The sequence below is a fragment of the Vibrio sp. S/42/10 genome, from assembly GCF_029890535.1.
GTDB classification, from domain to species: domain Bacteria; phylum Pseudomonadota; class Gammaproteobacteria; order Enterobacterales; family Vibrionaceae; genus Vibrio; species Vibrio cyclitrophicus.
Map to the genome: position 1 here is coordinate 288,358 of NZ_JAKMZC010000004.1, position 57,671 is coordinate 346,028.

A 57,671-nucleotide genomic window follows, 5' to 3' on the forward strand; every position below is an offset into this window, starting at 1 on the left:
GCTCCTCCAGGTTATGTAGGATACGACCAAGGTGGTTTACTCACTGATGCAGTAATTAAGAATCCACACTCTGTTGTGTTACTGGATGAGATCGAAAAAGCTCACCCAGATATCTTTAACTTGTTATTGCAAGTGATGGATAACGGTACGTTAACCGACAACAACGGTCGTAAGGCCGATTTCCGTAACGTGATCTTAGTGATGACGACCAACGCTGGTGTTGCTGAAACTGAGAAGAAATCGATAGGCCTGATCCAACAAGATCACGCACCTGATGCGATGGGCGAAATTAAGAAGGTGTTTACACCTGAGTTCCGTAACCGTCTTGATAATATTATTTGGTTCAACAGTCTAGATCCAAGTGTGATTAGCCAAGTTGTCGATAAGTTCATTGTTGAGCTTCAGGTTCAACTAGACGCTCGTGGCGTATCGTTAGAGGTTTCTGAGGACGCTCGCCATTGGTTAGCTGACAAAGGCTATGACAAGACCATGGGTGCTCGTCCCATGGGGCGCGTTATTCAAGACAAACTTAAGAAGCCACTAGCAAACGAATTATTGTTTGGTAGTTTAGTTGATGGCGGTACTGTGAAGGTATCTTTGAAGAAAGACGACCTAGACTTTGTTTATGTGGGTGCGAAAGAAGAGGTTATGCACTAACGAAGTGACGGATAACTCAAGGACTTAAATATATAGCGCATGACTTCGGTTGTGCGTTTTTTTATGCTTGCGAGATGCGAGATGCGAGATGCGAGATTGACGTTGCTGAATAATAAGAATGTCTAGGCGATAAAAAACGGAGCATTAAGCTCCGCTTCTTATCGTATTCGATAATTAAAAATTAACGAGCACGGAAGACGATGCGGCCTTTAGAAAGGTCGTATGGAGTCATCTCAACAGTTACTTTATCACCAGTAAGAATACGGATGTAGTTTTTACGCATTTTACCAGAGATGTGTGCTGTCACTACGTGACCGTTTTCAAGCTCAACACGGAACATTGTGTTTGGTAGAGTATCAAGGACAGTGCCTTGCATCTCGATTACGTCTTCTTTAGCCATCTAATCCTCTTTCGAAATTTGGCGGTTTTCAACGGCTTGATTGTGCCGTTAAAATCAAAATATGTAAAGTTGTCGCGTATTCTACCCTTGCCATCGCTGATTTACTAGCCTTTGATGACGTTGAAATCGTACTTTATAGTTCATCGCAGGGCATTCATCGATCTGATAACCCAAATATAACCACTGTTTTTGTTCTTTCTGGGCATGCTGAATCTGAAACAGAACACCAAGTGTTCCCATAGAGATGTCGATATCAGGATCGAAGAAGGTATAAAATGCGCTGGTGCAGTTTGACATAACATCAGTGACGGCGATGCCGACCAATTGGCTGTCATCATAGATGTGCATGAACTTTGTAGCAAGCCATTCATTTTTTGAGAATTGTAGGAATTCATCTTTTTTGGGTGGGTACATGGTTCCCGAACGATGACGAGCAGTGATGTAACGGCTATATAAATCAAACCAGTTGTCGTCCATCGCATCTTTTAATTCCCAGCGAAAGGTTTTAGCCTTGTTGATGATTCGACGCTGGCTTTTGGAAAACTTAACCTCGGGGATCGAAAGGCGAATCGCTTGGCACGCAGAGCAACTGTCGCAATGCGGCTTATAAATGGTAGCTCCACTGCGACGAAACCCGTTTGCTAACAGAACTTCATAATTGTCGGAAGTATGCATGTGTTCGTCAAGAGTGACGGCCACTCTTTCTTCAAGGTGTGGTAAATAGCTGCAAGCGTGATTATCTGTTAATCCAATTCTGATTTGTTGTAAATCTGGATTCATTAAGGCGTTTCCTCTAGCCATTGTGTTTTAAAGCAAGCATCGTCAACCTGGTTTGTTTTTAACGATTGTAGAGAACTCAGAAAAGCCTCTCTGTCGACTTCAATAGCGCCCAGAGATTTCAGGTGAGGGTTCATGACTTGGCAATCGATAAGCTTACCTCCGAATCGGGTAAAGTGTTCGCAGAAGTACCACAGGGCGATTTTAGAGGCGTTGGTTTTTAAGCTAAACATGGATTCACCACAAAAGACTTGGCCTCTTTGTAGGCCGTAAAGCCCGCCAATCAATTCATCATTTTGCCAAACCTCTACTGAGTGGCAGAAACCTAGCGAAGCGAGTTCACAGTATGCTGACCGCATGTCGCTGTTTAGCCAAGTTTCTTCTTCGGGCCTCAACGATGAGCAGTATCCAATCACTTTGTTGGTTGCTTTGTTGATACTGATGCGATAGTTGTGTTTTCTTTGAAATTTTTTAAGACTTTTTGATGGTTCGAATGTCTTAGGATTAAATACCGCTCTCGGTGCCGGGCTCCACCAAAGTATAGGTTCACCTGGGCCATACCATGGAAATATACCTTGGCTGTAAGCGTTTAAAATTCGCATTGGTTGCAAATCACCACCAAAGGCGAGTAGGCCGTTTGGCTCATCAAGCGCGTCGAAGGGCGAAGGAAACTCTATACTAGTAGTATCAAGTTCGGTTAGGTATATAGTCATAAGTACCGCGTTACAGATTAATCACTGACCAAGAGGTCTTTAGGAGTTTTACCATGAAGAAGTTGCTTTGGATTTTACTTGTTTTGCCTATGTTGGCAAATGCCGCTTACAACCGCAACCAAGCACGACCTGTTAATGAGGTCGTTTATGGTGAGATTGATACGGTTAGATACATAACGCAACAAGAAATTGTGGAGTCAAAAGCGAATGGTTGGGAAACTTTATTAGGTGCGGCAATCGGTGGTTTAATTGGTAATCAATTTGGCGGAGGGACCGGTAAAGAAGTGGCTACCGCTGTTGGAGCCGTAGCGGGTGCTGGAATCGCACGTAATCGAGGAAATACGCAGTATCGAGTGGAATATAAGTTAGTTGAACTGCTAGTCAAAACGAAAGACAACAAGTTAGTGAACATCATCCAAGACGTAGACAACTCCATGTTGTTTAACCGAGGTGATGATGTACGAATTCTGTATTTTTCTGATGGTGTTCGAGTTGATCTCGCGTACTAGTATATAAATACACTTACTTGGCTAATTAATCACCTTTTTCATGGGTATTAGCTCTGGAGTTCGTTGGAAAAGTTCGTTAGTCTGCAAGTACGAAGAATTATTCATCACCCGAAAATAAATACGCTCCAGTGACTTCGGGTGGTACAAGGACTATAAGATTTAATGGAAAGCCTTACGTTACAACCAATTCAAAAAGTGAGTGGGGAAGTTAACTTACCTGGCTCAAAAAGTGTTTCTAACCGTGCCCTTCTTTTGGCAGCACTTTCAACTGGAACCACTCGTTTAACAAATTTACTCGACAGTGACGACATTCGTCATATGCTGAACGCACTGACTCAGTTAGGCGTTAATTATCAGTTGTCCGCAGATAAGACAGTTTGTGAAGTAACTGGTGTTGGTGGTGCGTTTTCAAGCGATAAAGCCCTAGAACTTTTCTTAGGTAACGCCGGTACGGCTATGCGTCCGCTTGCTGCTGCACTTTGTTTAGGCCGCGGTGAGTATGTATTGACTGGCGAACCCCGCATGAAGGAGCGCCCAATTGGGCACTTGGTGACAGCGTTGCGAGAAGCTGGCGCAGACGTTGAATACTTAGAAAACGAAAACTATCCACCGTTGAAGATCACAGGGACTGGCCTTAAGAGTGGTACAGTTTCAATCGATGGTTCTATTTCTAGTCAATTTTTGACGGCATTTTTGATGGCTGCACCTTTGGCTGAAGGCGAAGTGACAATTAAAATTGATGGCGATTTAGTATCTAAACCTTACATCGACATTACGCTACACATTATGAAACAATTTGGTGTGGATGTGATTAATAACGATTACCAAGAGTTCGTGATTCCTACAGGGCAATCGTACTCAGCGCCAGGTGACTTTTTGGTCGAGGGCGACGCATCATCTGCATCTTACTTCCTTGCTGCTGCTGCAATTAGAGGCGGCGAGATTAAAGTGACGGGTATTGGTAAAAACAGTATCCAAGGTGATATCCAATTCGCTGATGCGCTTGAAAAAATGGGTGCCGAGATCGAATGGGGTGATGACTATGTTATCTCGCGCTGTGGTGAACTTAAAGGCATTGATATGGATTACAATCATATCCCTGACGCAGCAATGACTATCGCGACAACCGCGTTGTTTGCTAAAGGAACAACCGCTATCCGTAATGTCTACAACTGGCGTGTAAAAGAGACTGATCGCCTTGCTGCTATGGCAACAGAACTGCGCAAAGTTGGCGCTGAGGTTGAAGAGGGTGAAGACTATATCATTGTTAACCCTGTTGCTGAACTAACACACGCGGCGATTGATACTTATGATGACCATCGCATGGCGATGTGCTTCTCGCTGGTTGCTTTGAGTGATACCCCGGTAACTATCAATGACCCAGGTTGTACATCAAAGACTTTCCCTGATTACTTTGACAAGCTGAAAATGCTGAGTCAATAGAGTTCAGAAAGTAAAAAGCTTGCCTAAATGGCAAGCTTTTTCGTTATAGCTCAAGCGTAAATTCTTTTGAAAGATGGTGCGCTAAGTATTTAAACATGTTAAATACAGCGGTTGTGTTCTCTGTTGGTAATCCATTGCTGTCTAAGAAGTATTCACCTTTGAAGACGAGTACATCATCTTTTTCTACTACGCTGTTTGCGCGCATGCCTTCAATGTAGTCATCATGTGATTGGATAATTTGGTTTGCGATAAGCAGTAAATCAAATTCTGCTATTACTTTCTTTGTCATGAGTCGATCTCTGATAACTGAATATAACGTTGAGTTTATGGTGTCACACTAGAAATTCAATGATTTCACAACCGATTAAGAGTGTCTTTTCGAATATCTACCGTTTATTTTGTGATTTATGACAAAAATAATTGAATGGGGCTCGCGTTAGATTCGTGGACAAGCTTAGTATGACCGCGTTTATACGTAATGCCTGATGAATAGGCTCTTGCAAGTATTTTTAATGAGTACTTTATAGCTTCTTTATATTGTGACCCTTTTCTCTTCTGAGCCGCTGAATTGTCGAGCAATCAGATCCAATTTTGAAAAAAGCGGTTGATCTTCTAGTAATCTCGCACAATAGTAAAAAAAGAAGCAATGAATTTAGAATATCATGCGTAAAAGCCCACAAGCTAAATTGTTGGTGCTGAAGCATCGTGATTAAGGACGTTAGAGTCAATATGGGTAAATCGCTCGTTATAGTGGAGTCGCCAGCCAAGGCTAAAACTATCAATAAATATCTTGGCAAAGACTTTGTCGTTAAGTCGAGTGTAGGTCACGTACGTGATTTACCAACGGCGGGTCAAAGTACTGGTCAAAAGGCTGCTGCAGTTTCAACCAAGGGTATGAGCCCAGAAGATAAAGCTCGTATCAAGAAAGAAAAAGATCGCAAAGCTCTTATCAAAAAGATGGGTATCAACCCATATAAAGAGTGGGAAGCGAATTATCAAATTCTACCGGGTAAAGAAAAAGTTGTTGCTGAATTGCAAAAACTGGCTGAAAACGCAGACCATGTTTATCTCGCAACCGATTTGGACCGCGAAGGAGAAGCTATCGCATGGCACCTTCGTGAGATCATCGGCGGCGATGAAACGCGATACAAGCGAGTGGTTTTTAACGAAATCACTAAGAATGCTATTCAACAAGCCTTCGAAACTCCGGGTGAGCTAAACATTGACGGCGTAAACGCACAACAAGCACGACGTTTTATGGACCGTGTTGTTGGCTTTATGGTGTCACCTTTGCTTTGGAAAAAAGTAGCACGAGGCCTATCCGCTGGCCGTGTTCAATCAGTCGCTGTAAAACTACTGGTTGAGCGCGAGCGCGAGATCAACGCTTTTATCCCTGAAGAGTTTTGGGATGTGCATGCTGATACCAAAACAGCAGAGAAAACAGATTTCAGACTGCAAGTCGCTCAGAAAGACGGCGTTGCGTTTAAACCTGATAATGAAGCGCAAACACAAGCTGCAGTTAGCGTTTTAGAAAAAGCGCAATACGAAGTCTGTAAACGTGAAGACCGCCCAACTAAGAGTAAGCCGTCTGCACCTTACATCACGTCTACGCTGCAACAAGCGGCGAGCACGCGTCTTGGTTATGGCGTGAAGAAAACCATGATGCTGGCTCAACGCCTGTATGAAGCGGGTTACATCACTTATATGCGTACTGACTCAACGAACTTGAGTTCAGAAGCTGTAGAAGCCGCTCGTGAATACATTGGTTCTGAGTACGGCGCGCAATATCTTCCGCCTAAAGCACTGGTATACGGTAGCAAAGAGGGCGCTCAAGAGGCCCACGAAGCGATTCGTCCTTCAAGTGTAGATGTTAAGTCGGAAGACCTAAACGGCGTAGATGCAGACGCACACAAGCTGTATTCATTGATTTGGAATCAATTCGTTGCGTGTCAAATGACACCCGCTCAATACGATTCAACGACGGTAAGTGTTAAAGCTGACGAGTACACGTTAAAAGCGAAAGGTCGTATTCTTAAATTTGATGGTTGGACTCGTGTTCAGCGTCCAATGGGTAAGAACGAAGATACAATTCTTCCTGCAGTTCAGATTGGCGATAAGCTTGATCTCATTGCGTTAGACCCGAAACAGCACTTCACTAAGCCACCAGCTCGTTTCACTGAAGCGGCACTAGTTAAAGAGCTTGAGAAGCGTGGTATTGGTCGTCCTTCAACATACGCATCAATCATCTCGACGATTCAAGACCGTGGTTATGTAAAAGTTGAACAGCGTCGTTTCTACGCTGAGAAGATGGGCGAAATTGTTACTGACCGACTAGATGGCAGCTTCAATGACCTAATGAACTATGACTTCACTGCTCGTATGGAGCAGAAGTTGGATCAAATCGCTGAAGGTGAAGCAAGCTGGAAAGGCGTGTTAGATAACTTCTTTGAAGACTTTACTGGCGATTTGGAAAAAGCAGATTTAGACGAAGACGCGGGTGGCATGAAGCCAAACCATATCGTGGAAACCGATATTGAGTGTCCGACTTGTGGCCGTAAAATGGGTATTCGAACTGCCTCGACAGGCGTATTCCTAGGTTGTTCTGGTTACGCACTCCCACCAAAAGAGCGTTGTAAGACAACAATCAACCTTGGTGATGAAGAAGGCATTATCAACGTGCTTGAAGAAGACGTTGAAACCGCAGCTCTTCGAGCTAAAAAGCGCTGTCCTATTTGTGAAACTGCAATGGATGCTTATCTAATCGATGATAAGCGTAAGATGCACGTATGTGGTAATAACCCGAACTGTGAAGGTTATGTGGTTGAGCACGGCGAATTTAAAGTGAAAGGCTACGATGGTCCACTTGTTGAGTGTGACAAATGTGGTTCTGACATGGTTCTAAAGAACGGTCGTTTTGGTAAATACATGGACTGTACGAGTGAAGACTGTAAGAACACTCGTAAGATCCTGAAAAATGGCGAAGTAGCGCCACCGAAAGAAGACCCTGTACATTTCCCTGAACTTCCGTGTGAAAATTCAGACGCGTACTTTGTTCTTCGTGATGGTGCCTCTGGCCTATTTATGGCTGCGAGCAACTTCCCTAAATCACGTGAAACGCGTGCACCATTGGTGGAAGAGTTGGTTCGTTTTAAAGATCGTATCTCACCTAAGTTCCAGTACCTAACGTCAGCGCCGGTTGCTGACCCTGATGGTAAGCCGACAGTGATTCGTTTTAGTCGTAAGACAAAAGAGAACTACGTTCGTACCGAAGTAGACGGAAAACCTTCTGGTTGGACTGCTTTGTATATCGACGGAAAGTGGGAAGTTACAGATAAGCGTAAAAAGCCGAAAGAGAAGTAACAGAAAACATTGATTGAGAAGCAGCCATTGGGCTGCTTTTTTTTGTCCAAAACATGACTAAGTATGCAACTAATTGATTTTCTATTTCAATTGAAATAATTTATTAAATTCACGATGGAAAATAAATGAGAGCAATTAATTACATCTTATTATGGAAGCTTAACGAGACTGTAACTTAACTAAAATATTGTAACTGAAAGAACAGTGTTTAGTTGTATACCTGATGTGTGACGGGTGTTAATGTAATGTTTCGTTCGGATGGTGTTATGTGAGCTGCTTTAAGTCTTAAGAAAGCAATCGGTTGCCATGACGCAGAATGGCGTATTAAAAATTGAAATCGGCACAAAAGTCGATAACGTATATCAAACCAAGTGCAAAGAATAGTGCACATATAACAACGTTTGGCTTAGAATACTGTCACTGTATGTGAATGGATATTCGTTAAGTTCCGAAATGAATGTTAGTGCTCATCCCCCTGAGGAAGATACCTCTACGAGCACTGACATCGACAAGCTATAAATATATGGAGAATAAAATGGCTGGTGTATTGGGAATGATTCTTGCTGGTGGTGAAGGTTCTCGCTTGAGACCTTTAACTGAGTCTCGCAGCAAACCCTCGGTTCCTTTCGGTGGTAGCTACCGCTTAATTGATTTCGCTTTGAACAACTTTGTTAATGCTGATCTGATGAAGATCTATGTTTTAACACAATTTAAGTCACAATCACTGTTCCATCATATGAAAAAAGGTTGGAATATCAGTGGTATAACAGACCGATTTATTGACCCTATTCCGGCACAAATGCGCAAAGGAAAGCGTTGGTATGAAGGCACAGCAGATGCAATCTACCAAAACATGGGTTTTATGGAATTGGAAGAACCTGATCAAGTCTGTATTTTCGGTTCTGATCATATCTACAAAATGGATATCAAACAGATGCTTGATTTCCACAAAGAAAAGAACGCGGCTTTAACGGTTTCAGCGTTACGTATGCCACTTTCCGAAGCTTCTGAGTTTGGTGTTATTGAAGTTGATGCTGAAGGTCGTATGATTGGTTTTGAAGAGAAACCTGCAAATCCCAAGTCGATCCCGGGAGATCCTGAATCAGCGCTTGTTTCAATGGGCAACTACGTGTTCGAAGCGAAAGAGCTTTTTGCTGAACTAACGGAAGATGCTGATAGAGAAGGGTCGACACACGACTTCGGCAAAGACATTATTCCCAACATGTTCCCACGTGGTGACGTGTTTGTTTATGATTTCAGCACCAACCGTATTACCGGTGAGAAAGAAGAAGTTTACTGGCGCGATGTAGGTACGATTGACGCGTACTGGCAAGCGCACATGGATCTTCTTAAGAAAGATGCGCCATTCTCGCTATACAACCGCAAATGGCCTTTACACACTTATTACCCGCCACTACCACCAGCTACGTTTACTGATTCGGCAAATGGTCGAATTCAGATCATTGATAGCCTTGTGTGTAGCGGTAGTTATGTACGTGGTTCGCGTATTGAAAAGAGTGTATTGGGCTTCCGCAGCAATATCGCATCAGCATGTGATATTAGCGAGAGTATCTTACTCGGTGATGTAAAAGTGGGTGAGGGTTGTATCCTGCGTCGCGTTATCATCGATAAAGATGCAGACATCGCACCGGGTACACAGATTGGTGTAAACTTGAAAGAAGATAAAAAGCATTACCACGTCTCTGACGATGGTGTAGTAGTGATTTCTAAAGGAGCACGAGTTGGTTACTAAGACTCTCTCGGTACTTTTTGTAGCGTCTGAAGTTGAAGGCTTGATTAAAAGTGGTGGCTTGGCTGATGTAGCCAAGGCACTGCCTAAAGCGTTACAAACACTCGAACAGGATGTTCGAGTGACCATCCCCGCTTATCGAAATATACCTAATATTGACTCCGCAGAAGTTATTTTAGCCACTGAACTCGATCATTGGCCTCATACCGCTTATCAGGTTAAGAAGTTGAGCGTTGAAGGCGTTCAAGTGTTTGGTATTGAATGTGCTAAATATTTCGACCGCCCTGAAATGTATGCCGAGAACAATCAAGCTTATGCTGATAATGGAGAACGTTTCTCCTTCTTTAGTGCCGCTTGTTTAGATATGTTACCAAAGCTTGGTTTCCAGCCTGATATCGTTCATGCGAATGATTGGCATACTGGTTTTGTTCCTTTCTTGCTCAAGTCTCGTTACCAACAACACGATTTCTTTGAAAATACACGCAGTGTCATTTCAATTCACAATGCGGTTTTCAAAGGGGTGTTCTCATATGATGAGCTGCAGTGTCTACCTGAAATGCATAGCTACAATGTACCAGAAGCAGCGGTGAGTGATACTCACGTTACTATGCTAAAAGCAGGCGTGTTGTGTGCAGATAAAGTCAACGCGGTAAGCCCAACTTATGCAGAAGAGCTGAAAACGGAATTAGGAAGCCACGGTATGTCGGCTGAGTTTCAACATCGTTCGGCAGACTTGTTTGGTATTCTTAACGGCTGTGATTACGGTGCTTGGAATCCGGAAACAGATGTGTTCCTGCCTCGTAAGTATAAAGCGACGAAACACAGCATGGTTCGTGGCAAATCAGCTTGTAAGCAAAAACTGCAACAAGATGTTGGCCTGCCCCTGAATGATTGCGCTGTTTATGGCATGGTTTGCCGTTTGACGAATCAAAAAGGTGTCCATTACTTACTGCCGATCATCGAACAGTTCTTGAAAAACGACCTTCAGATTGTGATTGTCGGTACTGGTGATCCGGTTTTGGCGAGTCAACTTAAAGAGTTATCAGCACTTCATTCAGACAAGTTCTCTTTTGTCGAAGCGTACAATAACGAATTGGCACACTTGGTTGAAGCGGGTTCTGATTTCTTTTTGATGCCTTCGGAATTTGAACCGTGTGGTTTAAACCAAATCTACAGCATGGCTTACGGTACTTTGCCGATTGTTCGTTCTGTGGGAGGTTTAAAAGACAGCGTGAATGATTACGATGAGGATTCTGAGGTCGCGACTGGGTTTGCTTTTGAAGAGCCAACCCCACAAGCACTATTGGCAGTGTTACATCGATCGTTGTTACTTTATGCGCAAACGCCGTCTGAAATTAAACGGGTTCAGCTTTATGCTATGCAGCAAGATTTTAGTTGGGAAGACGCTGCTAAAGAGTATCTAGCAATGTACCATACTGCATTTTAACGTTAATTTAATCTCTTGATGTAGCTGATGTACACCATTAGCACTAAACAACGGAAGGCGCTCTTTTCACAGAGTGCCTTTTTATTTGTTGGTCTGTCTACATCACGTTTGAGAAGACAGAGCTTGCAAACTCATGTCAGTCAGGTAGAAAAGAGGGAGTAGGTATTCACATGACTAATGGTAGGTTTGACACTATTATCACTTAAAGTTCTTAATTGCGTGATATCCTTAGTCATCGCCTTGTGATGAGGCACAGCTCCATTTTAATAATTAAAGCGATAGGTATGTCTGAGAGTTTATTATTCCATAAAACATTTACTCACCCTACGAGCGACGAGTGGGTTGTGTTTGTGCATGGCGCAGGAGGAAGTTCCTCTATCTGGTTCAAACAGATCAAAGCGTATAAACAGCATTTCAACTTACTTCTCATCGATCTGAGAGGGCACGGTAAATCAGACAATATACTTAAAGGGCTGATTTCGAATCGTTACACCTTCAAATCGGTAACGCTCGATATTCTCAAAGTTTTAGATCACCTAAAAATTCGTTCTGCCCATTTTGTTGGCATGTCTTTAGGTACTATCATAGTACGTAACGTCGCTGAGTTAGCAGCAGGGCGTGTGCGTTCAATGGTATTAGGCGGCGCTGTTACTAAGCTAAACACTCGCTCTCAAGTTTTAATAAAATTAGGTAACTTAAGTAAACACATCATTCCTTACATGTGGTTATACAGTCTTTTTGCGTATGTAGTAATGCCGCAGAAAAGCCAAAAAGAGTCTCGTCACCTTTTTATCCGTGAAGCTAAAAAACTGTGCCAAAAAGAGTTTAAGCGCTGGTTTATCTTAACGGCAGATGTAAACCCTTTGATGAAGTATTTTAAAGATAGGGAATTACCAATACCGACTCTTTATTTGATGGGCGAACGTGATTACATGTTTATTAAGCCTGTAAAAGAAATGGTGGAAGCACATGAGTCGAGCGAGCTAGTAGAAATTCCGAATTGTGGACACGTATGTAATGTGGAAAATCCTGAAGAGTTTAATCAGCGTTCGATTGCGTTTATTCAAAAGCAAATTCAGTGATTATCACGATTCTTTATCAGAACAGACGCTCGAATAGAATTGAAACAAAAACGGGAAGCTAATTTTAGCTTCCCGTTTTTGTTTGGAGGAGGTATCTGACCGAGTTGTTATATAAGGCCGTTGGAGCCACTTTACCTTTCAAAACCTGCTATTCAGGAGAAGCAGCACCGCACTGCCAACAAGAGCCAAATTGGGCTTCATTGACTTCATGACACTGTCTGCAACGCCACTCTTCATAGATTATAGAATCTTGCTGTTTTTGGTATTCATTGACAATAACACGTGCCTTATTGGCTTGTTCTGGTTCATACAGCCAAACATACGGGTCAGTATCTTCTGTAAAAGGGATTTCTCCTTTCAAACCAAACAAACCCTCACCACGGACCTCACACGCAATATTCTCACTTTCTAGCAATCCACATATGATGTGAGCTTCAGTAGGGTTCGATGCGCTAAAGATTTTCATTGAAATAGAACCTTATTTGGCTATGTGTGTTATCTAATCTATATCCATTATTCAGCTACAGGTGTTGAGCGAAACTTACCCATCAACCATTTAGCAATAATTGGGAATATACCTAGTAATGCAAATGACAACAGCACTGAAGGAGACACGATACCCGAAAGTGAATCTATTTCTGCGAGTTGAGTACCAGCATTTAAGAAAACAGCTGTACCTGGCAACATCCCAATTTGACTCGTAATGTAGTAACGACTTACCGACATCGGCGTTAGACCCATCAACAGGTTGATAAGGAAAAATGGGAATACAGGGATCAGGCGTAGAGAAAATAAGTAAAATGCCCCGTCTTTTTCGACACCTTTATTCATGGTCGCCAATTTGTCGCCGAATTTGGTTTGAATCCAGTCACGTAACAAATAGCGGCTACTCAAAAAGGCGATAGTTGCACCGATTGCACTGGCGAATGACACCAATAACAAACTATTCCAAAAACCAAAGAGCGCAGCACCCAATAGGGTCACAACAGCAGCTCCTGGAATCGAGAAAGCGGTAATCATGACGTAAGCTGCGAAATAAATAGCAGCCGCGGCGATAAAATTACTGTCAATGTATTCATTCAAAACGGCTTGCTGAGCCTTGGCATTCTCAAGTGTGAGGTATTGGCCAAAGTTGACGCCTAGTAAGACAATCGTTATTACCAACACAATACCCAATATCATTTTCTTACTCATTGATACTTCCTCTAAATTTTCAATGCATACCGATAGTATAGATAGACAGGTAAAGCTTAGATTAACTTTCAACAGATATAAAAAAAAGCCGCATAAATGCGGCTTAGTTATGTGTAGTTTTAACTGATAATGTTAATTTACGCGACTGATAAGCTCTTCGCGACGCTGCTGCGGTATAACAGACCAATGTGTACCATTAATAGCACCTTCTAGCGCCCAAAGTAACTCGATACTGACAGAGGACGCGTGAGATTCCTTGATGGCGTTAAACGCGTTTACAGAGCCAGATTCATATAAACGTTCTACGGAATCTATCCCAGCCTTTTTCAACATGCGCTCGGTAGCAAGTCGAAGGTTAGGAAGGTCTTTTAATCGAGTTGGTTTAGCAGAAGACTGTTCAGCTTTTTCATCTTTAGCAAAACCCAAAGACGTAGTCGCAAGCTGCAAGATTTTTTCTTGATCCTGCCACAGGCCTTCAGGCAAAGCGAAATATTTAGTAACAACAGGGAAGCCACGTTTTTTGTAAACGTAAGGTTGAAACCCTTGTTGTTCAAATTGTTTTGTTGTGCATTTGTCCGCTCGTATATGCAACTGGTCATTTACAACCAGAGCAAACATCGTGTCATCGGCAAAAAGACCGAAGCCACCAAACATTGAACGTGATTTTATTTTTCCTAGGGACTCAAATAACTTCATTGAGTCCTTTAGTATCGGTTTATCCATGTTATTTATCTCGGTGTATTTGAACTACGCCACCAAATAAGCAGGTCCGAGAGATTAGCAAAATGTTGCAACTAAATTGTCAATAAGCCGTAAATTACTAAATTATTAGTAACCACTGCATTTTGCCATCGGTAACCCCGCTACCATACCAACGAGTGGTTTAGGCCGGAAGCTTTGCGTCTCACTCTTTCGAGTGGTTTGCCCTGTGCGTGACTGATTAAATAGAATAAAGTTTTTGTTGAATGAAGCTCACACTTGTTATTTCAAAATGTGATATTGCTTCAATTAATGATCTTGCTGTTATGATACCAGGTTCATTAATGTTGTTGATAAAAAAAGCGCACCTAAAGGTGCGCTTGATTAGAATAAACTGAATTTATCAATTAATTTAACGTTTTAACTGTACTTCGTTCAACAATTTCAGGGTGCATTTCGAAAACGCGTTTTTCATGATCTTTATCTTTGATGCGTTCTAACAAAATTTCGAATGCATTTTTACCAACACGACGCTTCGGTTGGTGAACCGTGGTCAATGGTGGGGAGAAATATTCAGCGAGTTCGATGTTATCGTAACCAATAACTGATATATCTTCAGGAATGCGAATTCCTTTTTCTTGTAATCGACTCATCAAACCTAGTGCCATGGTGTCGTTGAAACAGAACACTGCCGTTGGGCGATCTTTCATCTCAACAATCTTATCTGCTGCTATAACAGCAGTATCACATTCAAAGTTACCTTCAATGATCAAGCGTTCGTCAGTGGCAATATTAGCTTCGTCAAATGCACGTTTGTATCCTGCGATACGTTCAACACAGGCTGCTTTATCTAAGTGGCCACTTAAACAAGCAATCTTAGAGTGACCGCGTTCAATAAGGTACTTGGTCGCTAGGTAGCCACCTTCTTCAGAGTTATCAATGATCTTGTCGGCTTGAGAGCTCTCAGGACCCCAGTCCATCACTACTTTAGGAATGTCAGCGTGACGGTCTAACATTTCTCTTAGTTCTTCAGTTAGGTCTGAACACATAACCAAGATGCCATCTACACGCTTCTCTGCAAGCATTCGAATGTAATCACGTTGCTTCTCATAAATACCGCCTGTGTTACACAAAATCAAAGTGTAGCCTTGACGGTAGCAGTAGCTCTCTACGCCATCGATAACCTCAGAGAAGAATAGGTTGGTTGACTGAGTTACTAGCATGCCGATAGTGCGTGTTGTATTACATTTCAAACTACGAGCAACAGCACTCGGTGCATAGTTTAGTTCGTCTACGGCTTTGTTTACTTTTTCTTGAGTCGCTTCTGCGACAAAACGTGTTTTGTTGATTACGTGAGAAACGGTTGTTGTTGATACGCCTGCTAAGCGAGCGACATCTTTTATAGTGGCCATGGTTTTATCCTATTAGAAGCTACTTTCCCAAAGTACGGAATAAAGTAGCCGTTAAGCTACTTAACTAAGAGCTTAAATTTGTAGGGCTCTTTGGGTACTAAAGTGCTAAAAAACAAAAAACCGCTATTGAGCGGCTTGTCTTAACACCGAAATGCTTTGAACTTAAATAAGCTTAGCATTTCGTGAATGTTTCATATTTTATCGTTTGCGGTCACAATTTTAGACTGACTAGAAATTACTCGCAATATAATTCACCCAGAAATCCGGGTGAATTGTCACATTCTACTGAATTTATTTACCTAGTCGTTGGGCGAACTTATTCACCAGCTAAATATTGAGTGTCTAAATTGCAAAATGCGAGTAGCAAAGACGAGACCGAAGCGTAGAAACCAAACTGGTCAACGTCATGACATTTCACATTAAACTTTGGCAACCAAGTAAGTAGTTGCTGATCGATAAACTGCTGTTGAATGACGAACGATTTCTCTAATTCTTCTTCAAGCTCAGTTTCATTTGAACGGATGATTAGATTGCCAAGGAAGTCGAGTTCGATAGCAATGTGATCTGCAGGTTCTTTTAAGTCTTGGTTCACGATTAAGTTGTGCTTAGCCATGATGTCTTCCATGTCTCTAGCTGGCTTATCGTTTAATAGACCTGTTTCGCCGATGTACATTGAAGCGTAAGGTAAAGCACCATGTTTGTCTGTCTTCAAGAAAAGGTCGCAGAAGTCAGCAGACAGTTCCAGTTGGGCATCTTCACGTGTTTGTAGACGGTTCAATGCGTCTACAAGCTTATCAATCGAAGGCTTTAGAGCTTCATTCGAACCTAAACCAGAAAGGAAAGAACGAATTTCAACAGAGTGGTAGTGATCGAGTTCTTCTTGAGTGAGCTCTTTGGCGAATAAGCTTGATAACCACCAGTAAATTTCTGCTCTTTGCTCGTTGAATGCTTTCGTATCTTTCATTTCATAGATCCTGATTTAGTCTTGTGATGTTTATATACCCAGCGCCGTTAAGTCATTTGGGTACAAGCACACCAAGGCTGAATAACAAGGTTATTTGCTAAGCGCAAAGTGACTCGTTCGTAGTAATGCCTATATTGAATTGCGATGGACGATAAATAGCAAGGTTTAAGATTGTCTTGTATCAAAAAAAATCCATGTTTCTGGCTTTTATCTTCAGTACCACTAGAATTGTTACTAGTTATGAATAGAATAGTCATTGAAACTATTAAATAAGAAAAGTGGTGTAGATGAGCTATCACGTATTGGTCGTAGAAGATGATGTGGTAACCCGCAGTAAACTGGTTGGATATTTCCAGAACGAAGGTTACACAGTGAGTGAAGCTGAGAGCGGCGCTCAGATGAGAAACGTGTTGGAAGAAAACAACGTTGATCTCATTATGCTGGACATCAACTTACCAGGCGAAGATGGATTGATGCTAACTCGCGAATTACGCAGTCAATCAGACATTGGAATTATTTTAGTTACTGGACGCACGGATAGCATCGACAAAATCGTAGGCCTTGAAATGGGCGCAGACGATTATGTTACTAAACCCTTCGAACTTCGCGAATTATTGGTTCGAGTTAAAAACTTACTTTGGCGTATTGCTGCTGCTCGTAGAACAGCGACGGGAGTGGTGGAACAAGCAGAAGATGAGTCTGTTGTTCGTTTTGGTGAGTGGACGTTTGATATTCCTCGCCGAGCGCTAAGCAAAAATGGTGAGCCGGTTAAACTGACTAAGGCTGAGTATGAGTTGCTAGTCGCACTCTCTTCTTACCCTAACCAAGTATTAAGTCGCGAACGTATTTTGAACATGATTAGCCACCGAGTGGATGCGCCTAATGATCGCACTATCGATGTGTTAATTCGTCGTATGCGCGCAAAAATGGAGTTTGATCCCAAGAACCCACAGATTTTTGTGACGGTTCACGGTGAAGGTTACATGTTCGCTGGTGACTAAACCCTTCGGGCGTTTTAATCAGTAAAAAAAGACAACTAGCGTAAAAAAGCCGAGACATCATTGATGGTTCGGCTTTTTATTTCTTGCCATACTATTGGTTATTGCTAACCATCCGAAAATTAATAGATATCGATTTGAGACTAGGCCGCAGAAACGACGCCATTATCTTCTTCTAAAATAGAAGGCTCAGGGACAACGATAGGCTCTTCAACATTATCATTACTCGTGTCTAGCCAATCGCGCAGGCTTTGCCAAACTAACCCCATGGTTTCGTGCCAATAACGTTCGGTCTGCTCAAGGTATAGCGCTTTAGGCATGTACTTATCCCAAGGCTCTACAATGCCTTCTTGTGCAAGGTAGTTGGTTGGTGCCGCTAATGGTTTCATACCCGCAGCATGGAATTCATTCAAGGCGCGAGTCATATGGCTAGCCGATGTAACTAATACCATCTTTTTATTTTTAACAAACGCGGCGGCTTGGCGGGCTTCTTCCCACGTGTCTTTTGCTGTTTCAAGCAAAATGATGTCAGGTTTTGAAACCCCAAGCGCTAAAGCCACTTTAGCCATCATTCTTGCATTACTCACTTCAGTCCCCGCACCATAGCCAGACAAAATGAGTTTGGCACCAGGATAAAGGCGTAAAATACGAATGCCTTCACTTAAACGCATCAATCCTGTGCGACTAAGCTCAGATGTAGGTGGGATTTGGTCGTCTACGACGTGACCACTGCCGAGAACCATAACGTAATCGATGGTGTCATCGACGGGTAAAAAAGCGGTGTGTTGCCTTTCCATTGGCATTAAAAGTTGACTAGAAACTGGCTGGAAAGCGATGAGGAAAATACCACAGAGGGCTGAAAGGGTAATTAGGCAACCAGTCTTCCTTTTGGTAGTAAACATCACTAGGGCTAAACCCAGAAAAGCGAGAATTAACATTGCTGGCAGTGGCATCAATAATGAAGACACTACTTTTTTCAGCTCAAACATATCCGAATAGTCCGAAAAAACATCACTTGGTAGTAAAAAGAGACATCGCCTCTTTATTCCTGAAATTCCTGTGACAGAATAGCAGGCACGATAGGACATAATAACTCAAGTAGCCGTGACTGAAGACCGTAATTTCGACGATATTGCCCACAAATTTGCAAAAAATATTTACGGCTCTGACAAAGGAGAGATCCGTCAGATCATCGTATGGGAAGATTTAGAACAAGCTTTGAGCAAATTTGATGGTTCCATATCTCCGTTGCATATACTCGATGCTGGCGGTGGGCTTGCACAAATGTCGCAAAAAATTGCGTCGCTTGGGCATAATGTTTCTCTGTGTGACCTCTCTTCTGAAATGCTGAAACTAGCAGAAGAAAGTATCAGCGAAGCAGGTTTGCTAGAGCGGTATCGTTTTATCCACTCTCCCATTCAGAATGTGGCAGAACATCTCGATGGGAAAGTCGATGTTGTGATGTTTCATGCTGTGATGGAGTGGTTAGCGAATCCGAGAGAGGCGCTTGATTTATTACTTGAACAAGTAAAGCCGGGTGGTGTTGCTTCGATAATGTTTTACAACCACCACGGATTAGTCCTGAAAAATGTGATTTGTGGCAACATTCCTCATGTATTGAATGGGATGCCACATCGAAAACGGTTTAAGCTGCAACCACAGAAAGGCTTAAAGCCTGAAGAGGTTTATCAATGGATAGAAGACGCTGGTCTAGACATCTGTGGTAAATCAGGCATTCGTTCTTTCAGTGACTACATAGGTAATATGGAATACATGGGCGATTACCAATTTGAAGATGTATTGGAACTAGAAAAACAGCTATGTCGCCAAGAGCCATATCTGTCGCTAGGCCGTTATATTCACGTTTGGGCTCAAAAACCTGCGCAATAACAGCGGTGAATGTGGTAAAAGAAGCCACAACATGCGCTATGCAATCGTAACAAGCCCGCGTCATAAAGAAATAGGCGTCATATCTAACACGTTCGATATGACGAAGAACAGTAACAGGAACCACAATGAGTGAAATGACTCAAACTGCCGAAGAGCAGCCAATTGATGAGTTGGTGGGCTGGGTCAAGCAGCATGATTTTTCATTAAACTTGCCACCAGAGCGCTTAGCATTTTTGATTGCTATCGCAGTACTAAGCAATGAAAGGTTCGATGAAGAGTTGGGCGAGGGTGAATTGCACGATGCATTTACTATCGTCACTCGACTGTTTGAAGATACTGGCGAAGCGTCTGCGTTTCGTGCCAACAACGCCATCAATGAGTTGGTTAAACAGAAGTTGATTAGCCGGTTTACTAGTGAGATCACGGATGGTGCAAGCATTTATCGCTTATCTCCATTGGCGATTGGTATCTCAGATTATTACTTACGTCACCGCCAGTTTTCCAAATTGAAACTGTCTATTCAGCTTTCTATGGTTGCAGATGAGATGGCAAAAGCCATTGAAGCCGCTCAGAAAGGTGGAACTCCGGGACATTGGAGAAGGAATGTTTACGGCGTGCTCAAATATTCTGTTGGCGAAATTTTTGATCAGATCGATCTTAACCAACGTGTTATGGATGAGCAGCAACAAACCGTCAAACAGCAAATTGCGGATCTTTTAAACAAAGATTGGCGAGAGGCGATTAACAACTGTGAAACCTTGCTATCAGAAACCTCGTCCACGCTAAAAGAATTGCAAGACACCTTGCAAGCGGCGGGTGATGAACTGCAAACACAGATCCTCGATATTCAAGAAATTGTTTACGGTGATGATGAACTCGAGTTCGTTGGCGAAACTCTGTTTGGCTTGCAGATGAAGCTCGACCGAATCACAAGTTGGGGCCAACAAGCGATCGACTTATGGATCGGCTACGACCGCCACGTTCACAAGTTTATCCGTACCGCGATTGATATGGATAAAAACCGTGCCTTTAGCCAACGCTTGCGCCAGTCGGTTACCGACTACTTTGATGCGCCATGGTTATTGACCTACGCCGATGCTGATAAACTGACTGATCTTCGTGATGAAGCGCTTGTGCTTCGTGATGACGAAGTGATGGGACAAGCGCCGATCGACGTAGAGTACGAAGAATTTGAGCAAGTGAATGATCTGCTTTCAGAACGAATTGCAGAGATGTTAAAAGCTCACAAACAGCAAGGCGCGCCAATTGACCTTGGCCTTGTGTTACGCGATTACCTCGCAGCACACCCTCGCACACACCATTTTGATTTAGCCAGAATTGTTGTCGACCAAGCCGTGCGCTTAGGTTACTCAGAGTCTGACTATCAGGCTATTCAGCCAGATTGGCAGGCAATCAACGATTTCGGTGCAAAGGTACAAGCAAATGTCATTAACAAGTACTGATGATTACATGCCAGAGAAACTGGTAAAAGCGATAGCGAACCCACTGTTCCCTGCGCTAGACAGCATGCTGCGTTCAGGCAAGCATGTTTCAACCGAAGACCTAGATAACCACGCGTTGCTGTCTGATTTTGAAGTTGAGCTTCAGCATTTCTACCAACGCTACAATACGGAATTGGTGAAAGCGCCAGAAGGTTTCTTCTACCTGCGTCCGCGCTCTACGTCTCTGATTGGTCGTAGTGTATTGTCTGAACTAGACATGTTGGTTGGTAAAGTGTTGTGTTTCTTATACCTAAGCCCTGAACGTCTTGCTCATGAAGGTATCTTCACCAATCAAGAACTGTTTGATGAATTGATGTCGTTAGCAGATGAGAAAAAACTCATGAAGCTCGCAACAAACCGCGCGTCTGGTTCTGACCTAGACAAAGAAAAGCTGTTTGAAAAAGTGCGCACTTCTTTACGTCGTTTACGCCGTATCGGGATGCTGATTGCGATAGGCGAGACGGGCAAGTTTCGTATTAGCGAAGCGGTGTTCCGCTTTGGTGCTGATGTTCGTGTTGGCGACGACATGAAAGAAGCGCAATTACGTCTTATCCGTGATGGTGAAGCTGTAGTTCATACCCAAGAGCCAAACCAAGGCAGCTTGCTAAATGAAGAACAAGCGGAAACTGTATCAGAAGTAGATTCAGACGTAGACGAAAACGGTCAACAAGACATTTTTAACGATCAAGCCGGCTTTGACCTTGAGTCAAATGATGGCGAACAAACAAAAGTAGAAGGTGAAGCATGATTGAAAGAGGTAAGTATCAATCATTAACCATGGTCAACTGGAACGGTTTCTTCGCACGTACTTTTGATATTGATGGATTGGTTACAACGCTTTCTGGCGGTAACGGTGCAGGTAAGTCGACCACAATGGCGGCATTCATCACAGCACTGATCCCAGACCAAAGCCTTCTGCATTTCCGTAATACAACGGAAGCGGGCAGTTCGCAGTCATCTCGTGATAAAGGCCTTTACGGTAAGCTTCAACCTGGCGCATGTTATGCGGCGCTAGATGTTGTGAACTCTCGTAATCAACGCCTGTTGTTTGCAGTAAAACTGCAGCAAGTTGCGGGTCGTGACAAGAAAGTAGACATCAAGCCGTTCGTTATCCAAGGCCTTCCTAGCCATGTGAAACCAACGGATGTACTGATTCAGAACGTTTCAGACAGCCACGCTCGTGTATGTCAATTGAACGATGTGAAAGCAGCAGTTGCACAATACGAAGGCGCTCACTTTAAAGCATTCTCTTCTATTGTTGATTATCACTCACAGATGTTTGAGTACGGTGTAGTACCGAAGAAACTGCGTAACAGCAGCGACCGTTCTAAGTTCTACCGTCTAATTGAAGCATCACTTTACGGTGGTATCTCAAGTGCGATTACACGTTCTCTGCGTGATTACCTTCTACCGCAAAATGGTGGTGTGAAGAAAGCATTCCAAGATATGGAATCGGCGCTGCGCGAGAACCGCATGACGCTAGAAGCGATCAAGACAACTCAGTCGGATCGTGACTTGTTCAAGCACTTGATCACGGAATCGACCAATTACGTGGCAGCAGATTACATGCGCCATGCCAACGATCGTCGCAACAAGCTTGATCAAACCATGAAGTTCCGTGGTGAACTGTTTGGTTCTCGTGAAACCTTGCTTGATCAAAACAACTTGTTGAACCGCGTTCAAGAAGAACTAGAGTTACTTGTCGACCAAGAATCGGCACTAGAGCAAGATTACCAAGCGGCTTCGGATCATCTTCAGTTGGTTCAAACTGCACTTCGCCAGCAAGAGAAAATTGCTCGTTATAGCGAAGATCTAGAAGAGCTTAATGAGCGTCTAGAAGAGCAGATGATGGTGGTTGAAGAAGCTCAAGAGCGAGTACTTCTTGCTGAAGAGCAGGCAACCATTACTGAAGAAGAAGTGGATAGCCTGAAAACTCAGCTTGCTGATTACCAACAAGCGTTGGATGTTCAGCAGACTCGTGCACTTCAATACCAGCAAGCGGTTCAAGCATTAGAGAAAACTAAGCAGCTGCTTGGTGATGAATCTATCACTGCAGAAAGCGCATCAACCTTGGTTTCAGAGCTAAAAGCACAGGAAGAATCAAGTACTCAAACTCTACTGGCGACGAAACATAAGCTCGACATGTCTTCTGCTGCCTCTGCACAGTTCGACAAAGCGCTGTCTCTTGTTAAGAGCATTGTTGGTGATGTTGAGCGTAAAGATGCGTCTCACAGTGCTAAACAAGCCCTAGAAAAAGGCCGCAATGCCAAACACGTTGTTGAAAATGAACAACAGTGGCGTGCTCAGCACCGCGATATAGCTCGTGATGTAGCACAGCAGCGTCAAGCAAAAGAGCTTGCGATCGAATATCAAAAACAACATAACGTTTCGCTGACTGACGAAGCGGTTTTCGATGAAGAACGCGAACGTCATACCATGCAGATCGAGTCTCTAGAGTACGCTCAAGAAGAACTGCGTGAAGCGAAGAGTGAGCAACGTCGTGTACAACTAAACTACGACCAAGAGATTCAGAAGCTTGAATCAATTGCTCCGGCGTGGATTACAGCTAACGATGCACTTGAAGCGCTAAGAGACCAAACAGAAGCTGAGCTAGAAGACAGCCAAGCAGTGATGACTCAAATGCAGCAAGTGCTTGAAGACGAAAAGTCTCAAGCAGTAGCAAAAGATCAGCTAGCCACTCGCCGCGCTGAACTTGAGCAAGAAATTGAGCGTTTAGCATCTCCAGGTGGTTCAAACGATCCTCGCTTGAAGGGCCTAGCAGATACCCTTGGTGGTGTGCTGCTTTCTGAGATCTACGATGATATCACCATTGGCGATGCACCCTACTTCAGTGCGATGTACGGTCCAGCTCGTCATGCGATTGTGGTCTCTGATTTGGATGGCATTAAAGAGAAACTGGTCGATCTTGATGACTGTCCAGAAGACCTTTATATCCTAGAAGGCGATGTAGACGCGTTTGATGATAGTTCATTCAATGCCGATGAGCTTGAAGGTGCGGTGTGTGTTCAACTGAACGATCGCCAAATGCGTTACTCTCGCTTCCCTGAGATCCCGCTATTTGGCCGTGCGGCTCGTGAACAACGCCTAGAAAAATTGCGTGAAGAGCGTAATGTGGTCGTTGAAAACCACGCCAAAGCCGCGTTTGACTCTCAAAAATTGAATCGACTATACCAAGCATTTAATAGCTTTGTTGCGAAGCATCTGCACGTTGCGTTTAACGCAGACCCAGAACAAGCACTAGCTGCGATTCGTGATAAGCGTAATCAAATTGTTCGTTCTCTGGCTGAGCTTAACTCTAAAGAGCAGCAGCAACGCAGTCAGCTTCTACAAAGCAAGCAGGCACTTGGTGCATTAGATAAATTAGCGCCAATGGTTCGTATTTTAGAAGACGAAACATTGGCTGATCGCTTAGCTGAATTGGAAGCGCAACTAGAGCGTTTAAGTGAAGCCAAGTCTTACTTGAATACTCACGGTAAAGCGCTTACTTCTCTAGAGCAAATCGTATCTGCACTAGACGTTGACCCGGAGCAGTTCGAAGCTTTGGAAGCCGAATATCGTCAAGCAGACAACGCGCTACAAACGCTAAAAGGTAAAGTGTTCGCGCTGTCTGATTTGATTGAGCGTCGTCACTACTTTGCTTACGCGGACTCTGTTGATTTGCTTAATAAAAGCAGTGAACTGAGCGAGCAATTAAAAGCGAAATTGGTTCAAGCTGAACAAGCAAGAACTAAAGGCCGCGATGGCTTGAAGCAAGCTCGCGAACAGATGAACCAATACAACCAAGTATTGGCGGCACTGAAGAGCTCACATCAAGCGAAACAAGAAACGGTTCAAGAGTTCAAACAAGAGCTACAAGAGTTTGGCGTAAACGCTGATGAAGGCGCTGAAGAGCGTGCTGTACGTCGTCGTGACGAGCTTCAAGAACGTTTGCACACGTCTCGCAGCCGTAAGAGCGAATACGAGCGTACGATTACGTCAACAGAGCTTGAGATGAAAGCACTGGCTAAGCGTCTTAAGAAAGTACAGAAAGAGTACACAGAGCTTCGTGCCTTTGTAGTTGCAGCCAAAGCTGGCTGGTGTTCAGTACTTCGCTTAGCTCGTGAAAATGATGTTGAACGTCGCCTACACAAGCGTGAACTGGCATACCTAACGGCGGGCGAGCTTCGCTCTATGTCGGATAAATCACTGGGTGCGCTACGTCTGGCTGTCGCTGACAATGACGATTTACGTGATTCACTGCGTTTATCTGAAGACAACGCACATCCAGAGCGTAAGGTTCTGTTCTACATTGCGGTTTACCAGCACCTCCGTGAGCGTATTCGCCAAGACATCATTCATACGGATGATCCGGTCGAAGCAATCGAAGAGATGGAAGTAGAGCTAGCTCGACTAACAGAAGAACTGACGCAGCGTGAAAACCGCCTGGCGATTAGCTCTGAGTCAGTAGCTAGTATCATCAAGAAAACGATTCAGCGCGAGCAGAACCGTATTCGAATGCTGAACCAAGGTCTGTCTAACATTTACTTTGGTCAGGTTAAGGGCGTACGTCTGAACGTTAAGATCCGTGAAAGCCACGAGATCTTGCTATCAGGGTTAGCGACTCAACAAGAACAACATAAAGACTTGTTCGAATCAACGCGCTTTACTTTCTCAGAAGCGATGGCGAAGTTGTTCCAACGTGTGAACCCACATATCGACACGGGTCAACGTTCTCCGCAAGTTCTGGGTGAAGAGTTACTCGATTACCGTAACTACCTAGAGCTGAGTGTTGAAGTTAACCGTGGTTCAGATGGTTGGTTACAAGCAGAATCTGGTGCATTGTCTACAGGTGAAGCGATCGGCACTGGTCAATCAATCCTATTGATGGTTATTCAGAGCTGGGAAGAAGAGTCTCGTCGACTTCGTAGTAAAGACATCGTTCCATGTCGTTTGTTGTTCCTTGATGAAGCCGCACGTCTGGATTCTAAGTCGATCTCTACGCTGTTTGAACTGTGTGACCGTTTAGGTATGCAACTTCTGATTGCTGCGCCAGAGAACATTAGCCCAGAGAAAGGCACAACCTACAAACTGGTTCGGAAGGTCTTCAAAGACCACGAACATGTACACGTTGTTGGACTAAGAGGCTTTGCCCAAAATAAACCGGCATCTCCGGTGCAAGAGCTTCTCGAAGAAGCTGAGCAATAATCTTGATAGCCGAGTTATGACCTTGATAGCTAAGCTATAAGCTCGATAGCGCCTCGATGATATTTATTCAAAGCCCCTAATCAATAGGGGCTTTTTTGTACCTCAAATCTTACTCCTTACAAGTTATCCAGCCCTCTATCATTCATACGTTTTCCTATATTCATGCAACTGTTGTTTCAGTCTTTCTCATGCACGGATAAGACCACTTATAATTGTGGGTATTATCAATGGAACTTGTTTGAGGTCACACGCACAAAACCACAAATAATGTATGGTAATGACATAGATTTAATAATATTAATAATATTGTATTACTTATTTTTCAATTATTGATAACTCGCAAATTTGCGAAAGGTAAAGGCAGGGCATAGTTATGATTCAAATCGTCATTGATGGGAAATTTCGAATCGTCGAACAAGGACAAACCGTTCTTGAAGCGGCAAAAACATGTGGTTTGGAGATTCCATCTTTATGTGGTTTGAACAAAACAGCGGATAAAGTACCGTGTGATTTGTGTGTTGTTGAGGTAGATGGCGTTGGTGTGACTCGCTCTTGTGAGCTTGAAGTGTCTAATGGGTTGGAGATTACGACTCAGTCAAAGCAACTGACTGTTCATCGACAAGAAGCACTAAATCGTATAATGACAGATCATTACGCTGACTGTGAGGCGCCATGCCAAACGGCTTGTCCTGCTGGGGTCGATATCCAATCTTACCTGCACCATATTGCTCAAAATGATCACATTAAAGCGATTGAAGTGATTAAAAAGACATTACCAATGCCACTTTCAATTGGTCGTGTGTGTCCTGCTTTTTGTGAAACTGAATGTCGTCGTAATTTGGTCGATGAATCGATCGCGATTCGCCAACTCAAGCGACACGCTGCCGATGCTGACTTAGCGGCTCAAGAGAGCTATATGCCAGCTAAGAAACCAAATAAGGGTAAGAGCATCGCAATTGTCGGCAGTGGCCCTGGCGGTCTTACTGCAGGTTATTATCTATCTAACGAAGGCTATGACGTCAGTGTCTATGAATCGATGCCCAAAGCAGGTGGTTGGCTGCGTTATGGTATCCCTGAATATCGTTTACCTAAGTCGATTTTAGATAAAGAAATCGAACTCATGTGTCGTAATGGAATGGTGGTTGAGTGTGACAAAAAACTGGGCGTCGATTTTACACTGTCTGATTTAAGCAACGGTTTCGATGCCGTTTGTTTAGCGGTTGGTGCATCGCAAGCGGTTGAAATGAACTATCTGGGTAGCGAGCTCGGTGGTTGCTATTTGGGTGTCGATTACCTTAAAGATTACGTGACCGATCAGCAGTATGTCACAGGAAAAAAGGTAGCAGTGATCGGTGGCGGTAACACTGCAATTGACTGTGCTCGAACAGCGGTACGTGATGGCGCTGATACCACGCTAATTTACCGTCGCACTCGAGATGAAATGCCAGCAGAAGATTACGAAATAGAAGAAGCTGAACATGAAGGTGTGAAGTTCCACTTTTTGACTAACCCGGTAGAAAACATAGCCGATGAAAATGGCCATGTAACAGAGATAAGATTGGAGCGTATGGCTTTAGGTCCTGCTGATGCTTCAGGTCGTCGTAGCCCTAAACCAACCGGCGAATTCTTTGCTGAAGCATTTGATACCGTTATTGCTGCAGTATCGCAAAAGCCTGATCTAAGCTTTATGGATAACGAAGAGATTGATATTCCACTGACACGTTGGAATACCGCGGACGCTGATCCGCAGACGATGTATACGGGCACTGGTAATATATTTAGTATTGGTGACTTTCGACGTGGTCCTGCGACGGCAGTAGAAGCGGTAGGAGATGGGCGTATTGCTGCGCAAGCGATTGACCGATTCTTCAACGGTGATATGGAAAATATTCCCGCTAAACCGTTCAACTCAAGAAAGCACAAGCAGCTAAAAGCAGTCGATCCTGAGCAATACAAATCTATACAGCGCATGGCGCGTAAAATCATGCCAGAGCTCACCCCAGAACAACGCGAGCAAAGCTTCGATGAAGTCGAAACAGGCTTTGATAATGCAGATGCAATAGCGGAAGCAGCGAGATGCCTAGAATGTGGCTGCCAAGCAAATACAGATTGTGATCTGAGAGATTATTCGACTGAATACAAGGCCACGCAAACACATCCAGAGTACAAAATCGATGTGGCTTCGAATGAGAACTGGCAGGTGATTCGTGCAGAGGAATCCAAAGTTGGTTCGACACGGCAGAAGTTTGCTGTCGATGATAGTTCTGAATTCATCATCTTTGACGCCAACCGCTGCATCAGTTGTGGTCAGTGTATCCAAGCTTGTCGCGAACAGAATGTTCATGGTGTTCTAAGCTTCATGAATCAGTCAAATGGCAAGCCAGCATCAAGGCCTGAGTGTCGCCCTAATTTTGAAGCAGACAAGACACTAATGGGTGATTCTAACTGTGTTCAATGTGGCTCTTGTATTCAGGCTTGTCCTACCGGTGCGATGGTGGATGCGCGTGATAGAAAGCAAGGTGACACCGATACTCTTAAGAAAGTCGATACTATCTGCACCTACTGTGGTGTGGGTTGTAAGCTAACCATGCACGTTGATGAAAAGCAAAATAAGATTCGCTACATCGAAGGCGCAAACTCTCCGGTTAATGAAGGCATGTTGTGTGTTAAAGGCCGATTTGGTTTTGATTTTGTTGGTAGTGATGCACGCTTAACTACGCCGCTAATACGCAAAGATGGTTGGTTACAACCTGCTAGTTGGGATGAAGCGATTGCGCTCATTGCAGATAAGTTTACCGCGATTAAACAAGGTTTTGGTAGCAATGCCTTGGCGGGCTTCTCGTCAGCTAAAACGACTAACGAAGATAACTATGCATTCCAAAAATTCATACGTCGAGAACTTGGAACTAACAACGTCGACCACTGTGCTCGTCTTTGTCATGCTTCGACTGTTACAGGTTTAGAGGCTTCGCTGGGCAGCGGTGCAATGACCAATGATATTCCAAGTATCAAGCACTCAGATGTGATTTTTATCATAGGTTCAGACACGACTTCAGCACACCCAATTATAGGCTCACATATCAAGCAAGCGGTGAGACATGGTGGAGCGCGATTGATCGTCGCTGATCCAAAACGAATCGATATTGCGGACCATGCGGAACTCTACTTAGCGCATCGCCCGGGTACTGATGTGATGCTGATTAATGGTGTGATGCAGCAGATCATCAAACACGGTTGGTATGACCAAGATTATATCGAAGCTCGTGTGGATGGCTTTGATACCTTGCTCCAAGAGGTCATGTCACCAAGCTACTCTCTCGATAAAGTGGAATTGGTGACTGGCGTTAAAGCGGAAGACATCTTCGCAATGGCACGTTTGATTGGTACTGCAGAGCGCACAGCGGTGTATTACTCGATGGGGATTACACAACACACCACAGGCCACGACAATGTACGCTCAATCGCTAACCTGCAACTTTTGTGTGGCAACATTGGTATTGAAGGTGGTGGTATTAACCCTTTACGCGGACAATCTAACGTGCAAGGTGCTTGTGATATGGGGGCTTTGCCAAACAACTTGCCGGGTTATCAAAAGGTTTATAACCCGATGGTGCGCCAGAAGTTTGCGATGGAGTGGGGTGTTTCCGAACTTCCTGCTGAAACGGGCTTAACGCTTACTGAAATTATTGATGGCGCCTGCCATCGGAATGTTCGCGGTTTGTACGTAATGGGTGAAAACCCTGTGCTCAGTGACCCAAATCAAGCGCATGTAATTGAAGGGCTTGAAGCTTTAGATTTCCTTGTGGTCCAAGACATTTTCTTAACCGAAACGGCGCAGTATGCTGATGTTGTTTTACCATCTTGCTCGTTTGCTGAAAAATCTGGCCACTTCACCAATACAGAGCGTCGTGTTCAGCGTATTAATGCTGCGGTTAATCCACCCGGTAATGCGAAAGAAGATTGGGTGATTATCCAAATGCTGGCCAATGCAATGGGCGGTGGTTGGGACTATAAAACCGTTGCCGATATCACCAATGAGATAGCACGTGTAACACCACAGTATGGTGGTTTACGTTGGGAGAATATTACGGTCAATGGCGTGCAATGGCCGAGTAATAAGAATAACCCTGATGGCACTCGTATCATGCACCAGACCCAATTTACCCGTGGGCGTGGTCAAATGGAGGCGATTCCGTTTAGATACGCTGCGGAGTTACCGGATGAAGAGTATCCGTTAGTTCTAACGACAGGGCGTATCCTAGAGCAATTCCATACAGGTACTATGACGCGTAAAACCAAAGGCCTGGATAACTTAGCGGGGCCACGTGCCATGGTGAGTATTCATGATGCTGAAGCGTTAGGCATTTCGAATGGTCAGATGCTCAAGGTATCAACGCGTCGTGGGGAAATAGAAATCGCGGCTTTTGTAACTAAGCGAATGCAAAAGGGCGTGGTATTTATTCCATTCCATTTTGTCGAATCACCGGTTAACCGTTTAACGACGACAGCGACGGATCCACACGCGAAGATCCCTGAATTTAAGGTGGCGGCTGTGCGAATTGATCCCATTCGTGAGCCTGAGAGTGAAGTAGCAGAGGCTTCGCTCGGTTCGTTAAGTTAAATTACAGGTATTAAAAAACCGCGTAACTCTCAGAGCTATGCGGTTTTTTATTGAGCTAGATTCAGTATAAATTACTTGCTCAGTCGTTTGGCTTTTTATTAGATGAGCTTAGCTCGGAACTATTTCGTTTCCGTGAACACCAAACTGCTTAGCAGCGTAGGCAACACGCTCTGCAGGTTTAGGATATTCAGCGGGTGTGCCTAGGTTTTCAATATGATGCAAGCGAGGTAATAAACCAGCACCGTTTGCAATTTGTATTGCCAATCCAGGACGAGCATTGAGCTCCAGTACCATTGGGCCTTCTTCTTGGTCTAAAACCATGTCCGTCCCCATGTAGCCTAACCCCGTCATTTCCCAAGCACTTGATGCAAGGGTCAGCAGTTTCTCCCAATGCGGCACCTGAAGTAGCGCCAACTCTTTACCCGTATCTGGGTGGTGTGTCACTGGATGGTCAAACTGAACCGCACGAACGGCCTTGCCGGTTGCGATACAAATACCGACACCCACAGCACCTTGGTGCAAGTTCGCCTTACCATCAGACGCGGAAGTGGATAGACGCATCATTGCCATTACAGGGTAGCCCTTGAATACAATGATTCGAACATCTGGCACACCCTCGTAACTGAAGCCGTCAAAACACTCATCGAACTTAATCAGGTTTTCAACTACAGCGACATCATTCTTACCACCGAGTGAGAAAAGGCCAGCTAGCGCGTTACTGATGTGGCGCTCTACATCTTCTTCATTAATGGTTGAACCGGATGGTTTAGTATAAACGCCGTCCTTATGAGAGGTAACAACAAGAATGCCTTTACCGCCACTACCTTGAGCTGGCTTGATTACAAAACCTGGCCACTCTTTAACCATCTTGTGGATTGTTTTTACTTCAGCTTGATGACCAATCACGCCAATCAACTTTGGTACGGTTGCACCTGCTTGTTCAGCAATGATCTTAGTCTTAAGCTTGTCATCAACCAGTGGATACTTGGAACGATCATTGTAGCGACCAATATAACTATGGTTACGCTTGTTCATCCCCATTATGCCTTTGTCTTTCAACTTAAACGGTGAAGTAAATTGATCAAACATAACTTAGTCCTCCGCTAGCGGTTTAAAGCGACGAAGCTCGGTTAGGCGGTAGCCTGTGTAGTTACCTAGTAGCAAGATGGTCGCTAGAATAACCAGCTGCAAACCAATAAAGTTGAACGTTAAATGTTGAATGAACGGGTTAGTCATACCTAAGTAAACAAGTACCGCGGTAAATAGTGAGCCGCCACCTTGTAGTACAACTTCTTTCGCGCCTTCTTCTTCCCAAAGGATAGACATACGTTCGATAGTCCAAGACAAGATAATCATTGGGAAGAACGTAATGGATAGCCCTTCAGTTAACCCTACTTTAAACGCGACCACAGTAAACACGGAGATAATCATGATCACCGTAATGATTACGGCGGATATCCTTGCAACCAATAAGAGGTTGAGTTTGGACAAGTAACTGCGTATGACAAGACCTGTACCGACAATTAATAGGAAGCCGACAATACCGGTTACAAGTTGAGTTTGAACAAACGCTACCGCAATCAGTACCGGCATGAACGTACCAGACGTTTTCAAACCGATGATGACGCGTAAGAACACAACAATTAGGGCACCGATAGGGATCAGCATGATGGTTTTAAACATCGCTTGTTCTTCTAACGGTAGGCTGTGGATTGATAAGTTCAATAGCTGATCAGCTGATACTTTGCTGTTGGTTGCTTCAGTTGGCGAAACCTCTTGAGCAATCATAGAGAAGTGAACTTTACTGTTCTGGCCACCTACAACGTCCAATAGAGATACGTTCGACTCATCCCAGATGAGTAGGTTTTGTTGCACTTGTTGTTGGCTTGATTCAGGAGAGAATAAAATCCATTGGTCATTATCCCAAATTTGAATCATGTTCTGGATGGATTGACGACGGCGTCCATCTTCCAGTTCGATAACACCAACTACTTTGTTGTGTATTTTTGCTGCTGAAAGTAGCTTGTGTGTCGCTTCTACTTTCGTCATGTTGTTCAGAATCAGCGCTGAGTTTTGGCTGTCAGGATCGTTAAGCGTTTTGATTAGCTCACGAGTGAACGTTAGATTGTCAGCTGAACGTTTAGTCGCTCTATCGATCAATGCAAGAGATGCCGCTTCCTCTGGACCGTCGAAACTTGGCTGTGTAACTTCCCCCTCTGGTGGGGTATCGTTCACTTTTGCTTGGTTGTCGACTAAGAATTGTGTTTTGTAGTAGATGGTTTGCGGTCCATCTGCATAGCGAATAGACCACTCTGCACGGCGACCTGATTCAGTATTCAAATAAGAAATACCGTAACCTGGTGATGAAGCCGATTCGCCGATAAGCGTATAGTTAGACTGAGTATGAGGAGCGGCTAGTGAAACTTTTGCTTCTTTACCTACTGCGTTGAACTCGATGCGAGCTTCAACATCCCAAACTTGCCTAGTTTCCCCTGGAGTCCAAGGTACGCCGTAGGTGGTATGTCTGAACATACTCAACGTTATACCTGCTACGATGAGCAGGAAAATAGAGATATAAAATGGAATTCTAGACGTCATAGCTTACCCTACTATTGTTATTTAACTTCCGTTTGTACGTACTTTTTACTTACATCTACTAGCGCTATGTCTTTGATAAATTCGCGCCCTAGTAATACAGGGTGACTCATTTGAGAGCGATCCGCCAATGTAAATTGCGCTTTTTCATGGATTTTTCCAACTTTCACCCATAATTCGATCACAGCTCGACGTTCTGCTTGATCATTGGTTGATTGACGGATTTTTACATAACGTACAACAGGTGCTTCAATCCATTTCTGGTCTTCTACGGCTTGTGCTTTATCGTCTAGATGGAACTTAACCCAATTCTTACCATCACGTTCGAATTCTTTGACGTCGACAGCGTTCAAAGAAGAAGTCGTTGCGCCAGTATCAACACGAGCATCAAAGCTCTGCTTGATAGAGTCAATAGATACTTTTTCGATTCCTCCAAGAATGGTTGGCTGCAATGTTGGGGCAATAGGTGCCGCAGCAACCGCAACCGGTTCCTCTTCCGTTAACTCTTCAATAACGCGGTGTTCCATGTTTGTTAGATGAACATCTAATTGATTAGATAGGGTAGTGATTTCATCTTCTAAGCTTTCAATGTAATCACTTTGATTGCTTAGTTGCAGTTCAAGATTTTGAACCTTATTTGCGATGTTTGTCTCTGAGCGGGAAATAGCGTCGAGAGTTTCTTGGTGGTAGGCCGCACCGTTTGTCAGGGTACAGCCAGAGAGCAAACCAACCGCCACAATTGGCGATAATCGCTTAAACATAAAAAAACCTTTGAGAATTAGAGAATAGTTCAGACTATTTAAGAGTTTAGCCCACAAAAAAGGATGCGTGAAGCATCCTATTGTAAGAGTCTGGTCATATTGAATCGCAATGTGAGCGCTGCGCCAATTATTGCTATTTTAAATAGCTCACTTATTAAACATAAGTCAACTTTTGTTCAATTTACGCTCTTTGAAGTAGAGCTCTCAGCGCAGAAAATTATGATTTCTTTACCACAAGAAATGTTGATTTTGTGGCCTGAAATTTAAAGTTTTGTTGCTGTCGAGTTCGTATTCTTATTGCTATTAAGTTTATGGCTTTGTCGCCACTAGAATCGCACGTCGTGGTGCAGGGTGACCTTCTACTGTTTTACTTGGATCGTTCGGGTCTAAGTAATCAGGTAGAGAGTTGTGCGTCATCCATTCTGTTGTGCGTTGTTCACCAATCGTTGTGACATTTTCGTCAACAATACGTACGCCTTCAAAGCCAACCTGTTCAAGCCAACGTTTTAGAGCGCGAGCTGATGGGAAAAAGTAGACATTTCTCATTTGCGCGTAGCGGTCAACAGGAACAAGAACAGCGTTTTCGTCACCTTCAATCACTAACGTTTCAAGCACCAATTCGCCACCAGATACCAATTGGTCTTTTAATTGGATCAAATGATCAAGCGGTGAACGGCGGTGGTAAAGCACACCCATGCTGAATACCGTGTCATAGGCTTCTAGCTTTGGCAGCTGCTCAATACCTAGAGGCAACAGGTGAGCGCGTTGATCATCGCCCATCAACTTACGAATCGCTTCAAACTGAACCAAAAATAGGTGAGAGGGATCGATACCCACCGTTAAGCGAGCACCTTCGCCAAGCATACGCCACATGTGGTAGCCATTACCGCAACCTACATCGAGTACAGAGCGGTTTTTAAGTGGTGAGATATGCGGAAGTACACGGTCCCATTTCCAGTCGCTGCGCCATTCTGTATCGATATGAATGTCATGAACGGTATAAGGACCTTTACGCCAAGGGTGGAACGTCTTTAATAAGCTCTCTAGCTTTTTAAGCTCACCCGTTTGAAATGGTGTGCTGCTGCCGATAGTCACAGAGTTCTTTAAATCAACTTGATCAGGCACGCCTTGTGGGATCTTGTTCAGTGCACGTAACCAACGGTCAAAGTCACCGTGCTCTGCATTTTGCCAATCCGTCAGCTGTTGAGGAAGAATATTGAGCCACGGCTGTAGGCGAGTGTCTTGGGCAATGAGTTGATAAAAGTTAGCAAAATTAAACATGAATAATATTAACCGTTGTGGAATTCATAATGTGTACAGCCTTATAGCCATAACACAGGGAAATTAAGGGCTAAAATATGAGAGCTTCAGACTTTAGCCAATTGTGGTTCAGCGCTATTTAATCGCGAACATCGAACCGAAGTTGAAGCATTGGAACCACACTTCGCTACTTGAGAAGCCAATCTTTTCAAAACGCTGCTTATGAACTGGAATTGAATCTGGACGCATCACATTTTCGATAGCGCTGCGTTTCTGGCTGACTTCCAGCTCGCTGTATCCGTTAGCACGTTTAAAGTCGTGGTGCAGGTCGATAAGCAATTCATTTGAACTTTCGTCTTCGAATACGTATTTTTCTGACAGGATTAAGATCCCACCAGGACGCAGGCCCGCATGAATTTTCTCAAGTAATGCGTATCGGTCGTCCGGAGACAGAAATTGCAGCGTGAAGTTCAGCACCACAACAGAGGCGTCTTTAATTTCGATTTCACGAATATCCGCTTCAATCACTTCGACAGGTGTATCGCTGCGGTAAGCATTAACGTGCAATTTACAGCGCTCAACCATCGCTTCTGAATTATCAACAGCGAAAATCGTGCAACCTTCTTGTTGAATGTGTCTGCGCATTGAAAGCGTAGCCGCGCCAAGAGAGCAACCTAGATCATATATATTTGAATGTGGCTTTACAAAGCGCTCAGCTAACATGCCGATCGCAGAGATGATATTGCTGTAGCCGGGCACTGAGCGTTGAATCATATCCGGAAATACTTCAGCAACCCTTGCATCAAAGGTGAAGTCTCCAATTTTATCAATAGGAGCGGAAAAGATATTGTCTGTGTTGCTCATGGCATTCTCTCTCGACAGTCAGCGTAATTGGCACAGATTTCGTACCAAATAAAAGGGGACGTATTTTACGTAAAAAAAACACTGCTGTCACGAAAACTGAGATTACTCCTAGTGTTTGGCTGTATATAAGGGTGAGGGATTAAAACATCGAGATTTGATGATTGCCTTTCTGTGCCGGAAACTGAGCGAGATCGGGTAATAACAATGACGTATTTTCAGACACTTGCTTTTGTAAGCGCTTATAAATAGCTATCGCAAGCTCAGGTGCGTGATTATTGTCTGGGGTGTGGATCATTAAATAGGGTTGTTTGCCCTCACTAAGCCAGTTTGGAATTTTGGCAAACCAAGGCTTAAAAAACTCAATATTAGGTCCTTGGTCTGTGTGGCCAATAAATCGAATCATCGGGTTATTGGCCGTCGCAATCGCATGAACGGGAACACGCGGCTTTTTCTGATGCGCATCGATCACCGCTTCCGTGGTTGGTGGCGCTGAGAACACAGGGCGACTGTCCATAATGATGCGATTGATGCCTTCCTCAACTAGCCACTGATTGAAGCGCTTCTCTGCATCACCCTTATCAAAGAAACCCAAGTGTCGAACTTCAACGCCAAGCAGCATGTCTTTTGGAAATAACGTACAAAACTTTTGTAGGGCAGGCAGCATGCTGGGCTCAAAACTGTGTGGCAGTTGAATTGTCCATTGACCAATGCGATCGTGGAGTGGCGACATAGTCATCAAGAACTCTTTGAGCTCAGCTTGGCAGTGTCTGAGTTGTTGCTGGTGGGTAATGAATTTGGGCAACTTAAAGGTGAACCTGAAATCATCGTGACTGGCGGCTTTCCAATTATGAACTGTCGACATACTTGGCGTAGCGTAAAAGGTCGTGTTGCCCTCAACGGTATGAAAAACTTGCGTGTACTTTTCTAGGCGTTCGGCTGGCTTGGTGCCTCTGCCATAGAACTGACTTTGCCATTCAGAGTGAGACCACATGGTTAATCCAAGTCTTAAAGGTAAAGTTTCTGCTGTTATTTCACGATCATTCATCTATTACACCGTTATCCATCACGCCCTAAAATCTACTGTACGAGAGTTTTGCTGATTAAGGTACTTTCGAGATATAATTATCGCAATTTTCCTGGTTTTGGTGAATCTTTGCGCACTTGGTGGGCTAAAAAGCAGCAAAGCCAGATAAAACACAATAAATTCGAATGTGGAAGGTCGATTTTAGGCGAGTTTCCGCGTATAAATGTTCCTTTGCTCTGTTGTGTGGAATGACCACTGACAGCTTGGAAATTAGTAAATAATTAAGAGATTGGGAAATTCATTATGCGTACCCATTACTGTGGTAACCTGAACAAGTCCCTGGCGGGACAAACTGTAGAATTGTGCGGCTGGGTAAACCGTCGCCGTGATTTAGGCGGTCTTATCTTTATTGATATGCGTGATCGTGAAGGCATCGTTCAGGTTGTTGTCGATCCAGATATGAAAGATATCTTCCCGATCGCTAACCAACTGCGTAATGAATTCTGTATCAAATTTACTGGTGAAGTACGTGTTCGTCCTGACAGCCAAGTAAATAAAGACATGGCTACTGGTGAAGTAGAGCTTTACGCGACAGGCCTAGAGATCATCAACCGTTCAGAAGCGCTTCCACTAGACTTCAACCAAACGAACTCTGAAGAGCAACGTCTTAAGTACCGTTACATCGATCTTCGTCGCCCAGAAATGAGCGACCGTATCAAGCTTCGTGCACGTGCTTCTAGCTTCGTTCGTCGTTTCCTCGATGAGAACCTATTCCTAGATATCGAAACGCCAGTACTAACGAAAGCGACTCCAGAAGGTGCTCGTGACTACCTAGTACCAAGCCGTGTTCACAAAGGTAGCTTCTACGCACTTCCTCAATCTCCTCAGCTATTCAAGCAACTGCTGATGATGTCTGGTTTTGATCGTTACTACCAAATCGTTAAATGTTTCCGTGATGAAGATTTACGTGCTGACCGTCAGCCTGAATTTACTCAGATCGATATCGAAACATCGTTCATGACTTCTCAAGAAGTACGTAACGTGACTGAGAAGCTTGTTCACGATATGTGGAAAGAACTTCTAGATGTTGAACTAGGCCAATTCCCAGTAATGCCTTTCTCTGAAGCGATTCGTCGTTTCGGTTCTGATAAGCCAGATCTACGTAACCCACTAGAGCTAGTTGACGTTGCTGACTTGGTTAAAGACGTTGAGTTCAAAGTATTCTCTGGCCCAGCTAACGACGAAAAAGGTCGCGTAGCGGTTATCCGTGTTCCGGGCGGTGCTAAGCTAACTCGTAAGCAAATCGACGGTTACGCTGAACACGTAAACATCTACGGCGCGAAAGGCTTAGCTTGGATGAAGGTTAACGATCGTGCTGCAGGCATGGAAGGTATCCAATCTCCAGTTGCTAAGTTCCTAAACGAAGATGTGATCAACGGCATTCTTGAGCGTACAGAAGCTGAGTCTGGCGACATCATTCTATTCGGCGCAGACAAAGCAAGCATTGTTGCAGAAGCAATGGGCGCACTTCGTATTAAACTAGGCGATGATCTAGAGCTAACTGACAAGAAAGCGTGGGCTCCTCTTTGGGTTATCGATTTCCCAATGTTCGAAGAAGATGGCGAAGGCAACCTGCACGCAATGCACCACCCATTCACATCACCACTTGGTGTGAACGCGGAAGAGCTAAAAGCGAACCCAGCAGCAGCTAATTCTGATGCATACGATATGGTAATCAACGGCTACGAAGTGGGCGGCGGTTCGGTACGTATCCACAACGCAGAAATGCAAACGGCTGTATTCGGTATCCTAGGTATCGAAGCACAAGAGCAACAAGAGAAGTTCGGCTTTCTGCTTGAAGCTCTTAAGTACGGTACGCCACCACATGCTGGTCTAGCATTCGGCCTTGACCGTTTAGCAATGCTTCTTTGTGGTACAGAGAACATCCGTGACGTTATCGCATTCCCGAAAACAACAGCAGCAGCATGTCTATTAACAGACGCGCCAAGCCTAGCAAACCCAGCATCACTGGAAGAGCTAGCAATCGCTGTTAACTTAGCTAAGAAAGAAGACTAATCAAACGATTAAGCTCAGCTTTCTAATCAAGCAGTGAGTTTTCGATAGAGCTTAAGTCTTAGATAGCACTTTAGCTTTCAACAAAACTTAGTTTTTGATAGAACTTTTTCTTTCGCAGAACAACGAAATGCCCGTTAATTTGACGGGCATTTTTTTTTGCGTCCGATATACTAAGTTCATAAAGCATGTATAAATAATCAGTATTTGAAGTTATGTCTATTATCTTAGGGATTGACCCTGGCTCTCGCATTACCGGCTATGGCGTGATTCGTCAAAATGGTCGCCATCTATATTACTTAGGTAGCGGTTGTATTCGCACGTCAGAAAAAGAATTGCCGGGTCGCTTAAAGCAGATCTATGCCGGTGTGAGCGAAATCATCACCCAGTTCCAGCCTGACGTATTCGCGATCGAACAAGTGTTCATGGCGAAGAATGCTGATTCAGCACTTAAACTTGGTCAAGCGCGTGGTAGTGCGATAGTGGCTGCGGTGAATGCAGACTTGCCTGTACATGAATATGCGGCTCGTTTGATTAAACAAGCGGTGACGGGTAACGGTGGTGCTGACAAGTCTATGGTTCAGAATATGGTGATGAGCATGCTTAAGTTACCAGCCAAGCCACAGGCTGATGCTGCTGATGCTTTAGGTGTAGCGATCACTCACGCTAACACCAATAAAACTTTGATAGCGCTTGCGGGTAAAGCAACAGGTGCAAGAAAAGGGCGTTACCGATAACCTAGGCTATGGCGTTTCTGAAGCCAGAATCATTCGGTTTCTCAAGCTAAGCAAGCTTAAATAAATCATCCCAATAAACACAAAGAACTGGATAAGCATCCAGTTCTTTTATATTCTGTCCCTCAAATTATATTCCATCAAGAGAGTGAATTGTGATCGGACGTCTACGCGGTACATTAATAGAAAAACAGCCACCAGAATTACTAATCGAAGTGAGTGGTGTTGGTTATGAAGTTCAAATGCCAATGAGCTGTTTTTATGAATTACCAAACGTTGGCGAAGAGGCAATTATCTACACTCACTTTGTTGTTCGTGAAGATGCGCAACTACTTTATGGTTTCAACACGGTTAAAGAGCGTGCGCTGTTCCGTGAAGTGATTAAAGCAAACGGTGTTGGCCCTAAGCTTGGTCTTGGTATTCTCTCTGGAATGACGGCGAGCCAATTCGTTCAGAGCGTTGAGCGTGAAGACATCTCTACGCTAGTGAAACTGCCGGGTGTGGGTAAGAAAACAGCAGAGCGTCTGGTTGTTGAAATGAAAGACCGCTTGAAAGGGTGGGGTGCAGGTGATCTATTTACTCCTGCAACGGACGCAGCGCCAATGGACTCACTGCCAACGGTTCACGATGCTGAAGAAGAAGCGGTAAGCGCACTACTTGCATTGGGTTATAAACCGACTCAAGCATCTAAAGTTGTAGCTCAAGTGGCTAAAGATGGCATGACCAGCGAACAATTGATTCGCGAAGCATTGAAGTCGATGGTTTAATCTCCCATATACTTGTTCTATATAATAGACTCATTCACTTTGCCTTTACACAGATTCAAGAAGCGCAAAGTCAGGAAGAGCAGAGTTAGGAATAGCAAAATTTATGATTGAAGCTGATCGCCTGATTGCACCGGATAATCCGGTCTTTAAAGATGAAGATGTTGTCGACCGTGCAATACGTCCAAAGGCGTTAGCCGACTATCAAGGTCAGGACCACGTTCGCAACCAGATGGAAATTTTCATTCAAGCAGCACAAATGCGAAATGAAGCTCTGGACCATTTGTTGATATTTGGCCCTCCTGGTTTAGGTAAAACCACATTGGCAAACATTGTCGCGAACGAAATGGATGTTAGCATTCGCACGACTTCAGGCCCGGTATTAGAAAAAGCGGGCGACTTGGCCGCTCTGTTGACTAATCTTGAAGAAAACGACGTGTTATTCATTGATGAGATCCACCGTTTAAGCCCTGTGGTTGAAGAGGTTCTATATCCAGCAATGGAAGACTACCAACTGGATATCATGATTGGTGAAGGGCCTGCGGCGCGTTCTATCAAGATTGATCTTCCTCCCTTCACATTGATTGGTGCTACCACGCGTGCTGGCTCACTGACGTCTCCACTGCGTGATCGTTTTGGTATTACTCAACGCCTTGAGTACTACAAAGTCGAAGATCTACAAAATATCGTTCAGCGCAGTGCTGATTGCCTTGGACTTTCGATGGAGTCGGAAGGAGCATTAGAAGTTGCTCGCCGTGCTCGAGGTACACCGCGTATAGCAAACCGTTTATTACGCCGTGTGCGCGATTATGCGGAAGTGAAAGGCGATGGGCATATTTGCCCAGACGTGGCGGACAAGGCACTCAATATGTTGGACGTCGATGCCAAAGGTTTTGACTATATGGACAGAAAGCTTCTACTCGCGATTATGGAGAAGTTTGGTGGTGGTCCTGTGGGTATTGACAACATGGCAGCAGCCATTGGCGAAGAGAAAGACACCATTGAAGATGTGCTGGAACCATACTTGATTCAACAAGGCTACTTGCAACGAACCCCGCGAGGCCGAATTGCTACCGACAGAGCGTATTTACACTTCGGAATCGACAAACCTTCCAATCGTTAGATTATTCATTTTTAAAGATCCCAGTTGCATAAGCACTGGGATTTTTTGGTTTTTATTGAATAACAACTCTTTGAGCAAGTCGATAAAAAGGCCGAGTATCGGATCTCAAAAATGGAAACTTTGATTCCGAGTTTGATTTAGGTAACAAAAAATGAAATAACTTGTCATATCTTTTGTTAATACTTTATAGGTAGTTGTGATTTGCATGTTGTAGCGATGTCTAGCTTTTGTCACGGATATTAAGCGCTGTTATTAATGGAAGCTAAATTGGTGTGATTTTAATCATAGTTGTTCAAAAATAACTCTAATTTGCTGGACTAATATTGATACAAATCAAAGCAAGCTTCTCCTATAAACCTTTTGAAACATACTGATTTTACAAGTAATATTAGCGCTAGCTATATTAGCTCATGCTTAACAATAATCTAACTATAACGGTACGTTTTTGCTACAAATTTCAATTTGTAATAACAATTACATAAATTGTTTTAACATGGATTTTTGCGGTGATTAATCACACAAGTGTCATTCAGCCGACACAAAGGAGTTACCATGATTGATGTTGTTGATCTGTCGCGATTGCAGTTTGCATTTACAGCGATGTATCACTTCTTATTTGTTCCACTGACTTTAGGTATGGCATTTCTACTTGCCATTATGGAGTCAGTCTATGTAATGACTGGCAAGCAAATTTACAAGGACATGACTAAGTTCTGGGGTAAATTGTTTGGTATTAACTTTGCCCTTGGTGTAGCGACAGGCTTAACCATGGAGTTCCAGTTTGGTACTAACTGGTCTTACTATTCTCACTACGTTGGCGACATCTTTGGTGCTCCGCTAGCTATCGAAGCGCTTGTTGCATTCTTCCTAGAGTCTACTTTTGTTGGTCTTTTCTTCTTCGGTTGGGACAGGTTGTCAAAGCGTCAACACTTAGCAGTAACGTGGTTAGTCGCTCTTGGTTCTAACTTCTCAGCGCTTTGGATCTTGGTAGCAAACGGCTGGATGCAAAACCCAGTGGGTGCAGAATTTAACTTTGAAACGATGCGTATGGAAATGGTGAGCTTCGCTGAAGTTGTACTAAATCCAGTAGCACAGGTTAAATTCGTGCATACGGTAGCGTCTGGTTACACAACGGGTGCAATGTTCATCCTTGGTATCAGCTCATACTATATTCTTAAAGGTCGTGACGTTGCCTTTGCTCGTCGCTCTTTTGCGATTGCAGCCTCTTTCGGTATGGCGGCAATTTTGTCAGTTATCGTGCTAGGAGATGAATCTGGTTACGAGCTTGGTGAAGTTCAAAAAGTAAAACTAGCTGCTGTTGAAGCAGAGTGGCACACTGAAGAAGCACCAGCCGCGTTTACTGTTTTTGGTATTCCAAACCAAGAAACAATGAATACTGACTACGCAATTAAAATTCCTTACGTAATGGGTATCATCGCAACACGTTCTCTTGATAAAGAAGTAACGGGCCTGCGTGACCTACGTGATGATCACGTTGATCGTATCCGCACTGGTATGTACGCGTATGAGTTGTTAGAAAAGCTACGTGCAGGCGACAAATCTGAAGAAAACATGGCTGCGTTCGACGAAGTGAAAGGTGACCTAGGTTACGGTCTACTTCTTAAGCGCTACACAGACGACGTTGTTGATGCAACAGAAGACCAAATCCAAATGGCTGCGGATGATTCTATCCCAACAGTTTGGCCTCTATTCTGGTCATTCCGTCTGATGGTTGCTTGTGGCTTCATTATGCTGTTTGTATTCGGTGCTGCGTTTGTTCAAACGTGTCGTCAGAAGATTGAACAGAAACCATGGGTACTTAAAGCGGCGCTGTTCTCAATCCCATTGCCTTGGATCGCGATTGAAGCGGGTTGGTTCGTTGCTGAGTTTGGTCGACAACCATGGGCGGTTGGTGAAATCCTACCGGTTAACGTTGCCGCATCAGCACTAACTATCGGTCAGCTTTGGACTTCTCTATTCGCAATTCTTGCACTTTACACAGTGTTCTTGATTGCTGAAGTTTACCTAATGCTGAAATTCGCACGTAAAGGTCCAAGTAGCTTAAAGACAGGCCGTTACCACTTCGAACAAAACGATAGCTCTGTTGAAGACAAAGTTAGCCGTTCAGTTGAAGTATAAGTGAGGGAATATTATGTTTGATTACGAAAGCTTACGACTTATTTGGTGGGTATTGATCGGTGTTCTACTGGTTGGTTTCGCCGTGACTGATGGCTTCGATATGGGGGTTGCAGCCCTATCACCTGTTATCGGTAAGAGCGACACTGAACGTCGTATTATGCTGAATACTATTGCTCCTCACTGGGACGGCAACCAAGTATGGTTAATTACGGCTGGTGGTGCATTGTTTGCTGCATGGCCATTAGTTTACGCGACGTCTTTCTCTGGTTTCTACTTTGCTATGTACGTGACTCTAGCAGCACTTTGGCTACGTCCACTTGCTCTTGATTACCGTTCAAAGATAGAAGAACCAAAATGGCGTAAGGCTTGGGATTATGCACTTTGCTTCAGTGGTACCGTTCCGCCAATCATTTTTGGTGTGGCGTTTGGTAACCTACTACAAGGTGTACCATTCGACTTGAACGACCTAATGATGTCTAAGTACCATGGTACGTTCTTCGCTCTGCTAAACCCATTTGCATTGCTATGTGGCGTGTTGGCTCTGATGTTGTTCGTGATGCAAGGTGCTACATGGCTTCAAATGAAGACAACAGAAGAACTGCACAGCCGTGCACGTAACGTTGCTCAGATCACTGGCCTAATTGCTATTGCTCTATTCGTTATTGGTGGCTTCTGGGTTCAATCTATCGAAGGCTATGTAATTACGAGCACTATTGATACATTTGCTGATTCAAACCCACTAAACAAAGAAGTCTCACTTCAAGTTGGTGCGTGGATGACAAACTTCGAAACGTACCCTGCAATGTGGGCAGCACCGATTCTTGGTGTAGCAATGCCACTACTTGCTGTGATTGCATCTCGCCTTGAACGCGGTGGCTTCGCATTCTTGTTCTCGAGTCTATCTAATGCTGGTGTTATTTTGACTGCTGGTTTTGCAATGTTTCCATTCGTAATGCCATCAAGCCTGAACCCTAACCATAGTTTGACTATGTGGGATTCTACGGCAAGTGAGCTAACTCTTGGCCTAATGACTGCTGTTGCGGCGGTAATGGTTCCTGTGATTCTTGGCTACACAACTTGGACATACTACAAAATGTTCGGTCGTTTGGATAAGAAACACATCGAAGATAACGACGTTTCAGCTTACTAAGCTAGAAGTGAAATAACTTAGGAGAAATTTTATGTGGTATTTCGCATGGATTTTGGGTGTACTTCTAGCATGTGCATTCGGCATCATCAATGCTCTTTGGCTTGAGCATTCAGAAATGATGGACAAAGACAGTGAGTAATCTCGCAGAGCAAGTCGCTAAACTGCATCAACCAATGGATAAGACTCTGTTAAGAGCCTTATCCCTGATATTGGGCTTCATGCATGTTGGTTTAGTGATGTGGGATCCTGAAGCGTATGCGACAAGCATCGGTGGCTTTAACGCGATCATTGGGCCAATGTTTATTTGGGCAGTTTGCTCAAGCATGGTTTACGGTATCGGCTTTAAGCCAAGAGCTTGGATGTGGCAGTTGCTGTTTAGCCCATACGTTTCACTCACAATTTTGCTCTACCTAACGGCGTTACGCCTTATCTAAATAAGGCTGCGGATTGGGTTTGTTACAAAGTAAACCTAGGTCGTTGTTGGGTTTTTAGTCAAAAAGAGGTCATCTTATACAGATGGCCTTTTTTTTCGTCTCTTAACTCAAAAAATTCACAGCCATATACTATTAATGATAATGAGTTAGGTTATAGTGATATCTTTATCGTTTTTGGGTTGTGGTATTAATTTGCAGGGATTATCTAAGCCGTTTACGTGGCCAGTAACCGTATATTACGAAGATACCGATGCGGGTGGGGTCGTGTACCATTCTAACTATCTCAAGTTTTTTGAACGTGCTCGAACTGAGATGCTGCGCTCGATTGGCGTTTCTCAACAAGTATTGTTAGAACAAAATATCGGTTTCGTAGTCCGACATATGGACATTGATTTTATTCGAGGCGCACGTCTTGATGACTCTTTACAAGTCATTACAAATATTTACGAATTGAAGCGAGCTAGCTTGGTCTTCTGTCAAGAGATCGTAAATCCTGATGGCAAAGCATTGTGTAAAGCAATGGTTAAGGTAGCATGTATCGACAATCAAAAAATGAAACCCAAGGCAATGCCAACATTTATTCTTACGGAGCTAACGAATAGTGACTGCTGAAATCTCAATCTTAGGCCTAATTTTAGAAGCCAGTTTACTGGTTAAAATGGTCATGCTAGTTCTTATGGGCATGTCTGTTGTTTCTTGGGCAATGATCATAAAAAGAAGTAAAGTGTTATCTCAAGCTTCTAAACAAACTGAAGTGTTTGAAGATAAGTTCTGGTCTGGTGTTGATCTTGCTAAATTGTATCAAGAGAGCAATAAACGCAAAGATGAGCTTTCTGGTACAGAAGAGATTTTCTACGCAGGCTTTACTGAGTTCGCTCGCCTACGTAAATCAAATGCGACATCTCCAGACTTCATTATGGAAGGTACTGGTCGTGCAATGCGGGTTGCGGTTGCGCGTGAAGTTGATGAGCTAGAAACCAACTTACCTTTCTTAGCGACCGTCGGTTCTATTAGCCCATACATCGGCCTATTTGGTACGGTTTGGGGCATCATGCACTCATTTATCGCACTCGGTGAAGTAAAACAAGCTACGTTAGCGATGGTTGCACCTGGTATTGCGGAAGCACTTATCGCAACAGCAATGGGCTTGTTCGCTGCAATCCCAGCAGTAATGGCGTATAACCGTTTCAGCAGCCGTGTAGGTAAGCTCGAGCACAATTACGCGACTTTTTCTGAAGAGTTCCACAGTATTCTTCACCGTCAAGCGATGGCTGGCAGGGAATAATAGATGGCTGGATACCAACCTAAAAAACGCAAGATGACAGCAGAGATTAACGTTGTACCTTACATCGACGTTATGCTTGTATTGCTGATCATTTTTATGGTGACGTCACCGTTTGTTACCCAAGGTGTTGATGTTGAATTGCCTCAGGCTTCAACAGCTAAGTCAGCACAAGACCTATTGGGTGATGACAACGCGAGCTTTATTATCGTCGAAGTGAACAAAGACGGTGAATTTGGTTTGAGCGTGAATAACGAAGAAGTACAGCGTGGCTTGTCACTGGAGGAGATTATCGTCCGAGTGAAAGCTGAATTGTCTCTGAAGCCAAGCTCTCCAGTAGCGGTTGGCGGTGATGCCGCAACACCTTACGCTGAAGTGGTTTTGTTACTTGATGAATTAAGCCGTGCAGGTGTGCCAAAGGTTGGCCTTTTAACGGATATAAGGGAATAGCTCCGTAGCATTCATGAAAGCGAATAATAAAAAATCCAATAATTTCAGAACACCGCTTCTTATTTCTCTTGGGCTGCACGTCATTTTATTCGTTGCGCTCATTTGGGGAGCGGATTTCACGATGTCAGAACCTAAGCCGACAGGGCAGATGGTTCAAGCTGTGGTGATTGACCCTCAGTTGGTTCGCCAGCAAGCTCAACAGATTCGTCAACAACGAGAAGCCGCGAGCAAGAAAGAGCAAGAACGTCTAGACAAGCTCAGACGTGAAAGTGAACGACTGGAAAAGAATCGTAAAGCTGAAGAAGAAAACATTCGCAAGCTGAAAGAGCAGCAAGCGAAAGAAGCAAAAGCGACTCGTGAAGCTGAAAAACGTCGAGTTGAGAAAGAGAAACAACGTCAAGCTGAAGAAGCGCGTTTACAGCAAGAGCAAAAGAAAGCCGCTAAAGCAGAAGCAGATCGTAAGTTGAAAGAAGCTGCGTTAGTGAAAGCAGAAAACGAGCGTAAGGCCAAAGAAGCGGCAATCGCAAAAGCGGAACAAGAACGCGTGGCAAAAGAAAAAGCCGCGCAAGAAGCAGCAGACAAAGCTCGTAAAGAGAAAGAAGCTGCTGAACGCGCCGAAAAGCAACGCATAGCGAAAGAAAAAGAAGCGGCAGCCGCAGCAGAAAAAGCCCGTAAGGCAAAAGAAGCTGCAGCAAAAGCAGAAAAAGAGCGTAAACAGCAGGAAGCAGCATTGAACGATATCTTTGCTGGGCTTGAAACTGAGTCGACTCAAAATTCTTCGGCGAAACAACAATTTATAAGTGATGAAGCACAACGCTATGGTGCGATTTATACTCAACTTATTCAGCAAAACTTACTGTTAGAAGACAGTTATAGAGGGCGCTCTTGTCGAGTGAACCTTAAGCTTATTCCAACAGGTTCGAATGCGATTTTGGGAAGCTTGAGTATTTTGGATGGTGATAGCCGATTGTGTGCAGCAACCAAGCGTGCCGTGGCTCAAGTGCAATCTTATCCGTTGCCTAAAGACCCAGACATTGTGAAATCACTGAAAGACATTAACTTAACTGTATCACCAGAGTAAAAGGACGAACTTGTGTTAAAAAAACTATTACTGAGTTTTGTTTTCATAATAGCGACAAGCAGCCAGTTTGCACATGCAGCGCTGGAGCTGGTTATTACAGACGGTATAAACTCTGCAAGACCTATCGCTATTGTACCTTTCCGCTGGGAAGGCGAAGAGCCATTACCACACGATGTATCAGCGGTTATCGCTTCTGACTTACAACGCAGCGGTAAATTCAGCCCTGTTGCAACAAGCAAAATGCCTCAAACACCCTACAGTGAAGCTGAGGTGGATTTTGATGCTTGGACGAATCTAGGTGTTGATTCATTGCTTACCGGTAGCATCACTAAGAATGCCGAAGGGCAGTATGTGGTTAATTACCAATTGATCGACATTGTTCGTGGTCAGTTAACCAAAGGGCAAAGCCGCGCGTTGAGTGATGAAGGCCAACTCGTACTTTCTAAAGACCACGTTTTATTTAACAAGAAAGCGACGGTTCCAGGTAAACGCTTGAGAGAGTATGCGCACCGTATAGCTGACTTAGTTTATGAAGAGCTGACTGGTGAAAAAGGGGCGTTTTTAACCCGTATTTCTTATGTGGTCGTAAACGATAAAGACCAATACCCATACCAACTTCGTGTGGCTGACTATGACGGTTTCAACGAGCGCTTAGTGCTTCGTTCTAAGCAGCCTCTGATGTCACCAGCATGGTCACCAGACGGTAAGAAGCTTGCTTATGTGAGTTTCCAAAATGGCCAAGCTGAAATATTCATTATGAATATTTATACCGGTGAACGTGAGAAGGTGACGTCATACCCTCGTCACAATGGTGCGCCAAGATTCTCACCGGATGGTAAAACATTGGCATTGGTATTATCGAAGACAGGCAGCCTTCAGGTATACACACTTGACCTTGCTAGTCGTAAGCTGACTCAGATTACTCGTGGTCGTTCAAATAATACTGAACCGTTCTGGCACCCAGATGGCAAGTCTCTTATTTTTACCTCGGATCGTGGTGGTAAACCTCAGATTTATAATGTAAATTTGTTAAATAACTCGACGTCTCGTATTACTTGGCAAGGTAGCCAAAACCTAGGTGGTCAAATCACCCCTGATGGACGATTCATGATCATGGTCAATCGTAGTAATTCAGGTTTCAACTTGGCGAAACAGGATTTGGAAACGGGTGCGGTTCAGGTACTAACAAAAACTCTGTTAGATGAATCCCCAAGTATTGCACCGAATGGAGGTATGGTTATCTATAGCTCTATTTACAATAAAACAAATGTACTATCGATGGTTTCTATCGATGGCCGTTTTAAAGCTAGATTACCGGCAACCAACGGACGCGTAAGAGCGCCGGCATGGTCACCGTTCCTCTAGGTAAAGTGATACATTCTATTAGCTATTGATAGTGTTAACTATTGTGGCATTTAACTATCTATAGCACTTAGTCGGCTGTAGAAACTAAGTTTGATAACGTAAGGAAAAAAAGATGCAACTTAACAAAGTTCTTAAAGGCTTGATGATTGCACTACCAGTGATGGCAGTAACGGCATGTAGCTCAACTGATGAAGCAACATCTGCAACATCTGGTACTGAAAGCAACCAAACAACTTCAGGTACAGAAGGCAACGTAGATACAACTGTTGTAACGCCAATTGACGCTAACGGTCAACTGTCTGAGCAAGAGCTTAAAGAGCAAGCGCTACGTGAAACTCAAACAATCTACTTCGCATTCGATAACTCTACTATCGCTGGCGACTACGAAGAAATGCTAGCAGCTCACGCAGCTTACCTAGTTAAGAACGTTGACATGAACGTTACTATCGAAGGTCACGCTGATGAGCGCGGTACTCCTGAGTACAACATCGCACTTGGCGAGCGCCGTGCACAAGCTGTAGCGAAATACCTACAAGCTCTAGGTGTTCAAGCTGACCAAATCTCTATCGTAAGCTACGGTGAAGAGAAGCCACTTCTTCTTGGTCAATCTGAAGATGTGTACGCTAAAAACCGTCGCGCAGTACTAGTTTACTAATTTTAGTAGATTATATAATTGAGGAATTGCCTCATGTTCAGTAACACAAAGCGAGTCATTTTGCTTTCGTTACTGGCAAGTGCAGCGAACATTGCGTTCGCTGCACCAGCCCCAGTATCCGATCTCAATAGCACCGCAACCAATTCAACATCTTCCTCTCGATCAGCATCTAACGAATCAGATATTGAGCGTTTAGAGCGCCTGCTTCAAAATCGAAACCTCGTTCAGCTTCAAATGCAACAGCAAATCGACGACATGGCACTGGAGATCAGTGAACTTCGTGGTGAGTTGGAACGAAACAGTTACGATATGAAACAAATGCTAGAGCGCCAACGTGAACTGTTCATTGAACTGGATCGTGTAAGAGGCGAGGTGAAAGCAGCCGGAACAGCAACGGTAGCAGTAGCAGCGAGCGAAGGCTCTAAAGATGCCTCTGGTACGTTCAGTACCGATGTTGATGAGCAAACCGCTTATCAAAATGCTGTAGACATGATTCTAAAGCAACGAGACTACACGGGTGCTATCGCAGCATTCCAAAAGTTTCAAAAAGACTTCCCAGATTCTACTTTCACGCCTAATTCTCATTACTGGTTAGGTCAGCTTTATTTTGCTAAGAAGCAAGATAAAGAAGCCGTGAAAAGTTTTGCCGCTGTTGTATCTTACAAAGACTCAAATAAGCGAGCAGATGCTCTGGTTAAGCTTGGTGATATAGCAACGCGTAACAACAATGCGACGCAAGCTAAAAAATATTACCAACAAGTCGTGACCGAGTATCCAAACAGTGCCTCGGCAAAAGTGGCTAAGACTCACTTATAAATCAAAAATAGAGGTGCTTAGGTACCTCTTTTTTATATCCGCAGTATTTCGATAAATACTGGCTTACTGCTGTTAGGTAACCAGTTACTCCCTTCGTAATAGTTACATAAAGACTTGTTTATGCTTTTTGAGTATTAGCGAGTAGCCGTTTGCAACCAATCCTTTTTGATCCCAATCGCTGTCCTGTGTAGAATACTCGGATTCTCGGAAGAAGTTGCGTAGAGCAAGAGCAATGAGTCATATACTAGATAAAATTGATACAGTTTACCCGTTTCCGCCTAAGCCAGTTCCTTTGAGTGATGCTCAGAAACAGGCACACATCGCGAATATCAAAACACTACTTCAAGAAAAAGATGCAGTTCTAATTGCACACTACTACACAGACCCTGAAATTCAGGCTCTGGCTGAAGATACTGGTGGTTTTGTTGGCGATTCATTGGAAATGGCCAAGTTTGGTAACCGTCATTCAGCAAGTACGCTGATCATCGCTGGTGTTCGTTTCATGGGTGAGTCTGCAAAGATTCTGACTCCCGAGAAGCGCATATTAATGCCAACGCTGGAAGCGGAATGTTCACTTGACCTTGGCTGTCCTGCTGATAAATTTACAGAATTTTGTGATGCTCATCCTGACCATACCGTGGTTGTATACGCGAACACCTCTGCGGCTGTTAAAGCTCGTGCAGACTGGGTGGTTACGTCGAGTATCGCTTTAGAAATCGTTGAAAGCCTAGACGCCGAAGGCAAACCCATTATTTGGGGCCCAGACCGTCACCTAGGTTCTTATATCGCAAATCAAACTGGCGCCGACATGCTGCTTTGGCAAGGTGAGTGTATCGTTCATGATGAGTTCTCAGCTGATGCTTTGAAGAAAATGAAATCGGTATACCCAGAAGCGGCTATTTTGGTTCACCCAGAATCACCAGCAAGTGTGGTTGAACTGGCGGATGCTGTAGGTTCAACAAGCCAGCTTATTAAGAAGGCGAAAGAGCTTCCTCACCCACAGATGATCGTGGCGACAGACAAAGGCATCTTCTTCAAGATGCAGCAATTGGTTCCTGAAAAAGAACTGATTGAAGCGCCAACAGCGGGTGCTGGTGCAACTTGTCGCAGCTGTGCACACTGTCCTTGGATGGCGATGAATGGCCTTGAAGCGATTGAAAATGCGCTTGAGAACGGTGGTGAGCAACACGAGATCTTCGTTTCTGACGAACTGCGTGTGAAGTCTCTTATCCCACTGAACCGCATGCTAGATTTTGCTGAGCAGTTAAATGTGCAGGTAAAAGGTAACGCGTAAGCCGTTCTTTTATCTAACCAACGAAAAACCAGCCAATAGTGCTGGTTTTTTTGTGTCTAAAGATAGCTCGCTAGTATCAATCTTGTGGTCATGTATCTTTTTCTGATGATACATCTTGTTGATATCAGGTATTTTTTCTAGCATGTAAGTAAGATCGAAGGATTTGAGGCTCGAATGATAATCTGGTTACAACTCAAACGTTGGGTCAAAGCAAATATCTTTGTTTTGAATGGAAAAAACTTACTGTTCACCTTCTTAGGCTACGTATTTCTGTCGTGGTCGAGTTTGTATTTAGCGGGTGAAACAGCGCTAACCAGCTCGTTTACCACGTTCGCTTACTACCTAGTCGTGACTGCGTCTACGGTTGGCTACGGTGATTTATCGCCCACAACAGAAGCAGGGCAATGGATCGTTATATTGTTTGTGATTCCGGGTGGACTGAGTCTTTTCGCGGCCTTGCTAGGTAAGGTAGCGACAGAAGGTGTTGAATATTGGCGAGCGGGCTTGCTAGGAAAAAGGAGAGTTAGAGTGGACAACCACATTTTGATGCTTGGGTGGAATGAACAAAGAACGATTCATCTAATTCGTATGTTACAGCATGAAGAAACGGGTAAGCGACCAATAGTGTTGTGTACTCGTTCGGATATTGAAAATCCGTTACCTGGAGAAATCAACTTTGTTAAAGTGAACAGCTACACTGATGGCAAAGAGATGGAGAAAACCGGTATCGAGTCAGCCAGTTGTATCTTGATTGATAACCCAGAAGACGACATTACATTATCCGCGGCACTTTACTGCGCGAATCGAAACCCTAAAGCGCATCTACTCGTTTACTTTAAAGATGAAGCATTGAGTGATCTGTTACATAAACATTGTCCTAATTCTGAGTGTATACCAGCAGTCGGTGCTGAAATGTTGGCAAAGGCTGCGGTTGATCCAGGATCAAGTGCGTTGCATCAAGAGCTATTGAGTTCTACAAGGGGGATGACACAGTATTCAACCTATTACCCTAAAGATGCCGAGCCTGTCACCGTTGCGCCAATCTTCTCGGCGTTTAAAAAGAAGTATCAAGCAACGTTGATTGCAATAGATTCCGGTAGCGGAATTGAACTCAACCCAGAATTGGATCAAGTGGTTAGTAGTGGGACCAAGTTGTTTTATATCGCCGATGAGCGAATTGATGATTTTGATTGGAAAGGCTTTTAGAACGCGTATTTGATTTCTTTTCAAACAAAAAAAGGCCTCATCGAGAGGCCTTCTTTATATCTAGCTAATCATTATTATTGAGCTTCAGCTAATGCGATGCCGCGTTGTGTTAGCCCACAAAGCATCACAGGAACAGCGTTAAAGATCTCTTCGAATTGTTCAAGACCTTCAATACCTTGCTCTGCAAGTGTTGCAATTGAGGTTTCAGGATCGTACAGCATACTTAGTGAAAGCAGTACACCGCCAACTAACGCGTTGTCTTCACTGTCTTCAGGCATCAGAGTCTCCCAGTCGTCACGTGCAATCTGCCAGCCTTGAAGTAAGCCTTCACAAAAATCACGAGCTGCTGTGTTTACCACTTCCTCGTCATCTAATTGACAAGCTTCAGGCCAAACCCAAGTGCCTTCGATTAACTCTGGGCGAGTTTTGTTCCAAAGCGCGATGATAACTTCAATGTAGCTTTCAAGCTGTTCACCATCAGTAAAAGGAGCGACTTCTTCCCCCCCCCAAAGGAATGGTAGCCACTCGTGCGGGGTTAACACATTAGGCGACGCTGCCATTGCAGTGACAAATCCCATAGTTTTGTGTTCTGTGATTAGCTTTCCTTCCAACTCTGGAAGCGCAAGAATATCTTGTAAAGTCAAAGTGAGGTACCGTAAAAGGGAACATATTTGCACTTATAGTACCAATGAACTTACACCAATCAAGCTTCAATCTAAAAAGGCTTGATGTCATTGATGATAAACACTAGGTTTAACAGAAAAGAAAACAATAAAAAATTATGCAGATACGGTCGTCTTTAAAGAAAAAAAGCATGGTAGCGCTTAGCTTATACCTTGCAATGTTTATCGCTATTGTCGGTAGTGTGACGTATTACGTCGTAGAATCCCCTGTGCGAGCCAAATTACAAGAGAACCTAGATCTCCGTACAGAGCTTCTTTCTGCATTGATTACAGAACCTCTCAATAGCTCTGAAGGCTTTGTTGACAGTTTAGTTGGTCTTGCTCAGGCACAACGAAGCGGTGCTGAGGTCCTTCCTTTGTTTAAGTCGATGTTGGCGGCAAGTGACAACACGATCGTCAGTGCAGGTATTTGGCCAGAACCTTATATGTTCAATCCTCAAATGCAACTGAATAGTTATTTTTTCAATAAAGCAGACGATGGCAAGATTGACCAGCTGTTCTCTTATAACAATCCTAAGACTGCACCTTATCATCAAGAGTATTGGTATACCTCCGTCATTAACAGAAGCCAGGGAACCATTTTGTGGAGCGATGTTTATATCGATCCATACACCCACGTTCGAATGATCACCGCTTCATCCCCTTATTATTATGATGGCATCTTTGCTGGCGTGGCAACGGTGGATCTCTCTCTCGAAGAGTTATTGGGTTTTATTAAGAACCATGCGGAAGAGTATGATCTTGGTATTACGCTTAGGGACAAACTTAACCAAGTCTTGGTGTCTCATAATTTCAATCTTGTTGAAGGGATCTACATCAGTAGTAATCAATTTGGTGAATTCGGTTGGCAAGTTGATGTGGTTAACTCTAAGTCACGCGTTGCAGACGAAGTGTTTCGTCAAGTCATGAGTATCGAAGGCGGCATTGTACCTCTATTACTACTGTGTGTGATGGCGGGTTATTACTTGTTAAACCGCTATTTGATTAGCCCAATTACCGCCATTGCAGCAAAGGTCGATGGTTCTAAAGCCGGTGAAATCATTGATGTTGAGTACTCAAGCCAAGATGAAATCGGTCATTTGATCAAAACCTTTAATGAAAAGACCATTTACCTCGAAGCGGAAAAGGTTAAAGCTCAAGCATCAACTAATGCGAAAACTGCTTTTCTGGCAACGTTGTCACATGAAATCCGTACCCCGATGAACGGGGTATTGGGTACCGCACAAATCCTACTTAAAACCCCTTTAAATACAGAGCAAGAAAAGCACCTTAAGAGTTTGTATGAGTCTGGCGATCATATGATGACACTGCTGAATGAGATCCTAGATTTTTCAAAGATCGAGCAGGGTAGGTTGGATCTTGATGAAACGCGTTTTCCTTTAGATTCAATCATTGGCAGTATCAACAGCGTCTACTACACATTGTCTTCTGAAAAAGGGCTCCAATTTAAGGTTTATTCTGAGGTGCCTTCTGGGCGTTGGTACTTCTCGGATAAGGCTCGGCTGCGCCAGATCTTGTTCAACCTATTAAACAATGCTGTGAAGTTTACCTCCAGAGGTTTTGTCGAGGTGTATTTTAAAGAAGTTGTTGAAGGAAATGACACCTACCTCAGTATTCGAGTTCGTGACACCGGGATTGGCATTTCCAAAGAAGCGCAAAAGCGTATCTTTAAACCTTTTGAACAAGCAGAATCTTCGACTACAAGACGTTTTGGTGGTACCGGCCTAGGCTTAGCGATCGTGAAGAAAATTGCTCAGCTGATGGATGGTAGTATTACGGTTACTAGTGAAGAAGGAATAGGTACGAGCTTCGACGTTCGGTTGAAAATCCAACCTTGTCAACCGGGTGAGATAGAGAGCTTGCCACACAAAAAGTTAGATTATTCTGGCTTAAAAGTGCTGATTGTTGAGGATAACCGAACCAATACCGTCATTATTGAAACGTTCATGAGCAGTAAAGGCTTCATGTGCAAAAGTGTCGAAAATGGTGAGCTTGCGATACAAGCTGTGGTCGCAGAGCATTTTGATTTGGTGTTGATGGATAACCATATGCCAGTGATGGATGGCGTTGAATCAACAACAGCTATTCGCGCTTTAATCGGTGATGTTTCATCAGTTTTAATATTTGGTTGTACTGCCGATGTCTTTAAAGAGACTCGCGAACGAATGCTCGGCGCTGGTGTGGATTACATTGTCGCCAAGCCCATTGATGAACGTGAATTAGACGACGCTTTATTCCGTTATTCGCATAAGCTTTACCAATTCCATGAAGATGAAGGTTATGAGGAAGGACGTATTGATGAAGTTCACCAAGAAACAGTTAGCAATGAAAAAATGAGCAAGGACGTGGTGCGTCATAATCATAATGTGAACTCCCAGAGAACGCATCTTCATGGACAGAAGAGCCAAAGTCGTTCTCTACCTAAACCCGATCTACGAAACAAAGATAATACTGAAGAGCTGTTAGTGACGTTGTATGTAGCACTTGAAGACAATAACCTAGAGTTGATTCAATTTGCATTGGAGAGCTTACGTCTACACATTAAGCCTATGAATAATCCCGAATTGTCATCTCAAGTCGATAAAGCTCTAGAGCAGGTTTCTATGGGAGCTCCTCCTACTCAAGACACTATTAATATCATTACTGTAAATTTACCTATGGCTTGAGTGTTATTTAATTACAGAAAGTAAACAACGAATTGCCCGTTATTTGACCTGTGTATGATTTTCTGGTGGAAGTGACTGCTTTTTAAATGGTTTTTGGTTGTTAATTTACAACTTGATTTTTAATTTGGAATGTATGTCTGCTTAAGTTGTGTTTTAATAGCGACATTATCTGGCAAGGTTAAAAAACACCTTGTTTATATGTTGCTAAATCACTATCCAGGTAGTGATATATTTTAGGTTTGTTGTCAATGAAATCTCGTGGTCCATTTTGTATTCGTAACGCCGCTGCGGATACATTTGCTATGGTAATTTTCTGTTTTATCTCTGGCATGATCGTAGAAGTGTTTATCTCAGGTATGACGTTCGAGCAATCTCTTGCTTCACGAACGTTGTCTATTCCGGTAAATATTGCTATTGCTTGGCCTTATGGTGTCTTTCGTGACTGGTTCTTGCGCAATGGTGCAAAGCTTTCACAAAGCTCTTTGATGAAGAATTTGTCCGACCTAATGGCTTACGTGTTATTCCAGTCTCCTGTTTATGCAGGTATCTTGTTGGCAGTTGGTGCTTCAAGCGAGCAGATCGTGACCGCAGTCACCAGTAATGCGGTTATCTCATGTGGTATGGGTGTA

At 43.8% G+C, this 57,671-nt stretch carries 49 protein-coding genes and 1 riboswitch (2 of these 50 only partly in view); of the genes, 32 read left to right on the forward strand and 17 right to left on the reverse strand.

Features of this window, described 5'->3' with window-relative positions:
* Positions 1-657, forward strand: the final stretch of a protein-coding gene (gene clpA, locus L8S15_RS07065; RefSeq protein WP_016768421.1) for an ATP-dependent Clp protease ATP-binding subunit ClpA. It extends 1,617 nt beyond the left edge of the window; 657 of the gene's 2,274 nt are visible here — the last part of the coding sequence; its start codon lies beyond the left edge, outside the window; it ends in the stop codon at positions 655-657.
* A 181-nt stretch (positions 658-838) separates the two neighbouring features.
* Here the strand turns inward: clpA and infA are convergent, their stop codons facing one another.
* The 3 genes from infA to aat form a co-directional block, all read right to left on the reverse strand.
* The gene (gene infA, locus L8S15_RS07070) at positions 839-1,057 is read right to left on the reverse strand and encodes a translation initiation factor IF-1 (RefSeq protein WP_001040192.1); all 219 of its coding nucleotides are present in this window, start codon (positions 1,055-1,057) and stop codon (positions 839-841) included.
* 81 nt (positions 1,058-1,138) lie between these two features.
* On the reverse strand, positions 1,139-1,837 hold the full coding sequence (locus tag L8S15_RS07075; protein WP_010437756.1) for an arginyltransferase: 699 nt from the start codon (positions 1,835-1,837) through the stop codon (positions 1,139-1,141).
* On the reverse strand, positions 1,837-2,547 hold the full coding sequence (gene aat, locus L8S15_RS07080) for a leucyl/phenylalanyl-tRNA--protein transferase (protein ID WP_016768420.1): 711 nt from the start codon (positions 2,545-2,547) through the stop codon (positions 1,837-1,839). Before aat ends, L8S15_RS07075 begins: the two co-directional genes overlap by 1 nt.
* Positions 2,548-2,600: 53 nt before the next feature.
* On the opposite strand from aat, the gene L8S15_RS07085 reads away from it, so the two are divergent.
* Together L8S15_RS07085 and aroA are read left to right on the forward strand one after the other, a co-directional pair.
* Entirely contained in the window at positions 2,601-3,056 is a 456-nt protein-coding gene (locus L8S15_RS07085; protein ID WP_016768419.1) for a glycine zipper 2TM domain-containing protein, read from the forward strand.
* A gap of 162 nt (positions 3,057-3,218) precedes the next feature.
* A complete protein-coding gene (gene aroA / locus L8S15_RS07090; RefSeq protein ID WP_016787155.1) occupies positions 3,219-4,499 on the forward strand; it encodes a 3-phosphoshikimate 1-carboxyvinyltransferase in 1,281 nt (426 codons plus the stop codon).
* A gap of 43 nt (positions 4,500-4,542) precedes the next feature.
* Here the strand turns inward: aroA and L8S15_RS07095 are convergent, their stop codons facing one another.
* Positions 4,543-4,788, reverse strand: coding sequence for a YciN family protein (locus L8S15_RS07095; RefSeq protein WP_010437770.1), 246 nt, complete (start codon positions 4,786-4,788; stop codon positions 4,543-4,545).
* A 440-nt stretch (positions 4,789-5,228) separates the two neighbouring features.
* Here L8S15_RS07095 and topA point away from each other — a divergent pair, with 440 nt between their 5' ends.
* From topA to L8S15_RS07115, 4 genes are all read left to right on the forward strand, one after another.
* Positions 5,229-7,859, forward strand: coding sequence for a type I DNA topoisomerase (gene topA, locus L8S15_RS07100; RefSeq protein WP_010437771.1), 2,631 nt, complete (start codon positions 5,229-5,231; stop codon positions 7,857-7,859).
* Between the two features lie 523 nt (positions 7,860-8,382).
* Positions 8,383-9,612: a glucose-1-phosphate adenylyltransferase gene (glgC, locus tag L8S15_RS07105; protein ID WP_080572727.1), complete on the forward strand. Its 1,230-nt coding sequence runs from the start codon at positions 8,383-8,385 to the stop codon at positions 9,610-9,612.
* Positions 9,602-11,056: a glycogen synthase GlgA gene (glgA, locus tag L8S15_RS07110; RefSeq protein ID WP_016783839.1), complete on the forward strand. Its 1,455-nt coding sequence runs from the start codon at positions 9,602-9,604 to the stop codon at positions 11,054-11,056. The genes glgC and glgA overlap by 11 nt, the downstream gene beginning before the upstream one ends.
* 284 nt (positions 11,057-11,340) lie before the next feature.
* Complete coding sequence (locus tag L8S15_RS07115) at positions 11,341-12,138, forward strand: alpha/beta hydrolase (RefSeq protein ID WP_010437777.1); 798 nt, start codon at positions 11,341-11,343, stop codon at positions 12,136-12,138.
* A gap of 148 nt (positions 12,139-12,286) precedes the next feature.
* Here the strand turns inward: L8S15_RS07115 and L8S15_RS07120 are convergent, their stop codons facing one another.
* The 5 genes from L8S15_RS07120 to torD all read right to left on the reverse strand — a co-directional run bounded on the left by L8S15_RS07120 (position 12,287) and on the right by torD (position 16,407).
* Positions 12,287-12,604 carry a DUF2007 domain-containing protein gene (locus tag L8S15_RS07120; RefSeq protein ID WP_016783840.1) on the reverse strand — a complete coding sequence of 106 codons (318 nt, stop codon included), beginning with the start codon at positions 12,602-12,604 and terminating at the stop codon, positions 12,287-12,289.
* Between the two features lie 47 nt (positions 12,605-12,651).
* Entirely contained in the window at positions 12,652-13,332 is a 681-nt protein-coding gene (locus tag L8S15_RS07125; RefSeq protein ID WP_010437782.1) for a TVP38/TMEM64 family protein, read from the reverse strand.
* Positions 13,333-13,464: 132 nt separating this feature from the next.
* Positions 13,465-14,055, reverse strand: coding sequence for a TfoX/Sxy family DNA transformation protein (locus L8S15_RS07130; RefSeq protein ID WP_010437783.1), 591 nt, complete (start codon positions 14,053-14,055; stop codon positions 13,465-13,467).
* 127 nt (positions 14,056-14,182) lie between these two features.
* A riboswitch (cyclic di-GMP riboswitch) is annotated at positions 14,183-14,268 on the reverse strand.
* Positions 14,269-14,438: 170 nt separating this feature from the next.
* Positions 14,439-15,443: an HTH-type transcriptional repressor PurR gene (purR, locus tag L8S15_RS07135; protein ID WP_010437785.1), complete on the reverse strand. Its 1,005-nt coding sequence runs from the start codon at positions 15,441-15,443 to the stop codon at positions 14,439-14,441.
* Positions 15,444-15,759: 316 nt separating this feature from the next.
* Positions 15,760-16,407, reverse strand: coding sequence for a molecular chaperone TorD (gene torD, locus L8S15_RS07140; protein WP_280572256.1), 648 nt, complete (start codon positions 16,405-16,407; stop codon positions 15,760-15,762).
* Between the two features lie 287 nt (positions 16,408-16,694).
* On the opposite strand from torD, the gene torR reads away from it, so the two are divergent.
* Entirely contained in the window at positions 16,695-17,408 is a 714-nt protein-coding gene (gene torR, locus L8S15_RS07145) for a two-component system response regulator TorR (RefSeq protein ID WP_010437789.1), read from the forward strand.
* Between the two features lie 140 nt (positions 17,409-17,548).
* Here torR and elyC read toward each other — a convergent pair whose 3' ends face one another.
* Entirely contained in the window at positions 17,549-18,394 is an 846-nt protein-coding gene (elyC, locus tag L8S15_RS07150) for an envelope biogenesis factor ElyC (RefSeq protein WP_010437790.1), read from the reverse strand.
* Between the two features lie 115 nt (positions 18,395-18,509).
* Here elyC and cmoM point away from each other — a divergent pair, with 115 nt between their 5' ends.
* The 5 genes from cmoM (at position 18,510) to fdhF (ending at position 30,623) form a co-directional block, all read left to right on the forward strand.
* Positions 18,510-19,295, forward strand: coding sequence for a tRNA uridine 5-oxyacetic acid(34) methyltransferase CmoM (gene cmoM / locus L8S15_RS07155; protein WP_016768412.1), 786 nt, complete (start codon positions 18,510-18,512; stop codon positions 19,293-19,295).
* A 125-nt stretch (positions 19,296-19,420) separates the two neighbouring features.
* Positions 19,421-20,758: a chromosome partition protein MukF gene (mukF, locus tag L8S15_RS07160; RefSeq protein ID WP_280572261.1), complete on the forward strand. Its 1,338-nt coding sequence runs from the start codon at positions 19,421-19,423 to the stop codon at positions 20,756-20,758.
* Entirely contained in the window at positions 20,739-21,545 is an 807-nt protein-coding gene (gene mukE, locus L8S15_RS07165; protein ID WP_016768409.1) for a chromosome partition protein MukE, read from the forward strand. The genes mukF and mukE overlap by 20 nt, the downstream gene beginning before the upstream one ends.
* Positions 21,542-26,002 (forward strand): chromosome partition protein MukB, encoded by a 4,461-nt coding sequence (mukB, locus tag L8S15_RS07170; RefSeq protein WP_010437808.1) that lies wholly within the window; start codon positions 21,542-21,544, stop codon positions 26,000-26,002. The genes mukE and mukB overlap by 4 nt, the downstream gene beginning before the upstream one ends.
* A gap of 373 nt (positions 26,003-26,375) precedes the next feature.
* Positions 26,376-30,623 carry a formate dehydrogenase subunit alpha gene (gene fdhF / locus L8S15_RS07175; protein WP_280572264.1) on the forward strand — a complete coding sequence of 1,416 codons (4,248 nt, stop codon included), beginning with the start codon at positions 26,376-26,378 and terminating at the stop codon, positions 30,621-30,623.
* A gap of 108 nt (positions 30,624-30,731) precedes the next feature.
* Here fdhF and L8S15_RS07180 read toward each other — a convergent pair whose 3' ends face one another.
* From L8S15_RS07180 to L8S15_RS07205, 6 genes are all read right to left on the reverse strand, one after another.
* A complete protein-coding gene (locus tag L8S15_RS07180) occupies positions 30,732-31,712 on the reverse strand; it encodes an alpha-L-glutamate ligase-like protein (protein WP_010437811.1) in 981 nt (326 codons plus the stop codon).
* 3 nt (positions 31,713-31,715) lie between these two features.
* On the reverse strand, positions 31,716-33,221 hold the full coding sequence (locus L8S15_RS07185; RefSeq protein WP_016786660.1) for an inactive transglutaminase family protein: 1,506 nt from the start codon (positions 33,219-33,221) through the stop codon (positions 31,716-31,718).
* Positions 33,222-33,238: 17 nt separating this feature from the next.
* Complete coding sequence (locus L8S15_RS07190; protein ID WP_010437828.1) at positions 33,239-33,979, reverse strand: ATP-dependent zinc protease; 741 nt, start codon at positions 33,977-33,979, stop codon at positions 33,239-33,241.
* Between the two features lie 309 nt (positions 33,980-34,288).
* Positions 34,289-35,260 carry a tRNA 5-methoxyuridine(34)/uridine 5-oxyacetic acid(34) synthase CmoB gene (gene cmoB, locus L8S15_RS07195; protein WP_010437830.1) on the reverse strand — a complete coding sequence of 324 codons (972 nt, stop codon included), beginning with the start codon at positions 35,258-35,260 and terminating at the stop codon, positions 34,289-34,291.
* Positions 35,261-35,374: 114 nt separating this feature from the next.
* Positions 35,375-36,103: a carboxy-S-adenosyl-L-methionine synthase CmoA gene (gene cmoA, locus L8S15_RS07200; RefSeq protein WP_010437832.1), complete on the reverse strand. Its 729-nt coding sequence runs from the start codon at positions 36,101-36,103 to the stop codon at positions 35,375-35,377.
* 139 nt (positions 36,104-36,242) lie between these two features.
* The gene (locus tag L8S15_RS07205) at positions 36,243-37,148 is read right to left on the reverse strand and encodes a DUF72 domain-containing protein (RefSeq protein WP_016799803.1); all 906 of its coding nucleotides are present in this window, start codon (positions 37,146-37,148) and stop codon (positions 36,243-36,245) included.
* Positions 37,149-37,430: 282 nt separating this feature from the next.
* On the opposite strand from L8S15_RS07205, the gene aspS reads away from it, so the two are divergent.
* The 17 genes from aspS to L8S15_RS07290 all read left to right on the forward strand — a co-directional run bounded on the left by aspS (position 37,431) and on the right by L8S15_RS07290 (position 53,693).
* On the forward strand, positions 37,431-39,203 hold the full coding sequence (gene aspS, locus L8S15_RS07210) for an aspartate--tRNA ligase (protein WP_010437836.1): 1,773 nt from the start codon (positions 37,431-37,433) through the stop codon (positions 39,201-39,203).
* 212 nt (positions 39,204-39,415) lie between these two features.
* The gene (ruvC, locus tag L8S15_RS07215; protein ID WP_008219936.1) at positions 39,416-39,937 is read left to right on the forward strand and encodes a crossover junction endodeoxyribonuclease RuvC; all 522 of its coding nucleotides are present in this window, start codon (positions 39,416-39,418) and stop codon (positions 39,935-39,937) included.
* A gap of 152 nt (positions 39,938-40,089) precedes the next feature.
* The gene (gene ruvA / locus L8S15_RS07220; RefSeq protein WP_010437841.1) at positions 40,090-40,701 is read left to right on the forward strand and encodes a Holliday junction branch migration protein RuvA; all 612 of its coding nucleotides are present in this window, start codon (positions 40,090-40,092) and stop codon (positions 40,699-40,701) included.
* A gap of 103 nt (positions 40,702-40,804) precedes the next feature.
* Positions 40,805-41,821, forward strand: a complete 1,017-nt coding sequence (gene ruvB, locus L8S15_RS07225) for a Holliday junction branch migration DNA helicase RuvB (RefSeq protein WP_280572273.1) — start codon at positions 40,805-40,807, stop codon at positions 41,819-41,821.
* 552 nt (positions 41,822-42,373) lie between these two features.
* Positions 42,374-43,960, forward strand: a complete 1,587-nt coding sequence (gene cydA / locus L8S15_RS07230; protein WP_010437845.1) for a cytochrome ubiquinol oxidase subunit I — start codon at positions 42,374-42,376, stop codon at positions 43,958-43,960.
* Between the two features lie 13 nt (positions 43,961-43,973).
* Positions 43,974-45,110 carry a cytochrome d ubiquinol oxidase subunit II gene (gene cydB / locus L8S15_RS07235; RefSeq protein WP_010437847.1) on the forward strand — a complete coding sequence of 379 codons (1,137 nt, stop codon included), beginning with the start codon at positions 43,974-43,976 and terminating at the stop codon, positions 45,108-45,110.
* A gap of 31 nt (positions 45,111-45,141) precedes the next feature.
* Positions 45,142-45,249 carry a cytochrome bd-I oxidase subunit CydX gene (gene cydX / locus L8S15_RS07240; protein WP_000270284.1) on the forward strand — a complete coding sequence of 36 codons (108 nt, stop codon included), beginning with the start codon at positions 45,142-45,144 and terminating at the stop codon, positions 45,247-45,249.
* Positions 45,242-45,544, forward strand: coding sequence for a cyd operon protein YbgE (gene ybgE / locus L8S15_RS07245; RefSeq protein ID WP_010437891.1), 303 nt, complete (start codon positions 45,242-45,244; stop codon positions 45,542-45,544). The genes cydX and ybgE overlap by 8 nt, the downstream gene beginning before the upstream one ends.
* 174 nt (positions 45,545-45,718) lie before the next feature.
* Positions 45,719-46,156, forward strand: coding sequence for a tol-pal system-associated acyl-CoA thioesterase (gene ybgC, locus L8S15_RS07250; RefSeq protein ID WP_016788831.1), 438 nt, complete (start codon positions 45,719-45,721; stop codon positions 46,154-46,156).
* Positions 46,146-46,829, forward strand: coding sequence for a protein TolQ (gene tolQ, locus L8S15_RS07255; RefSeq protein WP_010437896.1), 684 nt, complete (start codon positions 46,146-46,148; stop codon positions 46,827-46,829). The genes ybgC and tolQ overlap by 11 nt, the downstream gene beginning before the upstream one ends.
* Positions 46,830-46,832: 3 nt before the next feature.
* On the forward strand, positions 46,833-47,276 hold the full coding sequence (locus L8S15_RS07260; RefSeq protein ID WP_010437899.1) for an ExbD/TolR family protein: 444 nt from the start codon (positions 46,833-46,835) through the stop codon (positions 47,274-47,276).
* Between the two features lie 13 nt (positions 47,277-47,289).
* Positions 47,290-48,357 carry a cell envelope integrity protein TolA gene (gene tolA / locus L8S15_RS07265; RefSeq protein WP_016768401.1) on the forward strand — a complete coding sequence of 356 codons (1,068 nt, stop codon included), beginning with the start codon at positions 47,290-47,292 and terminating at the stop codon, positions 48,355-48,357.
* 12 nt (positions 48,358-48,369) lie between these two features.
* Positions 48,370-49,722 carry a Tol-Pal system beta propeller repeat protein TolB gene (gene tolB / locus L8S15_RS07270; protein ID WP_280572282.1) on the forward strand — a complete coding sequence of 451 codons (1,353 nt, stop codon included), beginning with the start codon at positions 48,370-48,372 and terminating at the stop codon, positions 49,720-49,722.
* A gap of 112 nt (positions 49,723-49,834) precedes the next feature.
* Positions 49,835-50,377 carry a peptidoglycan-associated lipoprotein Pal gene (gene pal, locus L8S15_RS07275; protein ID WP_010437916.1) on the forward strand — a complete coding sequence of 181 codons (543 nt, stop codon included), beginning with the start codon at positions 49,835-49,837 and terminating at the stop codon, positions 50,375-50,377.
* 33 nt (positions 50,378-50,410) lie between these two features.
* Positions 50,411-51,193, forward strand: a complete 783-nt coding sequence (gene ybgF / locus L8S15_RS07280; RefSeq protein WP_010437918.1) for a tol-pal system protein YbgF — start codon at positions 50,411-50,413, stop codon at positions 51,191-51,193.
* 232 nt (positions 51,194-51,425) lie between these two features.
* Positions 51,426-52,487, forward strand: coding sequence for a quinolinate synthase NadA (gene nadA / locus L8S15_RS07285; protein ID WP_010437921.1), 1,062 nt, complete (start codon positions 51,426-51,428; stop codon positions 52,485-52,487).
* 174 nt (positions 52,488-52,661) lie between these two features.
* Positions 52,662-53,693, forward strand: coding sequence for a potassium channel family protein (locus tag L8S15_RS07290; protein ID WP_010437923.1), 1,032 nt, complete (start codon positions 52,662-52,664; stop codon positions 53,691-53,693).
* A 74-nt stretch (positions 53,694-53,767) separates the two neighbouring features.
* On the opposite strand, the gene L8S15_RS07295 is transcribed toward L8S15_RS07290, so the two are convergent.
* Positions 53,768-54,337, reverse strand: a complete 570-nt coding sequence (locus L8S15_RS07295) for a UPF0149 family protein (protein ID WP_010437925.1) — start codon at positions 54,335-54,337, stop codon at positions 53,768-53,770.
* A gap of 170 nt (positions 54,338-54,507) precedes the next feature.
* On the opposite strand from L8S15_RS07295, the gene L8S15_RS07300 reads away from it, so the two are divergent.
* Positions 54,508-57,042, forward strand: a complete 2,535-nt coding sequence (locus L8S15_RS07300; protein ID WP_010437927.1) for a hybrid sensor histidine kinase/response regulator — start codon at positions 54,508-54,510, stop codon at positions 57,040-57,042.
* 248 nt (positions 57,043-57,290) lie between these two features.
* Positions 57,291-57,671, forward strand: the 5' portion of a protein-coding gene (locus L8S15_RS07305; RefSeq protein WP_010437929.1) for an L-alanine exporter AlaE. 69 nt of this gene lie beyond the right edge of the window; only the first 381 of its 450 coding nucleotides appear in the window; it begins with the start codon at positions 57,291-57,293; its stop codon lies beyond the right edge, outside the window.

What these genes read in the sequence shown, in the direction of transcription:
- infA (WP_001040192.1), bottom strand. Translation starts at nt 1,057, where the DNA reads ATGGCTAAAGAAGACGTAATCGAGATGCAAGGCACTGTCCTTGATACT.
- L8S15_RS07075 (WP_010437756.1), bottom strand. Translation starts at nt 1,837, where the DNA reads ATGAATCCAGATTTACAACAAATCAGAATTGGATTAACAGATAATCAC.
- aat (WP_016768420.1), bottom strand. Translation starts at nt 2,547, where the DNA reads ATGACTATATACCTAACCGAACTTGATACTACTAGTATAGAGTTTCCT.
- L8S15_RS07085 (WP_016768419.1), top strand. Translation starts at nt 2,601, where the DNA reads ATGAAGAAGTTGCTTTGGATTTTACTTGTTTTGCCTATGTTGGCAAAT.
- aroA (WP_016787155.1), top strand. Translation starts at nt 3,219, where the DNA reads ATGGAAAGCCTTACGTTACAACCAATTCAAAAAGTGAGTGGGGAAGTT.
- L8S15_RS07095 (WP_010437770.1), bottom strand. Translation starts at nt 4,788, where the DNA reads ATGACAAAGAAAGTAATAGCAGAATTTGATTTACTGCTTATCGCAAAC.
- topA (WP_010437771.1), top strand. Translation starts at nt 5,229, where the DNA reads ATGGGTAAATCGCTCGTTATAGTGGAGTCGCCAGCCAAGGCTAAAACT.
- glgC (WP_080572727.1), top strand. Translation starts at nt 8,383, where the DNA reads ATGGAGAATAAAATGGCTGGTGTATTGGGAATGATTCTTGCTGGTGGT.
- L8S15_RS07115 (WP_010437777.1), top strand. Translation starts at nt 11,341, where the DNA reads ATGTCTGAGAGTTTATTATTCCATAAAACATTTACTCACCCTACGAGC.
- L8S15_RS07120 (WP_016783840.1), bottom strand. Translation starts at nt 12,604, where the DNA reads ATGAAAATCTTTAGCGCATCGAACCCTACTGAAGCTCACATCATATGT.
- L8S15_RS07125 (WP_010437782.1), bottom strand. Translation starts at nt 13,332, where the DNA reads ATGAGTAAGAAAATGATATTGGGTATTGTGTTGGTAATAACGATTGTC.
- L8S15_RS07130 (WP_010437783.1), bottom strand. Translation starts at nt 14,055, where the DNA reads ATGGATAAACCGATACTAAAGGACTCAATGAAGTTATTTGAGTCCCTA.
- purR (WP_010437785.1), bottom strand. Translation starts at nt 15,443, where the DNA reads ATGGCCACTATAAAAGATGTCGCTCGCTTAGCAGGCGTATCAACAACA.
- torD (WP_280572256.1), bottom strand. Translation starts at nt 16,407, where the DNA reads ATGAAAGATACGAAAGCATTCAACGAGCAAAGAGCAGAAATTTACTGG.
- torR (WP_010437789.1), top strand. Translation starts at nt 16,695, where the DNA reads ATGAGCTATCACGTATTGGTCGTAGAAGATGATGTGGTAACCCGCAGT.
- elyC (WP_010437790.1), bottom strand. Translation starts at nt 18,394, where the DNA reads ATGTTTGAGCTGAAAAAAGTAGTGTCTTCATTATTGATGCCACTGCCA.
- mukF (WP_280572261.1), top strand. Translation starts at nt 19,421, where the DNA reads ATGAGTGAAATGACTCAAACTGCCGAAGAGCAGCCAATTGATGAGTTG.
- mukE (WP_016768409.1), top strand. Translation starts at nt 20,739, where the DNA reads ATGTCATTAACAAGTACTGATGATTACATGCCAGAGAAACTGGTAAAA.
- mukB (WP_010437808.1), top strand. Translation starts at nt 21,542, where the DNA reads ATGATTGAAAGAGGTAAGTATCAATCATTAACCATGGTCAACTGGAAC.
- fdhF (WP_280572264.1), top strand. Translation starts at nt 26,376, where the DNA reads ATGATTCAAATCGTCATTGATGGGAAATTTCGAATCGTCGAACAAGGA.
- L8S15_RS07180 (WP_010437811.1), bottom strand. Translation starts at nt 31,712, where the DNA reads ATGTTTGATCAATTTACTTCACCGTTTAAGTTGAAAGACAAAGGCATA.
- L8S15_RS07185 (WP_016786660.1), bottom strand. Translation starts at nt 33,221, where the DNA reads ATGACGTCTAGAATTCCATTTTATATCTCTATTTTCCTGCTCATCGTA.
- L8S15_RS07190 (WP_010437828.1), bottom strand. Translation starts at nt 33,979, where the DNA reads ATGTTTAAGCGATTATCGCCAATTGTGGCGGTTGGTTTGCTCTCTGGC.
- cmoB (WP_010437830.1), bottom strand. Translation starts at nt 35,260, where the DNA reads ATGTTTAATTTTGCTAACTTTTATCAACTCATTGCCCAAGACACTCGC.
- cmoA (WP_010437832.1), bottom strand. Translation starts at nt 36,103, where the DNA reads ATGAGCAACACAGACAATATCTTTTCCGCTCCTATTGATAAAATTGGA.
- L8S15_RS07205 (WP_016799803.1), bottom strand. Translation starts at nt 37,148, where the DNA reads ATGAATGATCGTGAAATAACAGCAGAAACTTTACCTTTAAGACTTGGA.
- aspS (WP_010437836.1), top strand. Translation starts at nt 37,431, where the DNA reads ATGCGTACCCATTACTGTGGTAACCTGAACAAGTCCCTGGCGGGACAA.
- ruvC (WP_008219936.1), top strand. Translation starts at nt 39,416, where the DNA reads ATGTCTATTATCTTAGGGATTGACCCTGGCTCTCGCATTACCGGCTAT.
- ruvB (WP_280572273.1), top strand. Translation starts at nt 40,805, where the DNA reads ATGATTGAAGCTGATCGCCTGATTGCACCGGATAATCCGGTCTTTAAA.
- cydA (WP_010437845.1), top strand. Translation starts at nt 42,374, where the DNA reads ATGATTGATGTTGTTGATCTGTCGCGATTGCAGTTTGCATTTACAGCG.
- cydB (WP_010437847.1), top strand. Translation starts at nt 43,974, where the DNA reads ATGTTTGATTACGAAAGCTTACGACTTATTTGGTGGGTATTGATCGGT.
- cydX (WP_000270284.1), top strand. Translation starts at nt 45,142, where the DNA reads ATGTGGTATTTCGCATGGATTTTGGGTGTACTTCTAGCATGTGCATTC.
- L8S15_RS07260 (WP_010437899.1), top strand. Translation starts at nt 46,833, where the DNA reads ATGGCTGGATACCAACCTAAAAAACGCAAGATGACAGCAGAGATTAAC.
- tolA (WP_016768401.1), top strand. Translation starts at nt 47,290, where the DNA reads ATGAAAGCGAATAATAAAAAATCCAATAATTTCAGAACACCGCTTCTT.
- pal (WP_010437916.1), top strand. Translation starts at nt 49,835, where the DNA reads ATGCAACTTAACAAAGTTCTTAAAGGCTTGATGATTGCACTACCAGTG.
- ybgF (WP_010437918.1), top strand. Translation starts at nt 50,411, where the DNA reads ATGTTCAGTAACACAAAGCGAGTCATTTTGCTTTCGTTACTGGCAAGT.
- nadA (WP_010437921.1), top strand. Translation starts at nt 51,426, where the DNA reads ATGAGTCATATACTAGATAAAATTGATACAGTTTACCCGTTTCCGCCT.
- L8S15_RS07290 (WP_010437923.1), top strand. Translation starts at nt 52,662, where the DNA reads ATGATAATCTGGTTACAACTCAAACGTTGGGTCAAAGCAAATATCTTT.
- L8S15_RS07300 (WP_010437927.1), top strand. Translation starts at nt 54,508, where the DNA reads ATGGTAGCGCTTAGCTTATACCTTGCAATGTTTATCGCTATTGTCGGT.